The organism is Novacetimonas hansenii (genome assembly GCF_014843995.1).
In the GTDB taxonomy this organism is placed as follows: Bacteria; Pseudomonadota; Alphaproteobacteria; order Acetobacterales; family Acetobacteraceae; genus Novacetimonas; species Novacetimonas hansenii.
The window spans coordinates 550,514-608,184 of the sequence record NZ_CP062147.1 but is presented as its reverse complement, the minus strand read 5'-3'; the positions used below and the strand labels follow the sequence as shown (position 1 = coordinate 608,184).

General features: G+C 59.6%; 49 protein-coding genes and 1 tRNA gene (2 of these 50 running past the window's edge). 27 read left to right on the top strand and 23 right to left on the bottom strand.

Annotated elements, in window-relative coordinates; translation table 11 throughout:
- On the bottom strand, positions 1-3,333 hold the 5' portion of the coding sequence (locus tag IFJ82_RS02555) for a cellulose biosynthesis protein BcsC (protein WP_225578746.1). It extends 567 nt beyond the left edge of the window; the window shows 3,333 of its 3,900 coding nt (coding positions 1-3,333); the start codon lies at positions 3,331-3,333; its stop codon lies beyond the left edge, outside the window.
- Between IFJ82_RS02555 and IFJ82_RS15655 the strand changes: the two genes are divergently transcribed.
- On the top strand, positions 3,293-4,516 hold the full coding sequence (locus tag IFJ82_RS15655; RefSeq protein ID WP_225578745.1) for a hypothetical protein: 1,224 nt from the start codon (positions 3,293-3,295) through the stop codon (positions 4,514-4,516). The two genes, IFJ82_RS02555 and IFJ82_RS15655, sit on opposite strands and share 41 nt — an antisense overlap.
- Before the next feature lie 42 nt (positions 4,517-4,558).
- The gene (locus tag IFJ82_RS02545) at positions 4,559-4,831 is read left to right on the top strand and encodes a hypothetical protein (protein ID WP_192265508.1); all 273 of its coding nucleotides are present in this window, start codon (positions 4,559-4,561) and stop codon (positions 4,829-4,831) included.
- A gap of 42 nt (positions 4,832-4,873) precedes the next feature.
- On the opposite strand, the gene IFJ82_RS02540 is transcribed toward IFJ82_RS02545, so the two are convergent.
- The 3 genes from IFJ82_RS02540 to bcsA form a co-directional block, all read right to left on the bottom strand.
- On the bottom strand, positions 4,874-6,034 hold the full coding sequence (locus IFJ82_RS02540; RefSeq protein WP_003621573.1) for an acyltransferase family protein: 1,161 nt from the start codon (positions 6,032-6,034) through the stop codon (positions 4,874-4,876).
- A 76-nt stretch (positions 6,035-6,110) separates the two neighbouring features.
- Positions 6,111-6,785, bottom strand: a complete 675-nt coding sequence (locus IFJ82_RS02535) for an SGNH/GDSL hydrolase family protein (RefSeq protein ID WP_062809546.1) — start codon at positions 6,783-6,785, stop codon at positions 6,111-6,113.
- A gap of 115 nt (positions 6,786-6,900) precedes the next feature.
- Positions 6,901-11,691, bottom strand: a complete 4,791-nt coding sequence (gene bcsA / locus IFJ82_RS02530; protein ID WP_062809547.1) for a UDP-forming cellulose synthase catalytic subunit — start codon at positions 11,689-11,691, stop codon at positions 6,901-6,903.
- 863 nt (positions 11,692-12,554) lie between these two features.
- On the opposite strand from bcsA, the gene IFJ82_RS02525 reads away from it, so the two are divergent.
- Positions 12,555-13,250, top strand: a complete 696-nt coding sequence (locus IFJ82_RS02525) for a TetR/AcrR family transcriptional regulator (protein ID WP_003621569.1) — start codon at positions 12,555-12,557, stop codon at positions 13,248-13,250.
- Here IFJ82_RS02525 and IFJ82_RS02520 read toward each other — a convergent pair.
- Together IFJ82_RS02520 and IFJ82_RS02515 are read right to left on the bottom strand one after the other, a co-directional pair.
- Positions 13,240-13,563, bottom strand: coding sequence for a hypothetical protein (locus IFJ82_RS02520; RefSeq protein ID WP_192265506.1), 324 nt, complete (start codon positions 13,561-13,563; stop codon positions 13,240-13,242). The genes IFJ82_RS02525 and IFJ82_RS02520 overlap by 11 nt on opposite strands.
- Before the next feature lie 120 nt (positions 13,564-13,683).
- Positions 13,684-13,914 carry a hypothetical protein gene (locus IFJ82_RS02515; RefSeq protein WP_003621568.1) on the bottom strand — a complete coding sequence of 77 codons (231 nt, stop codon included), beginning with the start codon at positions 13,912-13,914 and terminating at the stop codon, positions 13,684-13,686.
- Between IFJ82_RS02515 and IFJ82_RS02510 the strand changes: the two genes are divergently transcribed.
- On the top strand, positions 13,907-14,632 hold the full coding sequence (locus IFJ82_RS02510) for a Crp/Fnr family transcriptional regulator (protein ID WP_003621567.1): 726 nt from the start codon (positions 13,907-13,909) through the stop codon (positions 14,630-14,632). The genes IFJ82_RS02515 and IFJ82_RS02510 overlap by 8 nt on opposite strands.
- A gap of 166 nt (positions 14,633-14,798) precedes the next feature.
- Here the strand turns inward: IFJ82_RS02510 and IFJ82_RS02505 are convergent, their stop codons facing one another.
- A complete protein-coding gene (locus IFJ82_RS02505) occupies positions 14,799-15,098 on the bottom strand; it encodes a hypothetical protein (protein WP_192265504.1) in 300 nt (99 codons plus the stop codon).
- Positions 15,099-15,671: 573 nt separating this feature from the next.
- Positions 15,672-16,766: a hypothetical protein gene (locus tag IFJ82_RS02500; protein WP_141313027.1), complete on the bottom strand. Its 1,095-nt coding sequence runs from the start codon at positions 16,764-16,766 to the stop codon at positions 15,672-15,674.
- A 712-nt stretch (positions 16,767-17,478) separates the two neighbouring features.
- On the opposite strand from IFJ82_RS02500, the gene IFJ82_RS02495 reads away from it, so the two are divergent.
- From IFJ82_RS02495 to IFJ82_RS02485, 3 genes are all read left to right on the top strand, one after another.
- On the top strand, positions 17,479-18,357 hold the full coding sequence (locus tag IFJ82_RS02495; RefSeq protein WP_192266292.1) for an aldose 1-epimerase family protein: 879 nt from the start codon (positions 17,479-17,481) through the stop codon (positions 18,355-18,357).
- A gap of 152 nt (positions 18,358-18,509) precedes the next feature.
- The gene (locus IFJ82_RS02490) at positions 18,510-18,704 is read left to right on the top strand and encodes a hypothetical protein (protein WP_003621563.1); all 195 of its coding nucleotides are present in this window, start codon (positions 18,510-18,512) and stop codon (positions 18,702-18,704) included.
- 213 nt (positions 18,705-18,917) lie between these two features.
- The gene (locus IFJ82_RS02485) at positions 18,918-19,520 is read left to right on the top strand and encodes a hypothetical protein (RefSeq protein ID WP_062809552.1); all 603 of its coding nucleotides are present in this window, start codon (positions 18,918-18,920) and stop codon (positions 19,518-19,520) included.
- Between the two features lie 23 nt (positions 19,521-19,543).
- Here the strand turns inward: IFJ82_RS02485 and IFJ82_RS15650 are convergent, their stop codons facing one another.
- Positions 19,544-19,666 (bottom strand): replication/maintenance protein RepL, encoded by a 123-nt coding sequence (locus IFJ82_RS15650; protein ID WP_220376162.1) that lies wholly within the window; start codon positions 19,664-19,666, stop codon positions 19,544-19,546.
- A gap of 297 nt (positions 19,667-19,963) precedes the next feature.
- Between IFJ82_RS15650 and bluB the strand changes: the two genes are divergently transcribed.
- The 6 genes from bluB to IFJ82_RS02455 all read left to right on the top strand — a co-directional run bounded on the left by bluB (position 19,964) and on the right by IFJ82_RS02455 (position 24,988).
- Positions 19,964-20,602: a 5,6-dimethylbenzimidazole synthase gene (gene bluB, locus IFJ82_RS02480; RefSeq protein ID WP_192266290.1), complete on the top strand. Its 639-nt coding sequence runs from the start codon at positions 19,964-19,966 to the stop codon at positions 20,600-20,602.
- The gene (locus IFJ82_RS02475) at positions 20,602-21,111 is read left to right on the top strand and encodes a hypothetical protein (RefSeq protein ID WP_192265502.1); all 510 of its coding nucleotides are present in this window, start codon (positions 20,602-20,604) and stop codon (positions 21,109-21,111) included. Before bluB ends, IFJ82_RS02475 begins: the two co-directional genes overlap by 1 nt.
- Before the next feature lie 135 nt (positions 21,112-21,246).
- A complete protein-coding gene (locus tag IFJ82_RS02470) occupies positions 21,247-21,726 on the top strand; it encodes a hypothetical protein (protein ID WP_139312526.1) in 480 nt (159 codons plus the stop codon).
- A gap of 904 nt (positions 21,727-22,630) precedes the next feature.
- On the top strand, positions 22,631-23,584 hold the full coding sequence (locus IFJ82_RS02465) for a ribokinase (RefSeq protein ID WP_003621556.1): 954 nt from the start codon (positions 22,631-22,633) through the stop codon (positions 23,582-23,584).
- A 433-nt stretch (positions 23,585-24,017) separates the two neighbouring features.
- Positions 24,018-24,635 (top strand): TetR/AcrR family transcriptional regulator, encoded by a 618-nt coding sequence (locus tag IFJ82_RS02460; RefSeq protein WP_081385148.1) that lies wholly within the window; start codon positions 24,018-24,020, stop codon positions 24,633-24,635.
- Positions 24,636-24,640: 5 nt separating this feature from the next.
- Positions 24,641-24,988, top strand: a complete 348-nt coding sequence (locus IFJ82_RS02455) for a carboxymuconolactone decarboxylase family protein (RefSeq protein ID WP_192266281.1) — start codon at positions 24,641-24,643, stop codon at positions 24,986-24,988.
- Positions 24,989-25,113: 125 nt separating this feature from the next.
- Here IFJ82_RS02455 and IFJ82_RS15870 read toward each other — a convergent pair whose 3' ends face one another.
- Positions 25,114-25,248: a hypothetical protein gene (locus IFJ82_RS15870; protein WP_275403447.1), complete on the bottom strand. Its 135-nt coding sequence runs from the start codon at positions 25,246-25,248 to the stop codon at positions 25,114-25,116.
- Between the two features lie 23 nt (positions 25,249-25,271).
- On the opposite strand from IFJ82_RS15870, the gene IFJ82_RS02450 reads away from it, so the two are divergent.
- The 3 genes from IFJ82_RS02450 (at position 25,272) to amaB (ending at position 29,412) form a co-directional block, all read left to right on the top strand.
- Positions 25,272-26,180, top strand: coding sequence for a DMT family transporter (locus tag IFJ82_RS02450; protein WP_062809557.1), 909 nt, complete (start codon positions 25,272-25,274; stop codon positions 26,178-26,180).
- A gap of 389 nt (positions 26,181-26,569) precedes the next feature.
- Complete coding sequence (locus IFJ82_RS02445) at positions 26,570-27,856, top strand: NAD(P)/FAD-dependent oxidoreductase (RefSeq protein ID WP_062810029.1); 1,287 nt, start codon at positions 26,570-26,572, stop codon at positions 27,854-27,856.
- A gap of 41 nt (positions 27,857-27,897) precedes the next feature.
- Positions 27,898-29,412 (top strand): L-piperidine-6-carboxylate dehydrogenase, encoded by a 1,515-nt coding sequence (gene amaB / locus IFJ82_RS02440; protein ID WP_003621549.1) that lies wholly within the window; start codon positions 27,898-27,900, stop codon positions 29,410-29,412.
- Between the two features lie 215 nt (positions 29,413-29,627).
- Here the strand turns inward: amaB and IFJ82_RS02435 are convergent, their stop codons facing one another.
- Positions 29,628-30,554, bottom strand: a complete 927-nt coding sequence (locus IFJ82_RS02435) for a LysR family transcriptional regulator (protein ID WP_338042245.1) — start codon at positions 30,552-30,554, stop codon at positions 29,628-29,630.
- Complete coding sequence (locus IFJ82_RS15865) at positions 30,544-30,672, bottom strand: hypothetical protein (RefSeq protein WP_275394233.1); 129 nt, start codon at positions 30,670-30,672, stop codon at positions 30,544-30,546. Before IFJ82_RS15865 ends, IFJ82_RS02435 begins: the two co-directional genes overlap by 11 nt.
- 695 nt (positions 30,673-31,367) lie before the next feature.
- On the opposite strand from IFJ82_RS15865, the gene IFJ82_RS02430 reads away from it, so the two are divergent.
- Positions 31,368-32,870, top strand: a complete 1,503-nt coding sequence (locus IFJ82_RS02430; RefSeq protein ID WP_225578820.1) for a carbohydrate porin — start codon at positions 31,368-31,370, stop codon at positions 32,868-32,870.
- A 183-nt stretch (positions 32,871-33,053) separates the two neighbouring features.
- Here IFJ82_RS02430 and IFJ82_RS02425 read toward each other — a convergent pair whose 3' ends face one another.
- The 6 genes from IFJ82_RS02425 to rlmB form a co-directional block, all read right to left on the bottom strand.
- Positions 33,054-33,470 carry a hypothetical protein gene (locus IFJ82_RS02425; RefSeq protein ID WP_192266277.1) on the bottom strand — a complete coding sequence of 139 codons (417 nt, stop codon included), beginning with the start codon at positions 33,468-33,470 and terminating at the stop codon, positions 33,054-33,056.
- A gap of 199 nt (positions 33,471-33,669) precedes the next feature.
- Positions 33,670-34,107, bottom strand: a complete 438-nt coding sequence (locus IFJ82_RS02420) for a CHRD domain-containing protein (protein WP_192265498.1) — start codon at positions 34,105-34,107, stop codon at positions 33,670-33,672.
- 186 nt (positions 34,108-34,293) lie between these two features.
- Positions 34,294-34,446, bottom strand: a complete 153-nt coding sequence (locus tag IFJ82_RS02415) for a hypothetical protein (protein WP_178388375.1) — start codon at positions 34,444-34,446, stop codon at positions 34,294-34,296.
- Positions 34,447-34,764: 318 nt separating this feature from the next.
- Entirely contained in the window at positions 34,765-35,790 is a 1,026-nt protein-coding gene (locus IFJ82_RS02410; RefSeq protein WP_275399276.1) for an SDR family oxidoreductase, read from the bottom strand.
- 516 nt (positions 35,791-36,306) lie between these two features.
- Complete coding sequence (locus IFJ82_RS02405) at positions 36,307-36,657, bottom strand: RidA family protein (RefSeq protein ID WP_003621537.1); 351 nt, start codon at positions 36,655-36,657, stop codon at positions 36,307-36,309.
- A gap of 94 nt (positions 36,658-36,751) precedes the next feature.
- On the bottom strand, positions 36,752-37,636 hold the full coding sequence (gene rlmB / locus IFJ82_RS02400) for a 23S rRNA (guanosine(2251)-2'-O)-methyltransferase RlmB (protein ID WP_192265496.1): 885 nt from the start codon (positions 37,634-37,636) through the stop codon (positions 36,752-36,754).
- Between the two features lie 108 nt (positions 37,637-37,744).
- Here rlmB and IFJ82_RS02395 point away from each other — a divergent pair.
- Together IFJ82_RS02395 and IFJ82_RS02390 are read left to right on the top strand one after the other, a co-directional pair.
- Positions 37,745-37,830 (top strand) — tRNA-Tyr (locus IFJ82_RS02395).
- 452 nt (positions 37,831-38,282) lie between these two features.
- On the top strand, positions 38,283-38,459 hold the full coding sequence (locus IFJ82_RS02390; protein ID WP_192265495.1) for a hypothetical protein: 177 nt from the start codon (positions 38,283-38,285) through the stop codon (positions 38,457-38,459).
- An 849-nt stretch (positions 38,460-39,308) separates the two neighbouring features.
- Here the strand turns inward: IFJ82_RS02390 and IFJ82_RS02385 are convergent.
- The gene (locus IFJ82_RS02385; RefSeq protein WP_192265493.1) at positions 39,309-40,427 is read right to left on the bottom strand and encodes an acyl-CoA dehydrogenase family protein; all 1,119 of its coding nucleotides are present in this window, start codon (positions 40,425-40,427) and stop codon (positions 39,309-39,311) included.
- A gap of 18 nt (positions 40,428-40,445) precedes the next feature.
- Complete coding sequence (locus IFJ82_RS02380; RefSeq protein WP_081378588.1) at positions 40,446-42,905, bottom strand: TonB-dependent receptor; 2,460 nt, start codon at positions 42,903-42,905, stop codon at positions 40,446-40,448.
- Between the two features lie 894 nt (positions 42,906-43,799).
- On the opposite strand from IFJ82_RS02380, the gene IFJ82_RS02375 reads away from it, so the two are divergent.
- Positions 43,800-44,303 (top strand): RrF2 family transcriptional regulator, encoded by a 504-nt coding sequence (locus IFJ82_RS02375; protein WP_075624476.1) that lies wholly within the window; start codon positions 43,800-43,802, stop codon positions 44,301-44,303.
- A 1,093-nt stretch (positions 44,304-45,396) separates the two neighbouring features.
- Complete coding sequence (locus IFJ82_RS02370) at positions 45,397-47,733, top strand: TonB-dependent receptor (RefSeq protein WP_192265491.1); 2,337 nt, start codon at positions 45,397-45,399, stop codon at positions 47,731-47,733.
- Between the two features lie 370 nt (positions 47,734-48,103).
- Here IFJ82_RS02370 and IFJ82_RS02365 read toward each other — a convergent pair whose 3' ends face one another.
- On the bottom strand, positions 48,104-48,874 hold the full coding sequence (locus tag IFJ82_RS02365) for a glucose 1-dehydrogenase (RefSeq protein ID WP_192266275.1): 771 nt from the start codon (positions 48,872-48,874) through the stop codon (positions 48,104-48,106).
- A 111-nt stretch (positions 48,875-48,985) separates the two neighbouring features.
- Between IFJ82_RS02365 and IFJ82_RS02360 the strand changes: the two genes are divergently transcribed.
- Both IFJ82_RS02360 and IFJ82_RS02355 read left to right on the top strand, forming a co-directional pair.
- Positions 48,986-49,282 carry a hypothetical protein gene (locus IFJ82_RS02360; protein WP_048859317.1) on the top strand — a complete coding sequence of 99 codons (297 nt, stop codon included), beginning with the start codon at positions 48,986-48,988 and terminating at the stop codon, positions 49,280-49,282.
- 4 nt (positions 49,283-49,286) lie between these two features.
- Complete coding sequence (locus tag IFJ82_RS02355; protein ID WP_040511007.1) at positions 49,287-49,811, top strand: iron transporter; 525 nt, start codon at positions 49,287-49,289, stop codon at positions 49,809-49,811.
- A 649-nt stretch (positions 49,812-50,460) separates the two neighbouring features.
- On the opposite strand, the gene IFJ82_RS02350 is transcribed toward IFJ82_RS02355, so the two are convergent.
- Both IFJ82_RS02350 and IFJ82_RS02345 read right to left on the bottom strand, forming a co-directional pair.
- A complete protein-coding gene (locus tag IFJ82_RS02350) occupies positions 50,461-51,294 on the bottom strand; it encodes an FTR1 family iron permease (protein WP_192265489.1) in 834 nt (277 codons plus the stop codon).
- Positions 51,295-51,297: 3 nt separating this feature from the next.
- Positions 51,298-51,639 carry a cupredoxin domain-containing protein gene (locus IFJ82_RS02345; protein WP_003621520.1) on the bottom strand — a complete coding sequence of 114 codons (342 nt, stop codon included), beginning with the start codon at positions 51,637-51,639 and terminating at the stop codon, positions 51,298-51,300.
- A gap of 94 nt (positions 51,640-51,733) precedes the next feature.
- Between IFJ82_RS02345 and IFJ82_RS02340 the strand changes: the two genes are divergently transcribed.
- The 4 genes from IFJ82_RS02340 to IFJ82_RS02325 form a co-directional block, all read left to right on the top strand.
- Positions 51,734-52,252 carry a hypothetical protein gene (locus tag IFJ82_RS02340; protein WP_075595542.1) on the top strand — a complete coding sequence of 173 codons (519 nt, stop codon included), beginning with the start codon at positions 51,734-51,736 and terminating at the stop codon, positions 52,250-52,252.
- 307 nt (positions 52,253-52,559) lie between these two features.
- On the top strand, positions 52,560-54,074 hold the full coding sequence (locus tag IFJ82_RS02335; RefSeq protein ID WP_143456091.1) for a carbohydrate porin: 1,515 nt from the start codon (positions 52,560-52,562) through the stop codon (positions 54,072-54,074).
- 810 nt (positions 54,075-54,884) lie between these two features.
- A complete protein-coding gene (locus IFJ82_RS02330; protein WP_225578743.1) occupies positions 54,885-57,221 on the top strand; it encodes a TonB-dependent receptor domain-containing protein in 2,337 nt (778 codons plus the stop codon).
- 304 nt (positions 57,222-57,525) lie between these two features.
- Positions 57,526-57,671, top strand: partial view of a phosphocholine-specific phospholipase C gene (locus IFJ82_RS02325; RefSeq protein ID WP_192265485.1) — the beginning only. The gene runs 1,891 nt beyond the window's last position; only the first 146 of its 2,037 coding nucleotides appear in the window; it begins with the start codon at positions 57,526-57,528; its stop codon lies off the right edge, out of view.

Genomic DNA, 57,671 nt, shown 5'->3' with positions numbered 1-57,671 from the left:
GGCATGGCCGAAATTGCGGGTGACACCGCCCCATGTCCGTCCCGTGCCCGGATCACGTTCCCCGGCATAGGACAGTTCGCTGTCCGTAACCATCCGCCGGCCGCCACTGATGCGCAGGATCAGGTTGTCCGTCAGGTGGGGGGAAAATTCGACGCCCCCCACCACGTTCGCCACCGCAAAGCCCAGCGGCGACGACCCGACATCCGCATTGAACCAGCGGTTGAAGTAGCTGAGGTTCAGCCCAACTCCTTGCGTATAATAATGATGGTATGCCCACCCGTGCGCACCATTGACCGCAACCGTCCCGAACTGCCGCGCGGATGTGGCATTGTCGAGCGGATCACCCGTAAACAGCAGCGTGGGCGTCACGGAAAATGACAGGCGGTGATCCCACGACCCGAACGGCAGGGTTGCGGTGATCGGCACCGCGAATTCCGTCAGCTGCCGCAGGCCGGGCGTACCGGTGCGGCTGCGCACAAAGGTATTGGCGTCAAGCTGTGGTGAAATCGAATCCCGCAGATACACACGCTGCCGGTCGGTGGCCTGTATCTGGTCATCGTGATGCAGGTAATGGTACGTATCGGGCAACTGCGCGCCACGCAGGTTGACATACTGGCTGTCGATATCGGGCCAGCGGTAATCCGGCTTCAGGCTTTCACGCCGCGCGCAATGGACCACGCCCGACATGTCGCACTGCTGTGCATGGACATGATCCAGATCCGCAAGCTGATCGCGCATGGAATGGTCCATACGGGCCAGTTCGGCGCGGATTTCCCATGTCAGCGGGCTGTCGGGCGCAATCGCCGCCAGCCGCCCGGCATAGGCACGCGCCACCTTGATATCGCCCGTCCCGCCCGCATCGCGCGCGGCGGCGGCCAGGGCATAGATATTGTTGGGCTGGATATGCAACGCCGCCTGGTCCTCCGCCAGAGCGCGCGCGGGTTCCCCCCGCGCCTGATAGACACGGCCCATCGCAAGGTGGAGGTCAACCGAGTTGGGATACTGCGCCAGCAACGGCGCAAGTGCGGCCTGCGCGCGCCGGGGATGGCCCTGGGCATCCGCCCCTTCGGCGTCGAGTATGTGCAGCGCAAGGCCAAGCTGCGTCCGCAGGCGCGCCTGATCCGCCGTGGCATGCATGTCGGGATTGCGCACCAGCCGGTCATACACCTCAAGGCAGCGACGCGCATCGGCGGCGTCGTGTACCTGAAGGTACAACCCGGCATAGGACAGCATCTCCCACGGTTGCGGGTCGGGGGTCAGGCTTTCTTCACGCGCCAGCACATCGCGCGCGACCTGCGGCATGTTGTGATCGATGAACGCATTGGCAACCATCGTGCCACGCACACCGTTGGGATCGGCACGATCCGCCAGCGCCATCAGCCCCGCACGGTCGAAATGCGGCGCGGCGTCGATGTCCCGCACCTGCTGCGCCAGGGTGATCTGCTGGGCCAGCGCGTCCACATCGCTGGACCTGTCGGCCGCACGGATACGCGCCAGCAGGCGCGCGGCCGTCGCGTCGTCATGATGGTCCAGCGCAAAGATCATGCCCGCCTGCAACGCCTCCGTGCTGGCCTTGGGGCTGTTGGTCAGGGCCTCCATGATACGGGCCGCCTGCATGCGGCGTTCGGGCATGTCGGTCCGGTCAAGCGCCTGCGCAAGGTGCAGACGCAGCCACGGATTGCGCGGGTCGGTCCCAACCGCGCGCAGCAACAGGCTGATACGTTCGTCATCGGTGGCCGCCTGTTCGGCCTGCGCGCCCAGGATCTGCCCCTCCAGATGGGCGACCATCGCCTCATGCCCACGGCCCAGACGCGGGATCAGCGCGCGGGCTTCGTCCACATTCCCGTTCTGCGCCAGAATATCGGCAAGGTTGAACAGCGCATCGGTATTGTCCGGCCAGCGGTGCAAGATGGTGCGATAGGTCTGCATCGCCTCCGTCATGTTGCCTTCACGCCGCGCCAGCGCGCCCTGCAGGGACAACAGCGTCAGCGCGCTGCCCTTGCGCCGGGCCAGCACCGCCAGCCCTTCCTGCGCGCGTCCGATCTCCCCCAGGGCGATGGCGCGCGCAATGTCCGCCACCAACAGGTCCGGCGCACCGCCATGCCCCCCCCGCCCTGCCGAGGACCATCCCTCCAGACTCTTGATCGCGGCGTCCCAGCGCGCCTTGTGGTCGGGGTCCAGCGCACGGGCACGCAGGAAATACGCCCGTGCGCGATCACGCTGCCCGCGCGATTCAGCCACAAAGCCAAGGCCGCCGATCGCCTCTATGTCCTTGTCATCAATGGCAAGCGCCTTGTGAAACAGCGCCTCCGCATCGCCATAGCGCCGCTGCGCCAGCAGGGTATAGCCCTGCATGCGGTCATTCGCACTGTCGAGGCGCCCCTGCTCGGCCTGGGCGCGCTGGCGCAGGGCGCGGATTTCCCCGTCATCGGGATGCAGCGACAGCCATTCGTCATAAAGCGGGATCGTCTGGCCCGCCACCGGTTCCCACAACAGCGCGCCACGCCATGCGGCCATTGCCTCGGTATGGATACCTGCGGGCACATGCCCCGACATCAAGCGTTCCAGCCCGGCCATCCCGTCCGTGCGCGAAACCGCCTGATAGGTCAGGACCTGATAATATGTCAGCGCCGCATCAAGGTCATGCGGGTTGCGCGCGACATAATCCGCAAGCTTTGTCCGCGCCTCCTGATACCCCAGCGGCGTGCCACCAAGGATGCGGTAATATTCCATCGCCAGTTCGGGCGGCGGTTCGCCATGGCCAAAGATTTCGCGATATTTGACCATCGCGTCATGCATCTTGCCCTGCGCGACAAGGGCACGGGCCTCGGCCAGCAGTTTTTCATTGACCGGCCCGGTGCGGATCATCCCGCGAAGCTGCGCCACCTCGTCCGCGACGCCCTGATGGCGCGCCAGTTCATTGGCCAGCCGCGTCGCATCGGCGAATTCGCCACGCCCCACCTGGATACGCCCCTGAAGGAACAGCGCATCCGTGCTTTCGGGGTCGATCTGCAATGCACGATGGACGGTTTCATGGGCGCGCACCATGTCATGATGCGCCAGCCAGTAATGCCCTTCCTCCAGCAGGAGGTCGAAAATTGCCGTCGCATGGGCAAGGCGCTGCGTCTCGGCGTCGATGGCCTGCGTGCGCTGTGCATCCATGGAGGTGATGTCGGTGGCGGGCGCGGCCAGCGGCGCGCTCGATTCCTCCTGATCCGACACGATATAGGGATGGGCCTGCGCCTCTGGCGTCTGTGGCGCGGATGCCTCCCGCCGCCCATAGATCGGACCCGTGTCCCCGATATCAATCCCCGCAGGCACGCCGGACGCCATACCGGCCGCGCTCCCGCCGCTGTTCCCCATATCCGCCGCGGCATTGTCCGCCCCCATAGCGTCCACTGCCGGGCCGGGCACGCGTGCCGATGCACGGGCGGGGGGCCTGACCGGGGCTGAAGCCGGGGCGCTGGCAGGTGCAGGTGCGCTGACGGGGGGCTGCTTGGCGGGCGCACTGGTCGCAGATGCAGCCGGGGTGGGGCCGGGCGGGACCGGTGGGGGGGGCGGTGCGGAAGATGTCGCCGCCGCATCGGGGGCGGCGTCGTCACCGGTATCCACATCCGCATTCACACCGCCCCCGGCATTGGCCGATGTCTCGCCCGATGCGGGGGTGGGCGTGCTGGCCGGGGCACTGGCGGGGGCGGCTACAGGTGCGCTCACGGGGGGCTGCTTGGCGGGCACACTGGTCGCAGACGCAGCCGGGGTGGGGCTGCGCGGGACCGGTGGGAGGGGTGGTGCGGAAGATGCCGCCGCCGCGTCGGGGGCCACATCGTCACCGGTATCCACATCCGCATTCACACCGCCCCCGGCATTGGCCGATGTCTCGCCCGATGCGGGGGTGGGACTGCTGGCCGGGGCGCTGGCCGAAGCACTGGAGGACGCGGCTACAGGTGCGCTCACGGGGGGCTTGGCAGGCACACTGGTCGCAGACGCAGCCGGGGTGGGACTGCGCGGGACCGGTGGAGGGAGTGGTGCGGAAGATGCAGCCGCCGCATCGGGGGCCGCGTCGTCACCGGTATCCACATCCGCATTCACGCCGCCCCCGGCATTGGCCGATGTCTCGCCCGATGCGGGGGTGGGCGTGCTGGCCGGGGCGCTGGCCGAAGCACTGGCGGACGCGGCTACAGGTGCGCTGACGGGGGGCTTGGCGGGCGCACTGGCCGCAGATGCCGTCGGGGTCAGGATGCTGCGCGTTGCTGGCGCAGGCGCAAAAGCACCTGCCGCCACTGATGTCGAGGTCGGCGCGGCAGGCGTCGCGGACGGGATGGAACGCATCTCCAGCGATGCCGGGTCCGGCCGGGCAGGCCGCATCGCAAGCGCGGCCGGGTCCGGCACACCGGATTGCGGGCGCGATGTGATCGGGGCCGAGGGGGCGGGCGCAGCCGACACGGCAGGGGGTGGGGCAACCACCGGGGCGGAGGGGGCGGAGCGCATCGCAAGCGACGCCGGGTCCGGGGCATAAGAGACGGAGCGCATTTCCAGCGATGCCGGATCAAGTGCGGCGGTGCGCACCCCGCGTGCGGTCGCGGCCGGGGACGCAACAGGGGACGAGGCGGGCGCGGCCGTGCGAAAGGCGGAGGCATCCGCCTGTGCCCAGGCCGTGGCCGGTACGGACAGTACCGCAACACCCGCCATTGCGACCCCGCCGGTCGCAACGCCACCGACCGTCATGCCCCACAGGGCCGTCGCACCCAGCAGGACGGCGCATCTGCGCGGCCCACGCCTGCCTGGCGCGGGAAGGAGACGGGGCACGACAGGCCCCGGCATGGTTGAATGATACCGCATCATATCCCTGCCCACGGGTACGTCGCCCCGCACGTCAATGCACACGCGAGATGTACGAAACATATCCCAACCCCGCCGAAAGCAGCCCGCAGGCACATACCAGCGCCAGTGCCCCACGATTGCGCACCGCCACGTTCACCCGTCCCTCGTAATCAAGGAAAACCCGTTCCACGAAAACATAACTCATCAGGCCCGCCAGCATGGCCACCACCAGCACGCCCGCCATCGTCAGGCCCGCGACCTGGAACATCAGCAGGTAATTCGCCAGCACGATCACCGGCCAGTGCCACAGGTAAACCGAATAGGAAATCACCCCCAGCGGCGACACCGGCCCCAGGGTAAAGCGCGCCACATCCGTGTGCGGCAACAAGATGATCGCCACAACCGCAAGGCATGGAAACACCATCAGCCATGACGGGCAGGCATAATCACGCACATAGAACACGCATGCCCCCACCAGCACCCCAAGCGCCAGCGCATAGGCCATGTTGGCCACCATGCGCGACAGGCGCGGCCGGGGCAGCATCCAGACCATCGCCCCGATGCAGAACTGCCACATGCGATCGGCGATACGGTAATATCCCTGCCCATCGCCCATGACATGGTCATGCACGCTGAGGCCCAGCGACAGGACACAGATGGCGCAGATGGCGTACATACGCCACCGCACGCGCGGCAGCATCACCGCGATCAGGAAGATGACGCCATAAAACTGCATCTCCAGCGATAACGACCAGGTATGCAGGAACGGATAGGCCAGCGCCTGACCCTCGAAATAACCGACATGCCCCGCGGCCCAGATATTGGACAGGTACACCAGCGCATAGGCCCCGTTAAGCGCGATATCGGCGCGGTCGCTTTGCAGCACCCACCACAACATCCCCGCCGAAATCACGGCCACCATGCATAACAATGCCGGTAACAGGCGGTACAGCCGCCTGCAGACAAAACGCGCGGGCTGGAACGGGTCCTGCATCAGCGCCGAACGCCCCATGAAATAGCCCGATATGACGACAAAGATGTCCACCCCGACAAACCCGCCCCGCAGCCATTGCGCATGCATCAGCACCACCGCCGCAACCGCCAGCGCGCGCAGCCCGTCGATGTCACGGCGACGGTCACGCGGAAAGAACTCCTGCCGGAGCCCGTCGCGCCATGTGCTGCGGGCTGGCGTGATGGCGGTCATCTGTTGCATCGGCCTGTATTTCACATGTGGCGCGGGAATGCGGGCAAAGGCGGCAGGAACAGCGATGCGGGCGGGCGCAGCGATGTCAGGGCGTCGCGGGCGGGGCCGCGTCCTTTATCCGTTCAAGGTCCGGCAGGGTGGCGCGCACGATCGCATCCCCCCATGCGCGGTAACTTGCGGCGGTGGCATGGATGCCGTCCGTGGTGCTGACGCTGCCTTTCGCCATCAATTGCGTCCCATCGACATAGGTGCAGGTCGGCGCGACATCGGCCTTCAGCAGGGCGGCAAGCGTACTCGCGCGCTGGTCGCTCTTGCCATAGCGGGGGCTGTACTGCCCCCAGGTCGGCCCAACCCAGAGGCACGCCGTCTTGCCGATGGCATAGGTCAGGGTCTTCACCTGTTCTTCCACCCAGCTGGCAGAGACGGTGTCCTGCCCATAGGCGCCCATCGTGTCACCAAGGATGACCATGATGGCGTTGGGGTGCCATTTTGCAATCAGGCCCGTGACCTCTGGCGGGGCGACGGGTTTCATGTCCGGCGCACGCACCGGTTCATCACCGATGCGTTGCGTCGCCCCACACCCGTTATTGGGATTGGGCACAACCCAGTCCGCCGCCGTGGCGGAACATACGCCATACGTCACGACCTTCGCCCCCTGACGCGAGAATTCGTCCGGCAGTACCGACAGGAGCGAATCCTTGAAGGCAACATGGCTGTCCCCGATGATCAGCAGTGTCAGGCCTGCAAGAAGTGCGCTCATCTCTCAATAACTCCCTCAATCATTCCCACGCCCCGGCGCATGGCCGCCCCAGCGCGACATCATGCCCGGACACAGCCCCGGACATATCCCCGGACATATCTCCCGACGCATCGTATCAGTGCGATGCGTCGGTCGTGTCCTTGACCCGGGCGGCTTCCTCCAGACGATGCTGCGCACGGCGGCGCAACAGCCGCACGGCCGCCGCCGCCACAAGACCCGCCCCCACAAGACCCAGCACATAAAGCGTGAGCGGACGCGTCCCGAGATACCAGTCCAGCCACATCCACCACGGCAGCGATCCCATCGTGAAGGTCGGCGCGGTGCGATAGCTCGTCAGCCTGTCGCCATTGCGCAGCACCAGATCACCCTGGATACGCGGCACGTCCTCCTTGCTGCGCAGGCCCATGACCAGATCATGCATGCGCGACGGCGTGTCCCCCATCAGCGCCACGACCGACCGGTCCGAACGATAGGGCGACTGCGCACCCAGCAGGACGCCCGCACCCGCGATGGGTGCATTCAGGTTGGCCTGAACCCCGTCCTGCAATCCCGCATGGTCATGGTCCTGGAACAGGTACCAGATCCCCTGCAGGCCCATATGCTGTCCCACACGGATATGACCATCCGTCAGTTCATACGGCGCACGCGTCAACAGTTCCTCGAACTTTGGCGCATCCCCCGCCGTCGCCAGAATCAGGATGTCCCCCTGCGGCGGGTGTTCGGACAGGTCGTTGACATCGGCCACCTGCACGCCAGAGGCCGGATACCACGTGGTCGCACCGAAAAAGCCCATCAGGTCCATGAACGTGCCCGCCGTGCCCGCATCAATATGATGGGGCACGACCACCGTCGTTTCCGACAGGTCGGCCATGCGCGAGAACGGGAACGCCGCCTCTGCGAAATAGGACAGGTTGGGCAGGCGGGCGAAATGATAACCCCGGCGGAAATCCAGCCACGAATCGGAATCCACGCTCATGTGGATGTCATCGGGGGTGCGACGGCACACACCACGGTCGATCGGGCGGGCGTCAAAGCTGAACTTCAACTGGTTCTGCCCGAACAGGAGCCATGGCGGCAGGGCGGCGGCATGTTCCACCGCGCCGGCATGCTGGTTCACCAGCCGTTCAGACCATGCCGCCCACAGGCTTGGCGGCTTGAGCGTGAAGCTGTCGAGGTAGTTGTTATTCAGGTGGACATCAAGGCGCGATGTCTCCAGATCCACCACCGGGCCACCGGGCGTGCGCACCCACAGGTCGATCGGATAGGGCCGGTTGCGCCATGAATACAGGTCGGGCGGCAGATGGAACGGCAGCGCCATGACCGGCGGCGCGAACCCGCCCCCCTGCAGGTCGCTTGCGGCGACCAGTTCGCCAAAGCGTACCGGGCGGTCCGTGGGCACAAAAGCAGGGGCGTCATACGGATGGCGCGGCTGCAATGTCACGTCATTGACCACCTTCGTCCCCACCGCACCCAGCGTGTCGGACGAGAAGGCAAGCACGCGGGCCGCGACCTCCACTTCCTGCGCGTTGCGGCCGGTCAGGACAAGGATCGTGCCCAGCCGGTCATTGGGGTTTTCCACTTCCGACAGGGTCGGCCCCGTCGGGCGGGTGCCACGCGCGTCGATCGGCAGGTTTTCCCCGATCGCAATCGCATTGCCCGACGCCGGGATCGTGGTGGAAACGGGGAACGATACCTTGCGGAAATCCGCCAGCTTGCCAAACCATGACGCCACAAGCGCCGATGCCTTGAGCATCCCGTGCGCATCGGGATTGGGCATGACCACCGGCACACGCAATGGCGTGCGCAGGTTGGGGTCATAGAACGGCGCGGGCAGGTACGACAGCTTGCGGTCGGGGGCGATGCGCGTCGTCGTCAGCGTCACGGTGGAGAAATCGGAAATACGCGCCCACAGCACCTCGTTATAGAGGTCGTTGCAGTCACGGCGATATTCCCCCGCGAAGTGGAAGTTCAGCTTGTTGTCACCCGTGAAATAAAGCGGGTCGATGTCAAAGGTGATCGGCCCGAAACGCGGATGTTCGGGATCGACACGGATCGTGCCGACATATTGTTCATTCAGCGTGACGCTGACCGCACTTGCCTCCGGCAGGAGGGAGGGCGACAGCGCGCCCGACAGCGTGATGCGCGCACGCGTCACCACCCGGTTGGCGGGCACGATGACATCAAGCCCCTGCAACGGCGAAAACCCGCGCAACGTCAGCGGCCCGGTGGCCAGACCCAGGTCGCGGAAGGTGGAGGTACGCGTGATTTCGCCATCCGCGACACGTGCGGCGTCGGCGGGGTCGATGGGCGGGGCCGACGGGTCGGCGGGCAGCGCGCCGGTGTTGGTATCACCAAAGGGCGACGCAGGCGACACGCCCGTACGTTCGGACAGGCGTTCGCGCATCTGTTGCGTGGCAGGCCCCGTCGGCAGGGACACCGCCGTCGCGGCTGGCAGCAGTTCCCCGGCAGAGGCAGGCGCGATCTGCGGCGGGGTGGGCAACGTCCCGGGCGGCTGCGGCAGGGAGGGCGGCGGCGGCGCGTTGACCGGGGGCGGTTCCACCGGGGTGGCCCCCTGTTCGGTTGCAACGGGCGTGGCACGGGAAGGAGCCTGCGCAAGCGAAGGCGCGATCGCGGCCGGCAGTCCCAGCAGCACGATGAGCGAAGCCGTGGCGCCGTGGCGGGCGCTCCGTCGGACGGGTTTCAGCACGAGGCTCTTCTTCTCCAGTTTTTCTTCTTCGACATGTTCGCTTTCCGCCAGCGGCGCTTCCTGCGGGGCCTGCCAGCGGAACAGCCGCTGGCCACGGCGGAACAGGCCGCCGATACTGCGCAGGACCATCAGGAAACTGCGCACGGGACGGTCGGGCTGAAAATCGCCCCAGTTGGACCACGCATCGTTGCGCCCGAACATGAACTCCACGATCTGGCGTTCCACGTCGAGGTCATCGACACTCCATTGCAGGTGCAGCTGCCCCGGCTTGGAAAACAGGATGACGGCGGGGATGCGCACGTCGATGCCGTCTTTTTCATTGTGATACAGCATCGTGACGCGCGTTTGTGTCGGCAGGGCATGTTCCGTCGAAAGGCGCGCCGCAATCCCCCCCAGCGAGATATCGCTGGTATGGGCATGGTAATGCTGCCCATGTTCATCAATCAGCGTAATCGGCAGGGTTGCGCGCACGCGCGGCTTGTGACGGATCTGGCGGGTTTCGCGCCCCACCGCGATGGAGGCGAGGACGATAATAAGGCTGACGGCCACCCACAGCGTATTGAGCGCAAAGGACTGCAACGCCAGTCGGTCATGATATTCCCACATCATCCCGCCAATGCCGCGCACCAGCGCCAGCGCCAGGATCACCGCCAGAATGACATTGGGATAGACCGCGTTAAGGTCGAAATACTCGCTCTGCAACAGGCCGCCCTTGTCCGTGACGTTGAATTCCCCCTTGCGCGGGTTCAGCAGCGTCATGATCGTCACCCGCACAAGGAACAGCGCCAGCGTGGTTTCGTAGATCTCGCTCCAGAAGGAATAGCGCCACCGCCCCTCCACCCGCGACAGCGTGCCGATGGAATGAAAGACATGGGGGAAGGCATAGACAAGGATCGCAAAGGGCGAGGCGGCGATGATGTTCTGTCCCAGAAACAAGAACGCCAGCGGGGAGGCAAGGAAGACCAGACGCGGGATCGCGAACAGGAAGTGCGACATCGCCGAAAGATAGCAAAGCCGCTGCTGCCACCGCAGGCCGGACCCCAGAAGCGGATTGTCCAGCCGCATGATCTGCAGCATCCCGCGCGCCCAGCGCACGCGCTGCCCGATATGCAGCATCAGGCGTTCGGTCGACAGCCCGGCGGCAAGCGGCTGGCGCAGATAGGCGGTATGCCATCCCTCGCGCTGCATCTTGAGCGCGGTGTGCGCATCCTCCGTCACCGTTTCGGTCGCGAACCCGCCAATGCCCAGCACCGCCGAACGGCGGATCGCGGCGCACGACCCACAAAAGAACGTGGCGTCCCAGAAATCATTGCCGTCCTGCACCAGCCCGTAGAACATGTTGCCTTCGGGGGGCACGTTCTGCCCGGTGGCAAGGTTCCGCTGGAACGGGTCGGGGGAATAGAAATGGTGCGGCGTCTGCAACAGCGCCAGCTTTGGATCGGCCATCATCCAGCCGATCGTCTTTTTCAAAAAGCCGCGCGTGGGAATATGGTCACAGTCAAAGATGACGACATATTCCCCCTCCGTCACGCGCAGGGCGTGGTTGAGGTTGCCGGCCTTGGCATGGTTGTTCTGGTCACGGATGATATAGCCCGCGCCCGCCTCCATCGCGAAGGCGTGGAAGCTTTTGCGCCGCCCGTCATCAAGGATGTAGACATTCAGCTTGTCCGCGGGCCAGTCGATGGCAAGCGCACCCAGAACGGTGGAGCGCACAAGCGACAGTTCCTCGTTATACGACGGCACATACACATCGACCACGGGCCAGTCGGTGGTATCGGCAGGCAGCGGCAGCGGTTTGCGGTCCAGCGGCCATGACATCTGGAAATAGCTGAGGCACAGCGTCAGCAGCGCATAGAGTTCCGCCGCCACCAGCAGCAGCGACAGCGCCGCCTGCAAGGGTGAATGCAATTCCAGCGTCGTGGTCAGGCGCCATACCATGTACCGAAGCGACACCAGCAGGGACAGCATCATCAAAAAGCAGGTGACGCCGCGCCCCTTGCGTCCCTTGAGGAGCAGAAACAGCCCAACCGTCCCGCACGTGACAAAAGCCTGGCTGGTGGTCGATATCGTGACCCCGCCGGCCATCAGCATCAGGAAAACCCCGACCGCCATCATCACGAAAGGGGACGCGGCGGAAACGGCGGGCACGCGCGCAAGCTGCTCAAGACGCAAGCGTTTCAGGATCGCCCTGTATATCATCGCCCGTACATCGTTTCGGAATTCCAATAAACTGAGATACACCCGTCCGCCCGGAACATCCCGGACACTGTCGGCCACCCTTCAAATCCCCGGGGACAGCCGGGACCGGCCCCGACATCCATGCAATCTGCCTGCGAACCCGTGCCGGAATCAGGCCGGACCGGCCTTTGCACCTGCCGCACCCACATCAGGAACAACGTGGATGGCCCCTTGGATCGACACCTGATTCCAGACGTTTGTGAACGCTGTTAATATTGGTTAAAAAAGCATCTACCGACCACCCCAGAGCGTGTCAAGCAACATAATTCACGCCCATGGACGAAATCGGGTCATGGCCATCATATCGACATAATCACATGCAATGCAGCATGCTGCCTGCCTGTTGCCCGGACTGTATCAGCACATTGCACGCGCCAGGGCAATGCCGCGACAAGAAGGAATAATTTCCTGATTTTCCCGCATTGCCTGCATGGACTTCCGGGCTTTGTGCATGCTTTAAGGGTTAACAGGCCCAATCATAGGAATTATTTCACGCCTTACCAATCTGCCCCTTTTCCACGTCACGGACCCATCCAAACGCGAATCAGGGAACCGACGACAGGTTATCCCGCTTCAGAGACCCATGACATGCCACAGATCAAACTTAACTATTTTTTACATTAAAGATCCGTCCGAAGGGGTGGCATGAATGGCCCGGCGCCATTTACACCCCCACCTTTCGTCGGCATGTGCGTTTGTGGCATGCCCTTTGACATGCCCGTGGGGCAAACATCGCGTGGCCCGTGCGTTACACGATTCCCAGACCAAGGCCACGTAAAGTCATGGATATGCAAGAATCTGATATCAGAAATGCAATACCTGACATGAAACAGACCCCTTCATGGCCCCGCCCGATGCCGCGCCCGTATCACAAGGGCAATGTGGCCGAAGACCTTCGCCTGACCACGCTGCGTATCTTGCAGACGGAACGGCTGGAGGACCTGTCGGTACGCCGCCTGACGCGGGAGGTACGGGTCGCGCCTGCCAATTTCTACAACCACTATGCCTCGCTCAACATGCTGCTTGTGGAAATCGCGGCGGATTGCCTTGATGAATTTTCAGAGGTGATTGGCCATATCGTCCACCGTTCCACCAACCGGCACGACGCGCTGAAACGCACGATCACGCATTATGTGGAATTCGCATGCCGCCATACGCAGCTTTACCGCGTGATGTTCGGCTATCTCAGCGACACGGCACAGCACCCGCGTTACTGCCGGGCGGCACAACGCACGTTCAACCGCCTGCGCGACCTGGTGGAGGCAGACGTGTTCCCGCCCCCGCAACCGGTGGACGCACCGTCCGACACCGCGGCCGCCCCCATGCCCGACGATGCGACGCATGTGGGGCACTGCATCTTCGCCATGAGCCACGGGCTGGCGGGGATGATCGCGCAGAATCTCGTTGCGTTGGAACAGGGGCGCGAGGACAGCATCCGCACCTTTGTCGAACGCACCATCGACCTGTTCACGCATGACCGCCTGACGCAGCAGCCCGCGTCGTACCCGATCAAGGTATAGGCCCCACGGCATACGGCGTGGGGCGTGGGGCACAGGTGCGCGCACGGGCCGCCGCACGACATCGTGAAAATCTGCTGCTGACGCTTTTCCCAAAAGGTTCAGACCCCGTCACCTGATGGGAAAAGCCCGCCCCGGAACATTGGTTTCCACCACCGCCATGCCCACCATCGCACCGTAGCCAGCCCCCGACCGCACAGAACCACAGGACCATAAACAACAGGGCCACAAACACATGGACCACGCACGGGGCCACGCACGGGTCCGCACGCCATGTGGCATCAGCCGCCATGACCGGTGTTACAGCATCAGGCACGTGCAGGTGAGTGATGTTACACAAAATGTTTTGCAAATCTGTAACAACAATGGATATTTACCAAAAGTAATTTTAATTATTAATGTATTTTTTAAGAATCTTTAAATAAAAATACATAATTTATTGACATGTCCCATGTGTGATGCTGATATTCCCATGCCAATCCCGTGCCGACATTTCACGTTCGCGCCCACATTCATCCAGCCGCGACATCCATGACGGTTTTGCCCGTCCCTGTCGCGCCGCGGCCCGCAACGCATGATGGCCGCGACAGACCTGCACAAGAAAGGCCGCCCCGACGGTCTGCCTCCCCTTTTCACCGGCAGAAGAAGACAGCATCGTGATGCGCACTATTTCTCCCTCATCCCCGGCGGATCACAACGGCACACCGTCCTTTCCCACCTCCTTTCCCCCGATGCCTGACCGCCTGTGCCGCGACATCGTGGACTTTTGCAACAAGCACCACACCACCTGCCGGGAAACGCGTTTCCATCCCAAGAGCATCATCATCGAGGAAAGCGCCACCGCGCATTACACCTTCCTTGTCCGGCACGGGACGGTGAAGCTGTCGAAATCCATGCCCAACGGCCGCAGCCAGATCGTGGGGTTTGTCGGCAGTGGCCACATCCTGGGCACCAGTTCGCAGGACGTGTACATGTTCCAGGCAGAGGCGATCACCGATGTCACGGTCAACAGGCTGAGCCGCACCATGTTCGAGGACATCCTTGTCAATGCGCCGGACATCCTGTCACGCCTGCTGGAGGAGACGACGGCGCAACTGGTGATGATACAGGACCGCCTGCTGGCGCTGGGGCGCAAGACCGCGCGGGAGAAGCTGGCGTCTTTCCTGCTGCGTGAGGCGACGCGCAACAATGGCAGCAACATCCATCTTCCGTTCTCGCTCCAGATGTCGCGCGCGGACATTGCGGACTATCTTGGCCTGTCCACGGAAACCGTTTCGCGCCTGATGAGCATGTTTCACCAGGAAAAGGTCATTCACCGTTCCCGCCAGGTGATCCAGTTGCTGGCGCCATCGCACCTGGCCGCCATGGCCTGCACCATCCTGTAGGCTCCTCCCCTCTTTTGGGGAACCGGCGCCTGACGCCTGATCCCCCGACACAGCCCCCCCGGACGTGTCATTCGGGACGTGTCAGTCGGGGCCTTGCGATCGGGTCCATGCCAACGCAGGCCATATCGCGTGGCAAAGACGACATCGGGGACATTCCAGATGCTGTTTAAAAAGTCAGGCGCGATAACACACTGAAATGATAAAAGTTTTTGGTGAAGCTTTTTCCAAAAAGCTTCAGAAGACGCCGCCTTTTTCGATCGAAAGGCGGCACCCAAAAACTTTGCCTATTTTCTATCAATGATGTGTTTTCAAACAGTCCCTCATCAATGTTTGTGATGTGGGCCGCCCGCGCTGGCGCACGCAGGGACAGGGACAGGGACAGGGACAGGATGTGCCATGATCCCTGCCACGCGGCCACGATGGGGAGGAGAATAGCGGGGAGGAGAACACCGGGCGGAACATCCATCGGAACAAACCGGGAAATGCCGCGTGATCCCCCCGCAATCCCCACACCCGACAAACTATACACAAAGTTATCCACAGACCTGTCGGGAAATATGTTGGCAAGTCGTACGGAACACGTTCTGCGACGAATCAGAAAAATGGCGGAAAACCGCCACGGAATCGCATACCACCCCAAAAGGGGAACGGTTATATGACCAAGCAGGCCAAGATACGAGTCCTGTTTGGTAAAAAGAATCCACACCCGCCATCCGCCCACCCCACACCCTGCGCAATGCCGTGCCCCGCATCATGGCCACGACTCGTGAAGGAAGCTGTGTCCACCCCTTTCATGCGGGCATTGCATCGCACGGCCGCCCGCTCGCCCCCCGAAAAGCTCCCCCGAAGCGCGCCCCCCCCAGATGCGCGCCCAGATGCGCGCCCAGACCGCCGCCGCCCTCACCGGTCCCGAACACACAGGTCGAAAACACATCTCGCAAGCACCGCCCGCAAAGACAGACCGCAGCCACAGGCCCCGGATGTCCGCCCCCTCCGCCTGCCGCGACCTGCCGCCGCCGCCAGAAGGGCGAAGGCATGTTCAGGGCACGATGCGCGCCATGTCACGGGCATGGGGCGACAGGTGGGCGGCCCGCACCACATATTCGTCGGCGGGACGGTCCGGGTCCTGCACCGCCATGGCAAGGTCGCGCACGATACGTGTCGCAACCCCCATACGGTAATGCAGCGGGTCCCAGAAACTGTCACGCACATCGGCGATGGGACCGGGAATATCGAAATCCACCACGATGCTGTTGGGCACGCGGGCCATGTCCGCGATGATACGCGCCCGGCACCGGGCAATGGCCGTGGCGCGGGCAGGGCCTGCATGCACCTTCATTTCGCGTGCGACAGGGGGAAACCAGACGATCTTGAGCGTATCATCCGGGATGCGCGCCAACAGCCGGGGCAATAGTGCGAGTGAGGGGGACAACGCGACCGGCGCGGCGGGCGACGCAACCGGCGTGGCCGACAGCCACAGCGCGAAATTCGCGCTGACCCGCGCACGATCATATTGCGCGTCATCGGGGACAAAGCTCTGATACCCATCCGCCCCTGCATGGTCCGCCTTCAGCCCGAATTGGTAAAGCGTCTGGTTCACGGCTTCTTGCAACGCATACAGGTCGAGCATATGCCCATATCGTTGCCATGACGGGGCGGTATAGGCCCATTCCGGCCACTGTTCATGCGGTCCACGCGCGGCGTCGTCACCGGACAGGCACCACAGATGGTCAAGGTCGAGCATGATGACCCGTGGTGCGGGATGGGCCTGCATGAACACCCCAAGCAGCCGGTCCTGTTCCCATGCCGTGGCGTTATTCATCGCGAGGTTGACGAAACGCGCGTCGAATTCCGCCCCCATCGCATCGGGCCGGATCAACCGCCCGGTTGAGGTCCCGATCATGGCCGAATCAAACCGTCCGGCCCGTGCCAGCGCGCCCATGGTGTAACGCGCGTTTCCCCCCGTCGGCACGCGCGACAGCGGCAGATGCACCGGCAGGACATCCCACGCATCCACACCTGCGATAAAGGCGAACATCCCCCCCACCCCCGAGAGCACAACCGCAAGCAGCACGATGGCAAAGCTACGCCATGCCCGAAGGGAAGAAGAACAGGAACGGGACTCTATATGCATGGTGTCTGATGGCGGCGGTGCGTCGGGCAATGGGGGGAGGGGCGATGATGTGGGGCACCCGTCGTCATGCCTGCGTCGGCCCTGTCCTGTGGCTGTGGCTGTGGCTGTGGCTGTGGCTGTGGCTGTGCGGCTGCCGGTTTTTTATCGTCCGGCCTACATCCTGGCAAATATCAGGGACGTTTTGAAAAGGCAGGATGCATCCCCCCACGGACATCATAAACATTCCTGTCCAGGCTTTGCGCGGAATGTTTTGAACGACATCCCCTTTTTGAAAAAAGACATAGGCCGGAATTTTATCATTCCTTATCAACAGGGTGTTTTCAAAAATACCCTGTCGGGACGCACCGTAACCGGGATATTGACGACAGCCATGACAATGGCCGGATGCAGTTCCCTGAGGTGCCAGCAAAAAGATTCACCCGTAAAAAGATTCATCGGAAACCTGCATAATCTCACGACGCCCCGGTGCCGGAACCTGTATGCGCCACCGCCGTCAGACGATCCTGTATGCTGTGTCATGACGACGAAACGGCACGACAGAAACGGCACGACAGTGGCGGCACGACTGCGGCGGCATGATAATGGCGATACGCTACACCAACACGACACACCGATACGCTACACCGATACGCTACTGGCGGCCTGCGTGGGGAATCGGGCATTCTGCCCACACGATGCGTGCAATGCCGCACATGACAGAAGGAAACACGCGATGAATGAAGATGTCAGCCACAGCTTTGGCGATTCGCGCCTGCACGCCACGGTACGGGTACATGGGGCGGAACTCTGCGCGCTGCATGATGTAATCGCGGGGTGCGACCTGCTGTGGAATGGTGGGGCGGCATGGAAACGCCATTCGCCCGTGCTGTTCCCCATTGTCGGGCGGCTCGACAACGATACGGCCCTGTTTGACGGGCACGCATGCCGCATCACGCAGCACGGCTTTGCCCGCGACATGGATTTCCGCTGGGTCGAACGCACGGCCGATGGCTGCGTCCTGGAACTGGGGGATACGGCGCAGTCACGCGCGATCTTTCCCTCTGCCTTCCGGCTGAAGATCACATACCGCATCGCCAATGGCGCGCTGTCGGTGGAATATCATGTCATCAATCCCGACCCGGCACGCACGTTGTCCGCCTCGCTCGGCGCGCATCCGGCCTTTGTGTGGCCCCTGCGTCCCGATGTGCCAAAGGACGCGCACATCATCGAATTCGATCAGCCCGAACCCGAAAATGTGCGCCGCGTCGCGGGTGGCCTGCTGTCGCCCGACCTGTTCCCCACCCCCATCACGGGCCGCGAACTTGCGCTGTCCGAAGACCTGTTCGCGGCGGATGCGCTGATCCTCGACCATCCCGCCAGCCACGGCCTGACCTATCGCATCCCCAACGGGCCGGGCCTGCGTGTGACGTGGAAGGGCTTTCGCCAGCTTGGGCTGTGGATGAAGCCGGGTGCGGATTTCCTGTGCATCGAACCGTGGTACGGCATGAGCAGCCCGCAGGATTTCCACGGCGAATTCGCGACGAAGCCCGGCCTGTTCCACCTGCCGCCAGGGCAGGAATGGCACGCGAAATGGACCGTTGCCCCGGTCTGACGCCACACAGGGCACAAGCCTTGCAAAAACATCATGGGACGGGGGAAGGGGCTGCGAAAATATCATATTGTCAGCAGCGAAATCCGGCGTAGCGTCCGCCACAGGAGCAGCTTGCGGCAATCGTGCCCGCCAAGGCTCATGGAAACGCTCAGATGAGTACTTTTCACCTTGCCCCCGCAACCGGCCTTCCCCCCGGCACGCAGGAAACCCGCCATACGGCCGCAAACGTGGTCGCGTGGTTCGCCGCCGCGTTCAAACGTCGCGGCATGATGGAGGTCGCGACACTTAACAGTGTTGCGGTTCCCATGTCGGCCCGCACGGCCGTGGAGGCTGCGAATCGCGGCTGAGGTTCCGGCCCTGTCGCGCCACCGGCCCCGTCGGGGATGGTGTGGCGCGATAAAGCGCATCGGGGATAATGCTTTTCCATGTCCATGGTGCCATAATGTGTGGCGGCGCAGTAATGCGCCGCCACATCTGTTTTCACCACCCGCACCACAGCAGAAGGAACCCCGTGTGAGCGAGCGATATGCAAGCGGGCGATACAGGCACGGACATTCGTGATGGCACGCCGTTACGTACGCCGGGGCGCGATTGCCACCCTGTCGGGTCTGCTGGTGTGCGTGCCCGCCGCGACCGTCATGGTGACATCCATGCCCCCCGCCGCCCATGCCGCCAGCGTCGGCATCCCCGGCCTTGGCGATTATGCGCAGTTCGGGGTCAACGTCACGGGCAATGGCTCCTTTGGGCGATGCACCGTACAGGTCACATTCGACGCCGCGCGTTTCGCCGCCAGCGCGAAGGTACTGGACAGCATGGGCATCCTCGACAATGTCGATACGACGCTGCTGCGCCGGCGGACCAATTTCTACATGCGCGTCACGGCGGAAGAAATCGCCCCCATCGTGGTGGACCATGCCTTTCAGCGGTTTGGCCATACCGACCTGTGCCATTTTGAATTCACATCGCATGACGGGTGGATGTACGGTGGGGGGGCAGGGACGCTTTTCATGAAATTCACCATCACCGGCCGCACCGCGACACAGGTGGACTGGTACAAGGCCAGTTTTGATGAACTGCATGAAGTGGCCAGCGGGTTCTGGGAAGACGCAGCATTCGCCGGCCCGGCACAGCCGGAGGAACCGGCATTCGGACGCCGGTATTAACGGACCCGGTACGTACGGACACATTACAAATCGCCACCTGGAAACACCCCTTGAGAAGAGATGACAAAAACTCCGGTCGCTACCTTTTTCAATCCTGCGGCATCTTGCAGTGCTTTTTGAAACAAGCCCCCGACGGTTTTCATCATCCCCTTTTCTCATCCCCGTGGGATACGGCCCCCCGCGTTGCACACATCCACCGGATGGCAGGCCCCCGACGGCAGGCCCCGGCATGATCGGGCTCCCCACGATGTTTCCCGATGGCGCCTTCCCTCGACACCAGGGACACCTGCCGAAACCCTGGCAGAGGGACAGCATCAGGGATGACACGACCGTCAATGGATGAAACCCGGTTTCCCCTTTCAAACGGCCCCATGCCAGCCGCAGGCGGCATTCCGGCCATCGGCACATCGCGCCGCGATCCCACCCCCCACAAAGGAAGCGTCATGACCCAGCCCGGATTTTCCGGCACGTTCACCAAGGAATTTGAAACCCTGCTGCGCTGGCGGCGCGACGTGCGGCATTTCCGGCGCGACCCTGTGCCCGCCCCGGTGCTGGATGGGCTGCTGGCGACGGCATGCCTTGCCCCTTCGGTCGGGCTGAGTGAACCATGGCGCTTCGTCCGGGTGGATGACCCCGCACGCAGGCAGGCGGTGCGCGATGATTTCGCGCGCTGCAACGCCCATGCGCTTGCCGCGCGCGATGGGTCCGACGCCAGCGATTACGCGCGCCTGAAACTTGCGGGGCTGGATGACGCCCCCCACCATGTCGCGGTGTTTTCCGACAATGACCCGACACAGGGACGCGGGCTGGGCCGGGGCACCATGCCCCAGACCACCACATGGTCCACCGTCATGGCCATCCATACCTTCTGGCTTGCCGCGACGGCGGCGGGCGTGGGCGTGGGGTGGGTGTCCATCATCGACCCGGCGCGCGTGACCGCGATGCTCGACATTGCGGCGCAATGGGAACTCGTGGCGTATCTGTGTGTGGGATATCCGCAGGACCCCTCCGACATGCCCGAACTGCAACGGCGGGGATGGGAACATCGTGACCCCGAACGCCAGCAGTGGATCGACCGCTGATGCCCCCGCCCCCCGCACACCATGCCGGACGGGGGGCGGGAATGGCCATCATGGCGGCGTGGGTGGCGATCATGGCGGCATGCCTGCCCATGGGCCATGGCGCGCGGGCGCAGGGATGGGGCAATGCGGGATGGCCCGGCGCGCTGTCCCCCTCCATGCCGGGCGTGATGCACCCGCAGGCCGCGACCGGTGCGCAGGCATGGCAGGGCACACTGGCGCATATGCGCGCGGCCCATGATGCGGCCCGTGCCACCTGGTCCGCCGACGCACATGCCGCCGCCGCCGCACGCCGGGACATGAACCGCCCCACCCCCGGTCGCGACGCGCCGGACAACACGGACATGCCCGATCGCACCCCAGATCGCAGCCCAGATCGCAGCCCAGATCGCACATCGGACGCTGCGGCCATGGGCCATGATCGCGACAGTCGCGATCCCTATGCCCAGGACTGGGCGCGTTTCACGAACGAAGAAGCCCACCTGCGCCAGCAGATACGCCACACGCCCTGATCGCGGCCCCACCACGCGGCATATGGATGAGACAACCGGCGGGAGACCATCGCATCCGCGCCGAAGGTATGATACGGATGCATGGATGCTGTCGGCCTTATGTGCCGGTCCTGCCCCAGTCTGGAGAATGCCTGCGTGTCGGCTGCCGTTCCGTCCTGCCACCCGCCTGCGCCACCGCCGCCCGACCGGTCCGACATGGCCCCCGATGCGGCCATGGTGTACGCGCATCGCCCCGCGCTTGCCGCGCTGCGACGCAGTGGCGCGATCGTGGACGCCCATGCCCTTGCCGCCGAATTCTGGGCCATTGATTACGCCATCGGGTTCATGGGCCATAACGACCCGCAGATGGAACGCGCACCCGGCCGCCACCCCACGCACGAAGGCCCATCGCACAGCAGGCTGGGCGCGATCGAACGTTACAAATACATCCGCACGGCCATTGGCACGCGATGCGAAAAGCTGCTGGTCCTGCTGATGGTGGAGGGACGGTCAATGCCCGCCATCGCCAGCCATTTCGGCACGGAACAGGCCCATGTGGCGGGCGCGCTGGCGCTGTTGCTGGATATGCTGGTGGATCATTACGATGAAATGCCCGGCCCCCTGTGGAAGGGATAAGACACCCCGGCGCGTGCCATGCGCAGCACACCATGCGCGCCATACCATAAAAACGGTCCATACAGGCGGACCCGGCATCCCACTGGAACATGAAGACATCATTTGAAACAGCCCGTTGATGAAAAACGGTAAATATTCAGGCGTTACTTTAACCTTGTAGAAATGCAATATATTGCAAAGCCATGTCGGTAAACGCTTTGCCAAAGACTGCGTTCATTCCCGTGGAGTATTGCTACACACCGTTCAAACGGCCCCTGACATCCTGTCGGATTGGGGTCTGACATCGACCTGCTTCATAATTTGTGAAAAAATTGCAATTCCAACTGGCATTAAACCGAAAATACTATTTTATATTTTGGGAATGTTCTTTCGAAAAAGTCACCACCCCAACAGAATTCCAACGGTTTTCGGCCATGTCTGTTTCAAAATAGCTGGAACCAATGATCTTTCTGAGACGCTGTTTGAAAAATCAGGCTCAAGAATATCCTGAAATCATAAAGATTTTTGGTGAAGCTTTTCCCAAAAAGCTTCAGAAGACGCCGCCTTTTTCGATCGAAAGGCGGCCCCCAGAAACTTGTCCTGTTTTTTATCAATGATGTGTTTTCAGACACTCTCTAAAAACTTGGCCTTTGAATATCCTGATGACGTCTTGTCCATCGGGTGCTTTCCAACATCGCCTTGCGCATCCAATAGCCGCCGGCATATGCCCATGCGGCTTCATGGTGAGGCTCTGCATGGCAAAGCGTCCTTAATAACATGCTGAAATTATAAAATTTTTGGGTATCTCTTTGCTGTAAACACACAAAAAAGACCTTACCTTCATTCAGGAACAGGCAACGCGCGCAGGCTTTTCCTTGCGTTTTCACTGTTTTTACCGCCACCCGCCTGCGACAGGAGGCCCGTCATGACCCTCTCCCCCACCGGCCATATCGCCGTCATCGGCAGCATCAATGTCGATTTCGTCTGCCGTGTCGCCCGCTTTCCCCATGCGGGGGAGACGATGCATGTCCACGCCGCGACAACAGGGCTGGGTGGCAAGGGCGCGAACCAGGCGGTGGCCGTCGCGCGCCTGGGCACGGCGGTCGAACTGGCGGGGCAGATGGGCGACGATGCGCTGGCGCAGGTCGCACGTGACGCCATGGCCGATGCGGGGGTGGGGCTGCGTTTCGTGCGCACCGAAACCGGCGGACAGACGGGCCGGGCCTTCATTACCGTCAATGACGCGGGCGAAAACCAGATCCTGGTCCATGGCGGGGCAAACATGACGCTGCGCCCCGATGACGTCCCCGCGCTGGCGCGCGTGTTCGACGGCGCGCGCGTGGTGATGGTGCAGATGGAAATCCCGCCGGACATCGTCGTACGCCTGTGTGAACAGGCGCGGGCGCAGGACATGACCATTATCGTCGATCCTGCCCCCGTCCCGCCCGACGGCCTGCCCGATGCGCTGTTCACGCTGGCCACCGTCATGACCCCGAACGAGACGGAAACGCAGGCCCTGACGGGTATCCTGCCCACCGACGCCCCCACCGCCCGCGCCGCCGCAGCCCACCTGCACGGGCGGGGTGTGGCATGCGCGGTCATAAAAATGGGCGCGCGCGGCGTGTTCCATTCCCGTCGCGACGGGGGGGACGGGTTCATTCCCCCCTTTGCCGTCACGGCGGTCGATACCGTTGCGGCGGGCGACTGTTTCGGCGCGGGACTGGCGCGCATGCTGGCATCCGGCGCGCCACTGGATCAGGCCGTGCGCTATGCCGCCGCATGTGGCGCGCTGGCGACGACACGTCCCGGCGCGGCAGAGGCCGCCCCCACGGCCGAAGAGGTTGCGGCACTGCTCGACACGCAGGAATGCGCATCCTGATGTCGCCCCTCCGCCCGCTGCCCATGCCCATGCCCATGCCCATGCCCATGCCCGCGATGCTGTTGCGTGGGCCGCGGCGGGCCTGCCGGGATTGCGTCGGGATGTTGCGTATGCCGGATTGCACGCCCCGCCGGACGCCCCCCGTAGACATGCCCGTTAGAGACCATATTAAAAAGTCGGGCTTAATAACATCCTGAAATCAGAAAGGTTTTTGGTGAAGCTTTTTCCAAAAAGCTTCGAAAGACGCCGCCTTTTTCGATCGAAAGGCGGCCCCCAGAAACTTTTCCTGTTTTCTATCAATGACGTGTTTTCAAACACTCTCTTAGGCTTGCTCCGCGAATGGCCCCCTCTGGACATGCCTGCGCACTCCCCCGGATGTGCCGCACGCTAAAGTGAGTTTCCTTACCTACCTTCAGGTCGGTAGGCTTTGCGCATGGAGCACGGTACTCGCCGCATCCTGATGCAACGGGCTGAAGAGCTTATCCGCACACGCGGCTATGCTGCCTTCAGCTTTGCCGACCTGGCGCGGGCCGCGGGCATCCGCAAGGCAAGTGTCCACCATCATTTCCCCACCAAGGAAACACTCGGATGCGCGGTTATCGAGGACTACCTGCACCGCTTCACCGCCGAACTGTCGGCCGTGTGGCATGCGGTCCCCGATGCCCCCGGACGGTTGCGGGCCTTTGCCGCTTTTTTCACCAGCAGCGCCATGGCCGGCATGCTGCCGCTGTGTGCGGCGCTGGCGGCACAGCGCGACAGCCTGCCACCGTCGATGCGCCACCAGACGGCGGCATTTTTCCGGCTGCATCTCTCATGGCTCGAATCCGTCATGGCGGAAGGGATCGCGGCGGGCACGCTGCGCGGCGACCTGCCCGCATCCGTGCTGGCGCGTCGGTTCGTCACCCGGCAGGAAGGGGGGAGCCTGCTGGAATGGGGTCTGGGAGAGGCGCCCGGCGGGACTGCTGACGGCGTGCGTGCCGATGACGTGCTTCATGACCTCCTGCCCAGGGATGTCCGGGCGGGACCACCCGATCACCACAGGAAGACATGACCATGATGATGGACTGGAACACATATCGCGACCAGCTTGCCAAAGGTTTTGGAAAGGTCGCCACCCTGTCGCCCGGCACGGTCGAGGCCGTGGTCGCCGCGGGGGAGGCCGGGGCGAAGACCGGGCATCTTGATGCAAAGACGCGCGAACTGATCGCCCTTGCCGTTGCGGCCACGACCCGGTGCGACGGCTGCATTACCGTCCATTCCGCCGAAGCGGTCAAGGCGGGCGCCACGCGGGAGGAAATTGCCGAGGCTCTGGGCGTGGCCGTGGCGATGAACGCGGGCGCGGCCCTTGTCTATTCCACGCGCGTGCTGGATGCGGTGGATGCGCTGGATACGGCCAAGGGCTGATCCCCATCTGGGCAAGGGACTGCGTGATAAAAGCTTCTGGCCCGGATTGTCCCGCAATGATTTGGGACATGCCGTCTTTTTCAAACGCTGAAGGACGGCGCCCGGACATCTTTGTGCCTTGGCTGTCACTGTGCCTGTCCCTTTGCCTGTCCCTTCGCCTGCGTGCCCGGCATGCCGCACGCGGGATCGTGTGTGACATTTTCCCGCCTGCGCGCATCCAAACGCCGCGCAGGCGCGCATGCCCGGTTGCCTGCCGCCATGCGCGGGCATATCCCTGTGCGCCATGACCACACGCCCTTCCCATCCCCGCCTGGTTGCCCTGTGGGCCGCCGTGGCCCTGCTGTCATGGGGCAGCGCCTATCCCATCGTCCGGGTCGTGATGCACGAAATCGGGCCTGTTCCCCTTGCGGCGCTGCGCTATGCGCTGGCGGCGGTGCTGTCGGTGGGATGGCTGCTGTATGAACGCGCGCCCCTGCCACGCGCGCGCGACATCCCGCGCTTTGTCGCATGCGGGGGAATCGGCATCAGCCTGTACAATGTGCTGTTCAATACCGGCGAACTCAGCGTTTCCGCCGGGGCGTCCAGCCTGCTGATCAGTTCCTCCCCCCTGATGGCCGCCATCATCGCCGTGGCGGTGATGGGCGAACGGCTGACGGCATGGGGGTGGGTCGGATCGCTTATCAGTTTCGCCGGGGTCATCACCATCGCGGGCGGCGAACCGGGGGGCCTGTCATTCGGGTCGGGCACGACGCTGATCCTTGGGGCGGCATTGTGCAGCGCGCTTTACACCACCTTGCAAAAACGCCTGATCCCGACCTATGGCGCGATGGCCACCACGGCGTATGTGCTGATCGTCGGGGGGATCGTCCTGCTGCCATGGCTGCCGCAGGCGCTGGGACGGGTGCCGCACATGTCGATGGCCGGTATCGCCAGTGTGGCGCAGCTTGCGATACTGCCTGCCTTTGTCGGATATGCGGCATGGACGTGGGTGGTGGGACAGATGGGCGTCGCACGGGCGGCGGGCCTGCTGTACCTGCTGCCGCCGGTCACTTTGCTGGAATCCTTTGCGCTGGTGCATGAAGTCCCCGAACTGCGCACTCTGCTGGGGGGCGTGGTGGTCATGCTGGGTGTGTTCCTGGCCAATACGCTGGGCCGCGCCCCGGTGGAACGGATGCCACCCGGCGGAGAATGACCCCATCTGGCGCGACGTCAGGGGGGAACCCAGGGGAAAGCGGCGGATGAAAACCGATGTATGGAGAGCGGCGCATACGATCGGACACATGGATCATTCCGTATTGGAATGACCCCAGTTCCGAATATCGTTTTGCGCCCGGTGCGATCGAAAATACCTTGCGCGATGGCGTCACCGGGGGTGCGCGCCAACCGGCGACAGCCCCCGCCCTGCCGGGGGGTGTCGCCCGCCCGGCAACCTTCCCCCGGACCCGCCAACAGAAGATGCCAGCCGGGAAGACCAGCCGGGAATGCCGCCAGCAAACCCCACTGGTAAACGCCGTCAGGCAAACGCTGCCGGGTAAACGCCATCAGGTAAACGCCACTGGGCAACGCAACAGGGTAACGTGCATGCAGAATGATCCGCGCAGCCATGGTCTTTGGGAAGTCACCGCCCCGCCCGCCCCGCCCACCACGGCGTTGCGCGGACATGTGGATGTCGATGTCGCGATTATCGGCAGCGGCTATACCGGGATGTCGGCGGGGCTGCACCTTGCGCAGGAATCCTGCAATGTGGTGATCCTGGAGGCCAACGAGATCGGCTTTGGCGGGTCGGGACGCAATGTCGGCCTGGTGAATGCGGGCCTGTGGGTCATGCCCGACGACCTGCTGACGACGCTGGGCGCCACGATGGGCCGGCGGGTGCTGGACCTTCTGGGTAATGGCCCGCGGGAAGTCTTTGACCTTGTGGCGAAACACGCCATCGCGTGCGAGGCCACGCCCACCGGCACGTTACATTGCGCGGTGGGGCAATCCGGGCTGGACAACCTGCGCGAACGCGAACGCCAGTGGCAGGCGCTTGGCGCGCCGGTGCGCCTGATGGATGCGGGCGAGGCCGCGCGCCAGATCGGCAGCACGGCCTATACCGGCGCATTGCTGGATGAACGCGCGGGCACGATCCAGCCCCTTGCCTATGCACGGGGTCTGGCGCGCGCGGCGATGGATGCGGGCGTGCGGCTGCATACCGCGACATGCGTGACCGATGCGCAGCAGGCGGGCGCGTGGTGGCACCTGCGCACCAGTGGCGGCGGGTCGGTGCGCGCGCGCTGGGTGATCGTGGCCACCAATGCCTATACCACCAACATGTGGCCCGAACTGCGCGCCGAACTGGTGCATCTGCCGTATTTCAACCTTGCCACCCGCCCCCTGCCCGCGCATGTGCTGGAAACGGTCCTGCCCCACAAACAGGGCGCATGGGACACCAGGGACATCCTGACCTCCTTCCGTCTGGACCAGGCGGGACGGATGATTATCGGCAGCGTGGGCGCGCTGGACCGTGCGGGGCGACGCATCCACCATGCCTGGGGGCGCAGGGCGCTGGCGCGGATCTATCCGCAACTGAAGGACGAACCCTTTGAAACCGAATGGTACGGCAGCATCGGCATGACCACCGACGCGGTTCCCCGTTTCCATCAGCTTGCCCACAATGTAGTGTCCATCAGCGGCTATAACGGGCGCGGTATCTCGCCAGGGACGGTGTTTGGCCGGGTGCTGGCGCAGCTTGTATGCGGCAGGATCGGGATTGCCGACATGCCGCTGCCGCTCTGCCCGGTGCAGCCGGTGCGCGCCCGCCCCGCGCGCGAAGCCTTTTATAACGTGGGGTCCGCCATTGCCCACGCGGGCACGGCATGGCTGTAGAGCCATATCCGCGCCCACAGGACTGGAGAACAGGAAGACATATGACCATCGTATCCGACGTACATGCCCTTCTGGAAAAGCTGGGCGTCGCGCGCGATGCCTATACCGGCGGCGACCTGATCGTACGCACCCCCATCACGGGCGAGGAAATCGCCCGCGTTGCGACCATTTCCGCCGATGCGGTCGATGGCGTGATCGCCCGCGCGGCCGACGCCTTTGTCGCATGGCGCAAGGTGCCGGGGCCACGCCGTGGCGAACTGGTGCGCATCCTTGGCAATGTCCTGCGTGACAACAAGGAGGCGCTGGGCCGCCTGGTATCGTTCGAGGCGGGCAAGGTCCTGTCCGAAGGGCTGGGCGAAGTGCAGGAAATGATCGACATCTGCGACTTTGCCGTCGGGCTGTCACGCCAGCTTTACGGCCTGACGATCCAGTCCGAACGCCCTGACCACCGCCTGATCGAACAGTGGCACCCCGCCGGTGTCGTCGGCATCATTTCCGCCTTCAACTTCCCCGTTGCGGTATGGTCATGGAATGCGGCGCTGGCGCTGGTCTGTGGCGATCCGTGCATCTGGAAGCCGTCGGAAAAGACCCCGCTGACCGCACTTGCCACCCATGCCCTGTTTGACGAGGCCGTGCGCCAGTTCGGCGCGGACGCCCCGGCCGGCCTGTCCGCGCTGATTATCGGGGATGGTGCGATCGGACAGCGCCTGGTTGATGACAGGCGCGTGCCGGTCATTTCCGCCACCGGGTCAACCCGCATGGGCCGCATCGTGGGCGAACGCGTGGCGCGCCGCTTTGGCCGCTCCATCCTTGAACTGGGCGGCAACAATGCCTCCATCGTCACGCCGTCGGCGGATCTGGACCTGACGCTGCGCGCGGTGGCGTTCGGCGCGATGGGCACGGCGGGACAGCGCTGCACCACGCTGCGTCGCCTGATCGTGCATGAAAGCGTGTATGACGCGCTGATCGGCAAGCTGAAGCAGGTATATGCCAATATTTCCGTTGGCTGCCCCGTCAGCAGCGACGCGCTGGTCGGCCCGCTGATTGACGAGGCCGCATTTACCGCGATGCAGGACAGCCTGAAGGCCGCAACCGCCGCCGGTGGCGCCGTGCATGGCGGCACGCGCGTGGATGTCAACGGCACGGGGTCGTTCTATGTCCGTCCCGCGCTGGTGGAAATGCCCGCACAGACCGGACCGGTGGTGGAGGAAACCTTTGCCCCGATCCTGTATGTCCTGAAATATACCGACCTGGATCAGGCCATCGCGTTGCAGAACGACGTGCCGCAGGGCCTGTCCTCCTCCATCTTTGGCACCAACCTTCTGGAGGTGGAACAGTTCCTGTCCGCCGCCGGGTCCGACTGCGGTATCGCCAACGTCAATATCGGGCCGTCCGGCGCGGAAATCGGCGGGGCGTTCGGTGGGGAAAAGGAAACCGGCGGTGGCCGGGAATCCGGCTCTGACGCATGGCGTGCCTATATGCGCCGCCAGACGAACACCATCAATTACGGACGCACACTGCCACTGGCGCAGGGCGTGAAGTTCGACGTCGGCTGATGCCATCACATGCAGGGGCACTGCCCCTGCACCCCACCAAAGGTCCTCGACCTTTGGAAATCAAGACTTTCAAAGACTGTTTAAAAAGCAGGACCGACAGCCTGTCAGAATCATAAAAGTTTTTGGTAAAGCTTTTTTCAAAAAGCTTTGAAAGACATCACACTTTCAAAAACAAGGGCGGACACTTCCTGCCACGATCCACGCACACCATGGCGTCACCCGGCCGCAACCGCCGTCAGTATCCACTGTCGAAACGCCACCAGCGGGGCATAGCGCGTGCGATTGACAGGCCAGACAAGGTAATAGGCTTCTTCTGCCATTTGTGGTGCGGGGGGCGCGATTTCATGCAGTTCACCGCGTGCCAGTTCTTCGGCAATCAGGAAACGCGGCAACAGCGCCAGCCCCGCCCCTGCGCGCGCCGCCTGTGTTATGGTTGCGAACTGGTCACACAACATGCCGTGGATCTGGCACGCATCGACATCATGGGCATGAAACCAGCGTTCCCACGCATCGGGCCGCGACACCAGATGCAACAGCGGCGCACACAGCAGATCCGACGGCGTGCGAAAGGACGACCGCGCGGCCATGTCGGGGCTGCACACCGGCACGACCTGTTCATGCATCAGGAATTCCATCTCCGCCCCCGGCCAGTCAGGCAGGCCATAATGGATGGCAGCATCGAGGGCTTCCGCCGCGAATTCAAACGGAGCCGGACGGGTGAACAGGTTGATGGTGATATCAGGATGCAACAGCCCGAACGCCGGCACGCGCGGCGCCATCCAGCGCGCGCCAAAGGTGGGCAGCACCGCAAGGTTGAACGTACCGCCACGGGGACTGGCCCGAAAGCCAAGGGTGGCGGTGGAGATATGTTTCAATGCCTCACGGATTTCACGGGCATAGGTTTCCCCCGCCATCGTCAGGCGCACGGTCTGGCGTTCGCGGGTGAACAGGTCCGCGCCCAACTGTACCTCCAACGCACGGATATGGCGGCTGATCGCACTTTGCGTCAGATGCAGTTCCGTGGCGGCCGTGGTGAAATTCTGGTGCCGGGCCGCCGCCTCGAACGAGCAGAGCAGCGAAATCGAGGGAAGAAAACGTCGAGCCAGCGCCACAGTGCCATTACCATTTACGTCAGGAGACAAGCCGGTGGGAATGATAGGGCATCCCCACACGCCCGTCACGCTGCACCAGCGCATGCGGCCGCATTGGCTGGGGATGGCGCACGATACACAATAGTCCAGTGATGAGAAGTGGGAACATTCCAGGCGTTACCCTGTGTTTTGCATAATATGATGCATTTCAGGGATTTTTGAAATTTAAAAAAACCTTTATGATTCAACAGGTTAATTGGCCTTACTTGCAAACAGTCCCTAAAAGCATGTCTGAAAGTAAGGCTCGATAACATACTGAAATTATAAAAGTTTTTGGTGAAGCTTTTTCCAAAAAGCTTCAGAAGACGCCGCCTTTTTCGATCGAAAGACGGCACCCAGAAACTTTTCTTTTTTATCAATGATGTGTTTTCAAACAGGCTCTTATCAAGGCGTCACCGACAGCATGCATGATACCAGCCTGCTGCCCGGACAGATTTTCACGCCGCCGGCTGATGGCTGCCCTGCGTCCTGCCTGTCCCGGTTATGGCTGTCCCTGTTATGGCTGTCCCTGCCATATCTGCCCTTGTGATGGCTGCCCCTGTTATGGCTGCCCCCTGCGTGACACCGTTGCATGGCCTGCCGATGGGTTATACGTTCGCCCCGTTATGTCAGTACCCTGCCATGTCAGGCCCTTGGCGGGACAGTTCATACCGATGGGTATCTTTGTCCCCCTGCCTGCGCGCCGACGGGGTGCGCCGTTATCGCCTGCCCTGCCACCGGCCGGGACGGGCCAGAAGCGAAAGCCCGTCCATGAGTCGAGTCCCCCTGCCCCGCAGCATCCACGGCCTGCTGGCTGCCTGCGCCATGGTGGCCACCACCTCACGGGCCCATGCGCAGGCCCCCGCCACGCAGATCGCGCAGAAACGTGCGCGGCTGGGCAATTCCACGCCCCTGATTGCACAGATCGACCCCGCGACCGTGCGGGATTCAACTACCCCGCCGCCGAGTGAGGGCGACAGGCTGGATACGAGCGGCAACCTGCTTGGGGACATGTGGGGGCTGCGGCCGTGGCTGTACAAGCACGGCGTGACCTTCAACCTTCAGGATGTGGAGGAGCTGTGGGGGAACACCACCGGCGGCGCACCCAGCGCCAATGACGTCGGCAGTGGCTCGGGCACCGGACCTTCCTATGATGCCGTGACTACCCCCACACTGACCGTTGACCTCGAAAAACTCTTCGGGCTGAAGGGCGGCCTGTTCAATGTCAGCGCCCTGCAGACGCGCGGACGCTCCATCTCGCAGGACCATCTTTATAACTACAACCCCATCAGCGGCTTCGAGGCCGACCGCTCCACACGCCTGTTCGAACTGTGGTACCAGCAATCCTTCCTTAACGGGAAACTCGACGTCAAGATCGGGCAGCAGGACCTTGATACCGAATTCCTCATCAGCGATTACGGATCGCTCTACCTGAACTCCAACTTCGGATGGCCCATGGCCCCGTCCGTCAACCTGTATGGCGGCGGGCCCTCATGGCCCCTCTCCTCCCCCGCCGTGCGCATCCGTTACAGGCCCACAGACACCTTCACCTTCATGTTCGCAGCCGCAGACGACAATCCCCCCGGAAACCGCTACAACTCTTTCGGCATACAGGGCGGCAACAGCGCTGACCCCACAAACCAGGTCACAAATGACGGCAGCGGCACACGCTTCAACATGGGCACGGGCGCACTGCTGATTACCGAACTGCAATATGCGCTCAACCCGCAGCCAGACGACATGTCAAAGGCCACCAAGGACCCCGGCCTGCCCGGGATCTATAAACTTGGCGGTTTCTATGACACCGCAAAGTTCCCCGATTACCGCTATAACCGTCAGGGCGCCTCCCTCGGCGCACAGGGCGGATACCCGCGATGGGATCGCGGAAACTGGATGGTCTATGGCATCATTGACCAGATGCTGTGGCGACCATCGCGCACATCACCCCAATCCGTCGGTATCTTCGTCCGCGCAACAGGCAATAGCGGCGACAGGAACCTCATCAGCTTTGCCGCGGATGCAGGCATCAACCTCAAGGCGCCCTTCAGGGGACGGGATAACGACACCGTCGGCGTCGGCTGGGGAATCGGGCGCTCAAGCTCCGGATGGAGACAGTATAACCGCGACGCAGGCTCCATCGTGCCGGGAAACGAAAACCATCTCGAGGTCACATACCAGGCGCAGGTCACCCCATGGCTCGTCCTGCAGCCAGATTTCCAATATGTCTGGCACCCGCAGGGCGGAACATCCGACCCGCGTTACGCAAGCGGCCTGAAACGCGTCGGAAACGAAACCATCTTCGGAATACATACAAACGTCAATTTCTAACTGCCTGAAATCATAAAAGTTTTTGGTGAAGCTTTTTCCAAAAAGCTTCAGAAGACGCCGCCTTTTTGAAAACAGGCAGCACCCAGAAACTTTCCTCGTTTTTTATCAATGATGTGTTTTCAGACACTCTCTAAAATATATCAGAAACGTTTCCGAACGCCTGTGCCGGGATGGGTAAAGGGATCAGTTCTTGAGCCGGATGGTCAGACGCTCCACCGAGAAGGCAAGCCGTGCGCCGGATGTACGCGACGTGAACTTGATCCGCACGCCGTTATTGTTTTCCATGACCGCCCCGCCGGTTCCCGCACCGATCGTGGCCTCCCCCTGCACGGACCAGTAGGTCCCCTCCAGATCCTGCGTGCGGTAGAGGTTGAAGACCCCGCCCTTGGCATGCATCGTTGAAAAGCCGATGGCGGCGCCGGAACCGCCACGAATCTTGAAATTGTAATCATGCCCCTGGAAGCTCAGCACACCCTTGCCCCACGACATGCCGGCCCCAAGGTCGGCGGCGGAAATGGTAAAGGTGATCTCCCCCGTGCGTTCGCCAAGCGCATCGGCGGCATGGGCGGCATGGGCGGGGACAACAGCAAAAGCAGGCAGGGCAACAACAGCCGAAAGGGCGGCGACAGATGCAAGGCGCAACGTAAACTCCTTCTTCACGCGATGTCGCCCAACCGTTTCAACTGATGGGCCACCGAAACGGGAACAGGCACGCAAAACGGATCAATCCGCCCTGAGGCATGCGGATTTGAAATATCATACATGTAATTAAGGAAACGCGAAGCGGATTATCGGTTCCTCATCGTGGCTGCGCCGCAAGCTGGGCGCGGGCCTCCCCATTCGGATAGGCATCGGTGTGCAGGTTGACATAGACCTGTCCCGCCATCAGCGCACGCGCCTGTTCAGACGACAGCAGCACCGCCCCCCGCAGGGGCGAGACATAGGGCCCGGCCACCGGGGCAAGGACGCCGGCCTCCTGCCCTGTTCCTGCCGGGCCATGGAAATGGATGGCCGTGACCTTGCCGCTCAGTCCCGTCCATTTGATCGTATAGGTGACAAGGTTCGTCCTGGGGTTCAGCCATGCCGTCACCCCGCCGCCCGGCGTGGTCGTCGCGCCGTGTTCGGTGGCGAACCGGCCCGATATATGCACGCTGCGGGCCTGCGCCGGGGCAATGGTGGCCACCGCAACGGCACAGCCAAGGCCCAGCATCAACGGGATGGATGGACGGAACATCATGCGTTTCCTCCGGCATGGGCATCATGGCCCGTTATGTCCTGCACGCGCATGCCCCCACATGCGCGCGTCCTGTCACACCGGATGGCATGACATGGCGGGTGCGGCCATCAGATGCAAAAAATACGCCCCACGCAACAGGAAAACACATCACGCCCCATACGCGATCCCCACCGGAAGGGAGACGTGTCAGATATCCAGCGGGCGTCCACGTTCCAGCGCCGCAAGTTCGCGCGTCATCCATGCCCGCCACAGACCGGCGCGACACATGCCGGCACGACACAGGCCGATTCCCGTCCCCACGCCCGCCATTACCACCATCGTTACCGCGTACATGTTCATCGCCGTTTCCACCATCAGGGTCGATGGCGCCATCGTGGGCGGCGGCTGTGATCAAAAGATGGCCGGAATGTTACTTTTATGCAGCGCGGCGCGGCAAAAAAACGGCACGGGGAACAGCGACAGGGGGGAAGGACACGCCGGGAATGTGGTCCTTACCACGGATGCGAATTGGCGACGTCGTTACCCGTCTGCATCACCATGTCGAGCACCATGTAACAGAACACCGCCGCCAGCAGCATCGCACAGATCATAAGGACATACCGCATGCCCCTGTGTGCCAGCATGCGGGGCAAAGGAAAAGCCCCGCCGCTGTCTGTCCTATCCCACGCCGGTGCCGCCTGATGCGGCATAGACCTGCCCGGTGATATAGCTGGCCTCCGCCGAGGCAAGGAGTACATAGACCGGGGCCAGTTCGGCGGGCTGTCCCGCACGGCCCATCGGTGTTTCAGCCCCGAACTGGTGGATATGGTCCTGCGTCTGTCCGCCACTGACCTGCAACGCGGTCCAGAACGGGCCGGGGGCAACTGCGTTCACGCGGATTCCCTTGTGCACCATCTGTTTGGCCAGAGATTTGACCAGCGCCACGATCGCCCCCTTTGTTGCGGAATAATCCAGCAGGATTTCCGACGGGCTGAAGGCGTTGACCGATGCGGTGGCAATGATCGCCCCACCCGGCGGCATCAGTGGCACCGCCGCGCGGGCAAGGAAAAACAGCGCATAGACATTGGTGCGAAAAGTCTCGTCAAACTGTTCGGTCGTGATGTCGATAATGGATGCCTGATGCACCTGCCGCCCGGCATTGCTGACGAGGATGTCGAGACCGCCCAGTTCGGCATGCGCCTTCGCCACGAGATCCTTGCAATACTGTTCATCGCGCAGGTCGCCGGGAATGGCGATGGCCTTGCGCCCGGCCGCGCGGATCAGGGCCATCACGTCCTGCGCGTCGGGTTCCTCCTGCGGCAGATAGGCGATGGCGACATCCGCCCCTTCACGCGCATACGCAATGGCCGCGGCACGCCCGATGCCAGAATCCCCCCCGGTAATCAGCGCCTTGCGCCCCGCAAGGCGACCCGACCCACGATAGGTCCCTTCCCCATGGTCCGGGCGGGGCACCATCTTCCCCGCAAGTCCGGGCCATGGCTGCGACTGACGTGGGAAGGGCGGGCGGGGATAGCGGGTTTCCGGGTTAACCGCCGTATCCGCCGCCATGGGGGCGGGGGCGGCATCCACGCCATGGGGGACCGTTGCGGCCGCACTGACCATTCCCGCCGCCATGCCCTGCAGGACGGTACGACGCGAAGACGGGGGCCGGACGGAAGGGGAAGAGGCAATATCATCGGCCATGGGACTTTCTCCTGCTGTCATCCTTTTACAACAGGCCCGGCCGGGCAGGGTTGCGTCCCCATATGTTCAGGGGCGCATTGCCTCCCCACCCCGCTGCTCTTTTGCCGGGACATGCGGGAGAGGGGGAAAGTCACCGGTGAAGATTTCTGAAAAGGTCAGCCCCGGATAACTTTCAATCCAGCACAGGACTGTGCCGAAGCCCCCCTATGGAGGGGAAAGCACGAAAGTTATTGGATGTTTTCCAAAAGATTGTTTGAAAAATCAGGCCCGATAACATACTGGAATTATAAAGGTTTTTGGTGAAGCTTTTCCCAAAAAGCTTCGAAAGACGCCACCTTTTTGAAAAAAGGCGGCACCCAAAAACTTTTCCTGTTTTTTATCAATGATGTGTTTTCAAACACTCTCTGAAAGCAGAGCATCCCCAGACACTTTTAAAAATATTCACCCAAAACTTCCATGATGTCCGTGGAGTGCCGGTCGCGATGATCGCGCCCCCTCCCGTGCGACAGGGATGCTTTACCGAAGGGCTGCGATACCGGTCATTTCCACGCGCCAGCGCGGGTCGGCCAGGCGGGCCTCCACCGTGGCGCGGGCGGGCTTGTTCGCCGTATCCAGCCATGCATCCCACGCCCGGTTCATCGCCGCCATGTCCCCCATGTCCGCAAGGAAGATCTGCATCGACAGTAGGCGGCTCTTGTCCGTCCCGGCTTCCGCCAGCAGCGCATCCACCTGGCGCAGGATATCGGCGGTCTGTCCTTCGGCATCGGCGTCGGGATCATCCGCGACCTGCCCGGCAAGGTGGACCAGACCGTTATGAACCACCGCCCCGGTCAGGCGCGTTTCGGGCTGAAGGCGTTTGATCGACATAGGGGTCTCTCCGTCTTTATGACTTTTACGAAAACAGGCTTCTGATGCGGTGTTTTCCCATGTCCTGGCAATATCAGGACACTGTTGGGGCACATTACCCGCGCGGGCGCGACATTTCATACAGGGCGACGGCGGCAGCGTTGGAGACGTTAAGGCTTTCCATATCCCCCGACATCGCAAGACCCGCAATCTCGTCACAATGTTCGCGCGTCAGGCGGCGCAGGCCCGCCCCCTCTGCCCCCAGCACCAGGGCGACGCGCCGCTGACGGAAAGACGCACCATCCAGGATACCGCCCCCCGCATCGAGCCCCACCGTCCACATGCCATGGGATTTCAGCGCGTCGATCGTGCGTGACAGGTTGACCACACGCACCAGCGGCACGACCTCCAGCGCGCCGGATGCGGCCTTGGCCAGCGCACCGGTTTCCTCTGGCGCGTTGCGGTCCTGCACGATCACCGCCGCGGCACCGAACGCCGCCGCCGAACGCAGGATCGCCCCGATATTGCGCGGGTCCGTCACCTGATCCAGCAGCAGGACCGGCCCGGGACGTTCCACGATATCCTCCAGCGCGGGGGTGTCGAGCAGGTCCGCCAGAAGCGCGATTCCCTGATGCACGGCGTCACGGCCGCAAATGCTGTCGATACGCGCGCGATCCACGCGCTGCGGCTGGATCGGCAGGGCGCGTCCCATCCGTTCCTCAAGCGCGGTCTGCGCCTCCGCCGTGGTCAGCAACTGCCGCAGGTGACGGTGTGGATTCGACAGCGCCGCCATCACTGCATGCGTGCCATAAAGCCAGCATGTGCCGCGCGGCGCGACCTCTGCCCGGCCCCGTTCGGCGGCACGGTCAGGCCCACGATCGGACCCACGGTCAGACGATGCCCTGCCGCGCCCACGCGACGGCATGGCGGAAGCAGGAGGGGACGAATCGGCCGCACCCACAGGACGGCCCGGACGACGGCGGGAAGGACGCATGTTCATGCATGCGGTTTTAGGCATAAGCAGCCCGCGCGTCATCCGTAATTCTTGCAGCTTTTTGGTCGTGGGCATTGACACCCCGACATTGAATGATTATCACCCCGTCAACCCGGAGGGATGCCCGAGTGGCTAAAGGGGGCGGACTGTAAATCCGCTGGCGTACGCCTACGTTGGTTCGAATCCAACTCCCTCCACCATTTTCCTGAAAAATTATAAATAAATCAGTCCCCTAATAATAGGACAGGGTTGCATAGCCCTCTCGGTTCCCACCTTGATATCATCAGGCGGGTCAGGTTTGTTGTGGTCATGCTGCTTGGACCATGCCCGATATTGCCTCCAAGCTGCTGGCGCGCTTGCCGATGATGAACCAAAGAGCGTTTTACGTGAGCCCACCCCAGCACCGCAGTGGCCCTTGCCAGGCTGGTGCAAGATGCTCTTTCACGCCGCGCGTCGCGCCATGAGCAGAGATATAGAAGACGGGCGACCGGTTCCGCCTTCATGTTATGCTTGGAAAGCTGACAAACGAAGCAAGTTTTGATGCTATATTAAATTCGTAGCAGTCTGGTCGCGCGGGGTAAGCAGCCCGCATTGATCCCGGAGAAAAAAGCTGGACCGGCTGAACAATCCCGCAATGTGGGATTACCCGGACATGGTGGACGTCACCAAGGAAAGCCGTATGAAAATATCGCCGGAACTCGATCAGGAGATCAGGGCGCGCATTCAGCGGATCCGTCAGAAAAAAGCGAAGCAAGCGACGCAGTCCACAAAAGACGTTGCTTCAAAGGGTCGTTTCTGGCCCTCATGTTTTGATCCTGCGGTCCAGTGACTATCTTACATGACGGGGCATGCGCAGACCCTGATCGTTCTCGGTCGCCTCTGCCCCTCTTAACGCCCGATGGAAAATGACGAAAGACACAGGCCTACGGCTGAGAAAGAAAGTATGATGCGCAGGTTCAGCAACCTCTGCATCACAACCATACTTGGCCTCACGCTTGCTGCCTGTGCGCCGCCCCCCACATACAGGCAGCACGATACGCCCGCATGCATGCACTACCGCGCGATGATGACCGCCCCGATGCCACCAGACGCCATGCACAGGTTACAGGCACAATGCGATGCCTCCCGGCAACGGGGAAAATAACTCGTGCATTCTCGCACGATACAGAAATCCCCCCTATGGACTTTGCCGCATCACAAAAACTGTTGGGAATGGCGGTATATGATGCCCGTGTCCTGTCATTTCGGATGACAAAAAGCACCCTTCCCAACAATCGTAAAACGCGCGCCGCCACAGACTGATTTTGAGAACCTGTTTGAAACGCCCGGGCCAGTCACCCGCAGGCATGATAAAAAATTTTCGGTGCAGGCTTTTACATTCCTCATGAATTGCCTGAGTCCAACACAATCCCTGCAAGTCTTTTGATACTGCCTTTTTCCAAGAGGGGCTGTTCGAGAAACATCTGCAACTGATATTTTTTATGAGTTCAGTATATAAATACCCTTATTAAAATAAAGCATTTTAAGCGATTGTTTGAAAACAGGAAAAGTTTTTGGGTGCCGCCTTTTGATCGAAAAAGGCGGCGTCTTCTGAAGTATTTCAGGAAAACATTCACCAAAAACATTTATAATTTCAGGATATGATTGATCCTGAATTTTCAAATAGCCGCCAAGAATTTTATCGCGTCGATGGCATCAGAACGTCACGCCCCGCACTTTCCAACACTGCATCGCCCTGCGGAGAGTGAATGCGCCCACATAAAACATCACGAAAATGACGTTCCAAAGGGTTATTTTGTGAGAGACCGGGATTCCCGATAGCTTCTATAGCACGAGTGACCGCACTGATGGCATTTTCTGTCACCAGACGTTTAACCTGCTGTATTTCCACTTCAGAAATATTTTCTGTAAACCCTGATTGCAAAAGCGCCTTGTTACTTAAAAGCAATCCTTCCAGTTCACCAATAACGACATGAAAGCGTGGCAACGTCGCCAAAGACCGACCCAGACCCGACGGAACACGTTCGTGCAGGAACTTAACAAACCAGTCACGGGCACTGCATGCTATTGCATTATATAGTGATGAAATCAGCAAGGCATGGTACCTCCCAAGCTGCGGGATCTCAGGATTGCTGACAGACGGGGATACCACGTTTATAATATGATCGTCGGGAATAAAAACATTATCAAAAATAAACGTATGACTTCCCGTGGCGCGCATGCCCAGTTGATGCCAGCTTTTTTCGATTCTTACACCAGGTTCATCCAGACGGACAAGAATCTGACCAATTCTTGGCGACTCCTCGGCCGTTGCAACCCACACCAACCCCCAGCGCAGGGCGGTAGAACCTGTCGAAAAAATCTTTCGCCCATCAAGACGCCAGCCATTCGTGTCCTTGCGAATAACTGTCTGGGGAATGCCACCCCTTGAAGGTGTACCAAGCTCTGGCTCAACACGCAGCGCATTGATGAGTGTACCATTATCCAGAATGTCTTTAAGCAGCCTGTCCTTTGCAGGCGTAGCCCAACTGGATTGCGCCACTGCCCATGTTTGAAGATATTGCATGGCAAGAATCAACGCAGTTGACGGATCTGCTGTTGCAATTTTTGCGACAATCCGCGTCATGTCCGATAATGGTATTTCCTGTCCGCCGATATTGCGCGGCACAGCAAGACCCAGATATCCAGCCTTACGAAGGTCTTCCAGGCTTTCTGTTGCAATCTCGCCAGAGCGGTCATGAACAACAGCACGGGCCGAAAAACATTCGAGAAATGCATCAAGGGTCGTATCAGTCATAATCAAAACTTTCCTGAATTAGAACTGCGCTCTTAAGCCACCATAAAACATACGCGGCGCCCCCATCTGAAGGGTATCCTGATCACCGGCAAGCGGGAAATTTTCGACCCCCATGGCCCCGATATAGCGAACATTCGTCAAATTATAGACGTTAAAGTTTATACGAAAGTTCTTCATGATACCAATGCGTCCAAAATCATAGGATGCACCCAGATTGGTCAACCAGTATGAAGGGACAGATGTTGCAGGATCTTGTGCCGTATAACCATAGCTGAGGTTACGCCGCCCGATATAAGAGGTATTAATAAATACTTCCGCATTATGGAAACTATAGGATGCGGATGCCTTGTACATCAAACTTGGGTATCCAACAACCTGACGACCATGGGAATAATAGGTGATACCATCAGACGTAATATTCTTGGCATACGTCGCATGATTATAGCTGATGCTATTATAAATATTCAGGCCATGAACGGGAATGAATGTCAGGGCAGCATCAACCCCATTCATGTTGACACTTCCGACATTCTGAACCGATGAAAGGAACTGTGTCGGGGTCACGTTATAGGAGAGCGCCTGGAGCCTATTATGAAAATCGACCCGATAGGCAGAGATGCTTCCCGTGAGGTAGCGGGAGGTATAGCGATATCCTATCGAATAGGCCCATGCGGTTTCCGGCTGTACATTCCTGCCCTTTTCTTCATAAGCCTGCTGCGAGTTGACAAGAGGCGAAGCGGCAGCGCCGTATGTTGAAACCGGGAAGGCACGTACATTTTCCGCAAAATCAAAATATAATTCGTGATGTTTCCTGAAATTCCAATCTATGTTGATATGGGGCAGAAACGCCTTGGCTGTGGTCAGGCTGTCCCCGCCCGCAATGGCGGACGCACCGGTATAATCTGGATAATTGGCCAAAGCACCAACACGGGTCGTGTTGAGAAGGGACCTGAATCCATAATGAATTTTCAACCCATGAACCGGGCTATAGGTATCGCTGACATGTGCAACAAAGGTATTGGTATTAAAAACCTGTGCATAAAGTGTCGCATATGGGTTATTCCATGGCCCCCAGGAATTTAACGGTGACCCTGTCCCCAGAACCGGTTCGCTATATTCATTTCCTTCAGTATTGAAATGATTGTTTTCGTACCAGAATCCCACATTGATATCATGATGTGCAATATTATAGGCCAGATTCGTAGTACCACCGAAACGCTGGATCCCGGTATGGGTGACGTCCTCTGAAAGGGCTGCGCCATTTGGGGCGGGAACCATATCCTGCGTATACGGATTGGCCCATGTTGTATAAAAAGACTCACGATGACCATAGATACTGCCGGTCAGGCGAAGCCGGTTGGTTAACAGGAAATCATAATTGATGCCGCCCATATAATCACGCACTTCATTGACCCCATCATAATAGGACACATCCTTGGGATCGTTGGAGCGGTTTTCGCCCCGCATGTAATTGCCTTCTGCCGCCATATAAGCATCGCGATAGCCGTTTGGCGTTCCATAATAATAATCAGGTCTCTGCCCAACTGTATTAAGAATCTCAAGGCTTTTGGGCATATAGGTCATCTGGTCGACATCGGAATAATCAAAAAATGCCGAGATATGACTGCTTTCCCCGATTGGTTGATAAAGCTTGGCATTAATGACCTGCTGGAACTGGGGGCCAACCCCTGTCCATTTATTCGTATCATTGCGGGCATAGGAAACATAAAAACGGGTTTTTGCCGGTCCGATTTCACCGCTATCCAAACGGACGAACGTTCGGAACATATTATAGCTGCCGAAGGTCTGTGAAACTTCCGCGCCCTTTTTCTTTGCAGGGTCGCGACTGGCATACGAAATGGCGCCACCAAGACTTGAGGTCGCGGCGACGTCTTCTGCCCCTGCCCCCTGCGATATTGATACCGTCCGTATATTTTCTGGTGAAATGGCCTGGGTGATACCTAATCCGTTATAGTTATAAAAAGTCTGCTCGCCCAAAGGCATTCCATCCAGAGTTGCGCCAATTTGATTACTCTGGAACCCACGGACATACAGTTGCGATGTCCAGATATCCAGACCCTGCCCATCACCACCCGCAAACATCACTCCCGGAAGCTGGCCAAGGGTCTGAAGGGGATTGGCGCCTGCCACGTTTCGGGCCAAGGCCGTTTGCGTAATGATACTGGCCGTTGCATGGGACAGATGATGCCCGACAACACCCAGCAGTTCAGCGCCACTCGCCTGAACGGAGTCCCCTTCTTTGCCTGATGCCGCATTGGCATTTGGCTTCCTGGCCGGCCTGATGGCAGATGCCGATACTGTTCCACCATTATGCATATCCTGATGTGCAGGAACCTTCGGGTGGTTCGATGATATTATAGAAGGGGTCTGGGCATATCCATATGTCACAAAAGTCGTTGACAACAAAAAAGCACCATATATTTCAATGAAATTATGGTTTTGTTTGTATTTTCTCATTTTTATTTCCGTATTATTTGAATTTTGATGAATTCATTTCATAGATTATGAAAATAACCCATGTAGGTTCCTGACAATCGCCGTAAACAACGCATGTGGTAATTCACTTCATATTTAAGTTGAATTCCATAATAACTAAATTGTTATGCAACTAATTTCACGGCATCTGATATTTTGCAAATCATTTCTATTCTTTTATATAACTAAAAAATTTAGTTTATTATGGCACTCAAACCATATCGCTATCGCGATGCTTTCAGATTCTACCTTACCCATAAAATATATTATGAAAATCAATTTTGATAAATTATTACTTTTGTAATATGGGATTAATTCCAGATATTACATTAAATATACTCACATATTTATTGAAATATTTATAAAAATTACTGCATGTATTTTATGAATCATTCCCGATAGTTTTCATCCAAAAATGCGCAGATCATGACGACAGCGAGGACGCTGCGGGAAAATGATGGTGCAAGCTTGCAGTCCCCTCCAACGACCAAGAGCCGGGAGGGCAAAGAACGCCTTGCCACCCCTCCCCCCGGATCAGGGAGATGTACTACCCATCTGCGGGGCCTGATCCGCTGTTCCCATATGACTGGCCTGAACTGGCATGATGACAGGGTCATTTTTTGGATTGCATCGGGCGTCATGCACAGACAAGGCGTACCCCTGCCAAAGCATGATGATATTTTCTTATAAATTATTTATTTATGTTTTCTTTTAAACACTATCTCATCCCGGCACCTACCATTTCGGGTAGGTGCGCGCGACTATGGTTTCCCATAGATTATATTCCAGATGTGAAAAACAGTCATACACCCTGATATTAGGCAATCATATCTGCAATCTATACTTATTTATGCGAATGAAAATGGTAATATTACAATGCGCCTGACCCTTTATACCGATTACGCATTGCGTACGCTGCTCTATCTTGGGGCAAAGCCGGATACTCGGGTCGCCATTCATGATATTGCGCAGACCTACGATATTTCCGAAAACCATCTGGTCAAGGTTGTCCACAAACTTGGTCGGGGTGGGTTTATCGTGACGAAGCGCGGACGCAATGGTGGCCTGCTGCTGGCACGCGCCCCGCAGGACATCCGCATCGGCGATATCGTGCGTTATACCGAAGAAGACATGGGAATCGTCGCCTGCAATCAGGAAAAGGGGTCATGCCGGCTGGCGGGTGTATGCCGTCTGCAGGGCCTGATGGGCGAGGCGCTGAACGCGTTCATGAACGTGCTGGACCGGCGGACCCTGGCCGATGTCATGACCCATCCACACCTGCTTCAGACATTCCAGATGATGTTGCCTGCCGCCGCGTCGGAACCAATGACGCGCGAACATGAGTACAATGGACATGACCACAATCCCGCCTTTGCCTGATGGTCCTGCGCGCCGGATCAGTGGGGAACTGTTGCGTGTTTCATACGATATTGCCGATACAAGGATGACCTGACATATAAAAACCGCAACCGGACAAGGAAGCCTTCCCAATGACATGGATGTGCAAGAAACGGGCTGTGCCTGCTCTGCTTTTCTTCGTGTTGCCGGTTCTGGCTATGCCCCTTGCGGGATGTGGGGATGGTGAAAGCCACACCCACACGGTTGTTGTGGTGCCCCAAGGATCAAAGGTGGTATGTACCGATGGGTCAAAACCACCCTGCCCCCCTGATGACTGACATGTTCTTAAAATAAGAGACCATTTGAAAAATCAGGCTCAATAATATCCTGAAATTATAAAGGTTTTTGGTGAATATTTTCCCAAAAAGCTTCAGAAGGCGGCACCAGAAAACTTTCATTCCCTGTACCCATGAAATGCCCCCACTCTGTCTCCTGAAAGACGGGTTGGAAAAGCAGCTTCATTATCTAACCGAGACCATGAAAGTTTCTGGTGCAGCTTTTCCCCCAAAAAATCGACAGATATTGGTTTTCTGAAAAAATCAGCACCCAGCGGCCTTGGGGTTGCCCCGATAGGTTATGTTTCAGACAGCGCCGTCAAACACTGCGGGGACATACAGCCCCGACCGTCTCTGGGCCATATCGCACGCGGCGTTGCTCCTACTGTGCGAAACATCATGCCATATGGGGCACCTACCTGCGCGCGCCCATGATGATCCTGTTGGTCATGCCTGCCGTTGATGAAGGGCAGTCCCCATGAAAGCAACATGGGCTAGGTGGACGGCAATGCCCCTATGCCCCTTCTCAGGCAACCCAAAATATTCCCGATCAAACATCCTAAAAGCTTTCGCGTATCGCCCTCCCCTTAACAGGGCACCTGTTTCAAAGCCTGCTTATATAATATTTTTCCAAAACCTTTGTTATTTCAGGCAGGTGCATGTGGGTGTGGCTTTTTCATCACGCCATCGCATCAGAAAGCGGATATCCTGCATCCCATAGTTGTTATGATATAACGTTCTATATAAGATGCGCCGCCTGACACCACCATTTTTCGACCATTCCCAACGCAGGCCCTTACATGCCCCCATCCCCGCGCATCCTTCCCCTGTTGTCATCTTCCTGCCTGCTGATTGGCACGACATGCCTGTCCGCGCTGCCCACAGGTGGCACGGCACATGCCGCAGCCGTGGCCACAACCACAACCACAACCACAACCAACGGCGGCACGAAAGAAGACGCACGCTCCACCTTTGCTGACAGCACGCAGCCCACCGCCACACAACAGAACACGCACGCCCCCACACGGCAGACCGTCACCGATTACACCGATGCACAGGGCGAACATGTTACGGTCAACGCGCATCTCGATCAGGTGCGTTCCGCCCTGCAACCTGCCACCGGGGCCAGTACCTATCGTTTTTCACGCAAGGATATCGAGGCCATTCCGGGCGGTGACAACGCACCGATGAACACCGTCCTGTTGCAGGCCCCCGGCGTGGCGCAGGACAGTTACGGGCAGATCCATATCCGTGGCGACCATAACGAGGTACAGTTCCGCCTTGATGGTGTGCAACTTCCCGAAGGGCTGAGTGTCTTTGGCCAGACGCTGATGACGCGCTTTGCCCATTCGATGTCGATGACAACCGGCGCATTACCCAGCGAATACGGTTTTCTGCAGGCGGGCGTTATAGATATCACGACCAAGAATGGCAGCACCGATCCCGGTGGTGAAGTTTCGGTCTATGGCGGGGCGCGGGATTATTTCTTTCCATCCCTGCAATATGGCGGGGCGCATGGCAAATGGGATTACTTTGTCACCGCAGATTTCGTGCATGACCGTGTGGGCATTGAAAACACGACGCCAAAATTCAACGCGCTGCATGACCTGACCAACCAATATCATTTCCTTGGTCATGTGCGCTATACCGCTGATGAAAATACCCGCATCAGCTTTACCGCAGGGGTATCGAACGCATATTACCAGCTGCCGAACAATCCCGGTCAGCAAAGGCAGTTCGCGAATCCTGACTTCCTTTCCAGTGACCTGTCCCACCAGGTCTATGGCAGCGTCAACAGCGCGGACCTGAATGAACGGCAAAAGGAAATCACGGATTTCGCGATCCTGTCCCTGCAAAAGGAAATCGGGAGTTTCAGCCTGCAATCATCGGTTTTTTCCCGCTACAGCTCCCTTGGCTATTCCCCCGACGCATTGGGGGATCTGGTATATAACGGCATCGCACAACGTGCGCAGCGTTCCGTCATGTCCACCGGGTCACAGACCGACGTGACATGGCATGCCGCCCCGCGCCATACCGTGCGCTTTGGCTATCAGGCCTATGTCGAACGTACGGTATCACAGACGGATTCCACCGTTTATCCCCAGACCGGGACAGACAGTGACGGGAATGCGATCTTCAGTGGCGTGACGGAAAATATTCATGATGGCAATGGCCGCACCGGCTGGCTGTATGGCCTGTATGCGCAAGATGAGTGGCGGCCGGTACGTAACCTGACAATCAATTATGGCCTGCGTTTTGACGGGGTGGATGAATATACACATTCAAAACAGGTCAGCCCACGCCTCAACATCGTCTGGCAACCCTGGCGTGGCGGCACGCTGCATGCGGGATATTCACGCTACTTCACGCCACCGCCATTCGAACTGGTGGGGGGCACGTCGCTGAACAAATTTGCAAATACGTCGGCGGCACCGGGAACGTTGCAGGATACCACCGTCAAATCGGAACGCGACCATTATTTTGATGCAGGATTTTCACAGGTTCTGCTGCCGGGATGGCATGCGTCATTTGATGCGTATGTAAAACTGGCGCGCAACATGATTGACGAAGGGCAGTTCGGCTCCCCCATCATCCTGTCGGCCTTCAATTACCGTCGGGGGCAGGTCAACGGATATGAATTCGCCACCGATTACAGCCATGGGCCATTTTCGGTCTATGGCAACTTTGCGTGGTCACGCGCCATCGGCAAGGATATCAACAGCGCACAATGGAACTTTGATCCCTCTGACCTTGCCTATATCCGCCAGCATTGGATTCACCTGGACCATGACCAGCGGTGGACAGCCTCTGCCGGGGGCAGTTACAGCGCGTTTTACAAGACGGGACATCCGCTGCGCCTGTCGGCAACGATGGTATATGGCAACGGCCTGCGCGCCGACGGCGCCACCCCGAACGGGGCAAAGGTGCCGCAATATGTGACGTTCAACCTGTCACTGGTGCAATCGTTCCAGGACCTGTTTCAGGTCGGGTTCCTCAAACGCACACAGTTGCGCCTTGATGTCATCAACCTGTTCGACCGCCGCTATGAACTGCGTGATGGCAGCGGGATCGGGGTGGGCGCGCCGCAATACGGCCTGCGCCGCACGATCCTGACGGGACTGTCACAGCGTTTCTGACCCCCTGCCCGTCCCCTGTCATGGACCATGGGGACGGGACGGATCTTGTTTGGAAATATGGGACAGGCCGCCCACAGGAATAAGAAAATTTCTGGTGACGATTTTTAAAAAGCCCTGAAATATATTTTCCTTTCTAATGAACGGCACCAGACGGACACATCCATCACATTCCGATCAGTGGGGATGTTATCAAATGGTTTCAGGGTTTTAGAGGCTGCTTGAAAAGCATTTTCAATAACATTCTGAAATTATAAAAGTTTTTGGTGAAGCTTTTTCCAAAAAGCTTCAGAAGGCGCCGCCTTTTTGATCGAAAGGCGGCACCCCAAAACTTTTCTTATTTTTTGTAAATGATTTGTTTTCAGACACTCTCTTACTGCGCGGTATAACCACCGTCGATCACCAGTTCACTTCCGGTCATGAACTTTGATTCATCGGACGCAAGGAACACGATGCCATAGGCGATGTCATCAGGTTCCCCCAGATGACCCAGCGGGTGCAGCGCAATCAGCTTCTGGCGCGCGGCCTCCTGATCGGCGGTGTCGTGGGTATAGCCCTGCACCATCGGCGTCCAGATATAGCCGGGATGGATGGAATTGACCCGGATGTTATAGCCAGATTTCGCGCAATGCAGCGCCGCGGATTTGGTAAACAGACGCACACCCCCCTTGGACGCGTTATAGGCCGCCAGCATCGGGTCCCCCACCAGTCCCTCAATGGAGGACAGATTGATGATGGATCCCCGCCGGTTGGGCTTCATCGCCTCCACCGCGTATTTCGTCCCGAGAAATACACCATCAAGGTTGATCGACTGCACACGCCGCCAGTCGTCAAGGTCCGTGCTTTCGACCGAACCGCTGTAGAGGATACCCGCGTTATTGACCGCGATATCCAGTTGCCCGAAACGGGCGATAATGGCGGCAATCGCTTTTTTCCAGTCATCCTCCTGCCCGACATTGAGTTCGATGAACATGGCCTCCCCGCCTGCGGCCGTGATCTCCGCCACGGCGGCCTGTCCCTCGGCGGCTTTCAGGTCCGCAATGACGACCTTTGCGCCTTCCTTCGCCAGAAGCTGCGCCGTCGCCTTGCCAATACCCAGTGCGGCGCCCGTTACCAGCGCAACCTTACCTGATACACGTCCCATCATATCCTCCTGTCTTTTCACCTGATCCTATACCGTGCGGGCATGGTGGGGGGCATAATTTCGATCAAGCTGCGTTGAGGGACAAAGGCCGCCTGCCTGGTGGCGGATGGAATGAGCGCATGGAATGACAAGCGCGTGTGCGGCCAGAAGTTTTTGGATGGCCTGTCGTCGCGCTATATTGACATTGATAATTATTCTCATATTGTTGGGCCATTCGTTCGAAACTGCCCCGCGCCCGCCCATGATACCGGGCGGGAAGACCGGTTGATTACCATCATGCCTGCCTGTTCATCCGTATTCATTGCATCATTCATGATTTCTACTCTGTCTGATTTCATACCGGCGCGTTCCCCCTGGCAACTTTCCGAACGTTACCCTTCTTTTCCACATATGCTGACAAAGGTATAAAGACATGCGCTTTACAAAAGGCCTTCTGGCTGCTGGCCTTGTGACAGGTATCGCCACGACGGTTTCACCGGCCCTTGCCCGTGAATACCCGATTGGCGGCCCGGTACAGGCCCACGATATGGAAATCGCCTCCAGCTACCTTGTCGGGGTAGACATGGCCCCGATGCCCGCCGACATGCCGATGGGCAAGGATGTGATCCATCTTGAAACCGATGTTCACGCAACGGCCGACAATGTCTGGGGCTATCCCGATGGTGCGTGGATTCCCTACCTCACCATCGACTATACCCTGACGAAGGTGGGCTCTTCCTTCAGCGCCAGCGGCACAATGCGCGCCATGACCGCAAAGGACGGCCCGCATTACGCCAATAACGTGAAAATGGACGGCCCGGGCAAATACACAGTCGAACTGCGCTATTCCTCGCCGGAAAAGAACGGCTTCCTGCACCATGTGGACAAGGAAACCGGAACCCCCGGGTTCTGGGATACATTTACCGAGAAATTTACCTTCTCCTATCCGCAGAAATAAGGCGGCCCCACAGGCCAGCCGTGCGGGGGCCGGGACATGGGAAACCATGTCCCGGCTTTTTTCATATCAGCCATCGGAAAAGAATAATAAGGCCAGTGGGCATTATCCTTCTTCCTGACAGGATCTATTCTGGAAAGGTAGTTTAAAAACAAGCCATCAAGAGGAATAGGGAAATTTCAGGTTTTGTCCTGTCTCTTCAAAAGCCAGAGACTGTTTGAAAACAAACCATTGATAAAAAATAGGAAAAGTTTTTTGGTGCCGCCTTTTTTCAAAAAGGTGGCGTCTTCCGAAGCTTCTTGGAAAAATCTTCACAAAAAACCTTTATTATTTCATCACGTTATCGAGTCTGACTTTTCAAACAGTCTCTCAGGCTCAACTCTCCTGAAATAGGAAAAGTTTTTGAGTGTCGCCTTTTTTCAAAAATATGGCGTCTTCCGAAGCTTTTTGAAAAAAGCTTCACCAAAAACTTTTCCTATTTTTTATCAATGGTTTGTTTTCAAACAGCCTTGAAGAAAAACATCCCCCCATCCGGTTGCCAAACACAATCGCATGTTTGATGCCTTGCAGCGCCTGATGGATAAAGGCAGTCAAAAAAATACCGCCTTTGTAAAAAGGCGGTATTTGCAACCTGCATGGAATTCTCAGGATATTACGATGATGCCGTGACACGTGCCGCAGATGGCCTGCGCGCCACCAGCCGTGTGGCCACGATCATGACCCCCAGTGTGATAACCCACGCAATCAGCTGGATACCCATCGGGCGATCGGAATACCCGAACAGGGCCTTGGCCGCGCGGCCGATCATGCTGCCATCGGACAACAGCCATGACGTATCCCACATTTCATATCCACAGGCCGGGATGATGTCATCCCCCGCCAGCAGGGCTGCCGCCTGACTTGCCATCCCCGCCGCAAGAAAGGCGATCAGCACCCCCGTCACGCCAAACAGACGGTGCAACGGAATGACGATCAGGCCGCGATACAGCAGCCACGACACCCCACCACCCGCGACAATGCCCAGCATCCCGCCCGTCAGCATCGCCATCGGGCCGGAATGGGTGGACACGGCAATCCCATAAAGGAACAGCACCACTTCCACCCCTTCGCGCAGGACCGCGACCGCCACGACCACCGCCATTGCCGTCAGCGAACGCTGCCCCGAGGCCACCTGCGCCCCGAGCGCACGCATATCGCCCGCCATTTCCCGGCCATGGCGCGTCATCCATATGGTATGCCACCCCAGCATCAGGACCGCGACACATAAGATGGAGGCAGAAAATACATCCTGCCCATTGCCCGACAGCGCCTGCGACAGGCTGCCGGCGAACAGTGCGACAATCGCGGCCCCCGCGACACCGGCTGCGATCCCGCCGGCGACCCAACGCCCCCGATGTGCGATACCCTGTGTCGCCGCCAGCACGATCCCGATAATCAGGCCCGCTTCCATGACCTCCCGAAAGACAATAAGCAGACTTCCCAACATGGCTTATGGTCCCTGTGTCGCGGTTACGGTCCCGGTCGCCTGGTCCGGGTGGTAATCATCAAAGAATTTATAGGTGCCCGGATGCAAAGGTCCGGCATGCACCGTAATCGTCCCGCCCGGCACCACGATCTTTTCAAATTTCAGGTCATAGCTTTCGAACTCGTCCGTCGTGTCGTCCTGATTGGTCAGGGAAATCAGGAAACGCTGCCCTGCGGGCACATTGACGTGATCGGGGATGAAATGATGGTCTTTTACGGTCAGGTGGACGGGTTCCTGCGCCCTGGCTGGTGTCGCCAGCAAAAGCGCGGCAAGCCCGACGCACCGCAGGATAATCACATGGCGCATGTGTCTGTGGACTCCGCTATTGGCGCGATATTATGCAACTTATTATCACTGTCAATATGATGTGCTATAGACCGCGCAGGCAAGTGAGGTTCGAATGATTTCCCATCCCCTGGCATTCATGCGGCTGCCCTATGACCTGCTGGTCGCAATGGACAGCCGCATGTTCCATTTCTGGATGCAACCCGTCCATTATCTGGTGCGCATCGTGCATATCATGGCCATGTCGATCTTCTTCGGTATGGATGTGCTGTTTGACCTGTCATTACTGCGCCGTGATTACCAGGCGGAACGCGCCATTATTGCGCGCCTTGCGTTCTGGTGGGCGCACTGGCTGTTCGCGGTGACGATGGTGTCAGGGGTGCTGCTGTTCTTTTACGACCCGGTGCATATCGGCAGCCGTGGTTATCTGTCGCCCAAGCTGTTGCTGACGACGCTGGCGCTGATCAATGCAGGCCTTTGCCACAGCAGTTTGTATATCCCCGCCATCCGGGGACAACCCGTTCCCCTTATGCGCGCACGTGTGGGTGCAGGCGTGTCGCTGCTGTTATGGACGGGGGTCATCATCATGTCATGCCTGAACAGCGAGGGCGTGCCCAAGGTCTTCCTGCGATAGGCCCGACAGGTATTGGAGCAATCCCGCAGGGTATTGCTGAATATAATATGATTATTTTACCAAGGCGCCCCAGGGGCGCCTTTTTTTTATTAAATGCCTGCAACGCGCTTGCCACGTTCCGGGTTTCGCTGTAGATGCGAATGACTATCATTTGAATCACCCCACGAATTAGCCGGAGAATCAGGACGTGCATACGGTGTCCAGGCCCATGTCGCAGCCCCCCCTTCAATGCCCTGCCCGACATCCACGCAGTATACGCATACGACCGCGCCTGTCCGGGGCCTTACTGGCTGGTACGATTATCGGCATGGCATTACCGGGTTTTTCAGAAACCGCGCGGTCACAGGATATCCCCCTGACGGAAATCCAGAAAGAACGCAAGGAACTGGGCAATTCCGGTCCGGCCGTCAACGAAACCGATATCGCAACGGTGGAGCAGTCCCAGGCCCCGCCGCCGCCGAGTGAGGGCGACAAGCTGGATACGAGCGGCAACCTGCTTGGGGACATGTGGGGGTTACGGCCGTGGCTGTACAAGCACGGCGTGACCTTCAACCTTCAGGATGTGGAGGAACTGTGGGGGAACACCACCGGCGGCGCGCCCAGCGCCAATGACGTCGGCAGCGGCTCGGGCACCGGACCTTCCTATGACGCCGTGACTGCTCCCACACTGACCGTTGACCTCGAAAAACTCTTCGGGCTGAAGGGCGGCCTGTTCAATGTCAGCGCCCTGCAGACGCGCGGACGCTCCATCTCGCAGGACCATCTTTATAACTACAACCCCATCAGCGGCTTCGAGGCCGACCGCTCCACACGCCTGTTCGAACTGTGGTACCAGCAATCCTTCCTTAACGGGAAACTCGACGTCAAGATCGGGCAGCAGGACCTTGATACCGAATTCCTCATCAGCGATTACGGATCGCTCTACCTGAACTCCAACTTCGGATGGCCCATGGCCCCGTCCGTCAACCTGTATGGCGGCGGGCCCTCATGGCCCCTCTCCTCCCCCGCCGTGCGCATCCGTTACAGGCCCACAGACACCTTCACCTTCATGTTCGCAGCCGCAGACGACAATCCCCCCGGAAACCGCTACAACTCTTTCGGCATACAGGGCGGCAACAGCGCTGACCCCACAAACCAGGTCACAAATGACGGCAGCGGCACACGCTTCAACATGGGCACGGGCGCACTGCTGATTACCGAACTGCAATATGCGCTCAACCCGCAGCCAGACGACATGTCAAAGGCCACCAAGGACCCCGGCCTGCCCGGGATCTATAAACTTGGCGGTTTCTATGACACCGCAAAGTTCCCCGATTACCGCTATAACCGTCAGGGCGCCTCCCTCGGCGCACAGGGCGGATACCCGCGATGGGATCGCGGAAACTGGATGGTCTATGGCATCATTGACCAGATGCTGTGGCGACCATCGCGCACATCACCCCAATCCGTCGGTATCTTCGTCCGCGCAACAGGCAATAGCGGCGACAGGAACCTCATCAGCTTTGCCGCGGATGCAGGCATCAACCTCAAGGCGCCCTTCAGGGGACGGGATAACGACACCGTCGGCGTCGGCTGGGGAATCGGGCGCTCAAGCTCCGGATGGAGACAGTATAACCGCGACGCAGGCTCCATCGTGCCGGGAAACGAAAACCATCTCGAGGTCACATACCAGGCGCAGGTCACCCCATGGCTCGTCCTGCAGCCAGATTTCCAATATGTCTGGCACCCGCAGGGCGGAACATCCGACCCGCGTTACGCAAGCGGCCTGAAACGCGTCGGAAACGAAACCATCTTCGGAATACATACAAACGTCAATTTCTAACTGCCTGAAATCATAAAAGTTTTTGGTGAAGCTTTTTCCAAAAAGCTTCAGAAGACGCCGCCTTTTTGAAAACAGGCAGCACCCAGAAACTTTCCTCGTTTTTTATCAATGATGTGTTTTCAGACACTCTCTAAAATATATCAGAACATACGGGGATAATGCCTGCGGCATCCCGCCATGCCCCGGCCGCACATGTCCCCCGGTATTACCGATGACGGGGGACGCAACGCGCCAGCAGGTTTTCAGGGCACTGTGTTCCAAAAGCAACACCGGCCATGTCGCCACGATCCCATCCCCCGCATCAACGGACGGGGGCGCGGCATGAAATTCGCATTTTCTGCGTGAAAACAATGTAATGTTACAAATCATGGCACGATCGCCCCCTGTCCGGGGCAATCGTGCGCATGGTTTCACATCCCGTGCCGGATTGCGTCCCATGCCGTCATGCGATGCGCCATGCATAATATTTCCAGACATAATCAAATCCGGCCATAATAAATAATCGCGCAATCCGTAACGAAGCATGTACCTGACCTGCATGATTACGCGGCATGAACCCAGGGGGCCATGCAATATACAGGCCAGAAATATCATCAGGTTCCTTTATCTTCATACATGAAAAGCACGCAGATACATCAAATACATCGTGTCATATTACTGTAACAATCCCGTCACCAAACTATAACAAGACAGTGTGGAACCCAAAACCTAGGTTCGCGCCAGTAAACACCCAACCGGAATAACTGGGGCCTCGGGCTTGAGGGATCGCGCTGTATGAAAAAGACCAAACTCCTTTTGCTGACAACATGCATGAGCACCCTGCTGTTGCACAATGCCAACGCGGCCAGCACAGCCCGCAAGACGGCCCCGGCAAAGCAGCCCCCCGCACACGCCAAGACCACGACCACAGCCGCAGCCGCAGCCAGAACAAATGTCGATTCCGTGCGTGCCACACAGGCGGAATCGATCATTGTCCTTGGCGCAGGCGCAGCGCGTGAGACGCAGACGCTGTCACATACCGCCATCCAGGAAACCGCACCGGGGACCAGCCCGCTCAAGGCCCTGTCGAAACTGCCTGGTGTCATGTTCACCTCGTCCGATCCCCTGGGATCGTATGAATGGTCGCAGCAGATCATCATCCGTGGCTTTGACCAGAGCCGCCTTGGTTTCACCATGGATGGCATCCCGCTGGGCAACCTTGCCTATGGTAACGACAACGGGCTGTCGATCGGGCGCGCGCTCCAGACCGAAAATAACGGTGCCGCCACCCTGGCGCAGGGTGCGGGCGCGGTGGGCGTCGCGGCATCGAACGACCTTGGCGGCGCGCTGGAGTTCACCTCCATCGACCCGACCAAGAAATTCGGCGTCGATGTCGCGGGCACGGTCGGGTCCTATGGCACATGGCGCACGTTCGCGCGCGTCAATACCGGCACGATGAAGGGCGGCGGCCGACTTTATGTATCCTATGACTATCAGGATGCGAACAAGTGGAAGGGCGATGGCATCCAGCAGCAGCAGCAGGCCAACGCCAAATACATCCAGCCATTGGGCAAGCACGTCAAGCTGACGCTGTTCGGGGATTACAGCCAGCGCGCCGAAAACGATTATCAGGACCTCTCGCAGCAGATGATCGCGACCAAGGGGTACAATGTCGATAATATCACCGGCAACTATCCCCTTGCCCAGCAGATCGGCCGCGCGTACCAGAACGGGACGGCCATGCCCGCCGGGATCGCGAACCAGGACCAGTCCTATTACAACTCCGCCGGTCTGCGTCAGGACATCCTTGGCTATGGCAAGATTGATTTCAACATCACCGACCGGCTGAAGGGGTTTGTCACCGTCTACGGTCATACCAATACCGGCGAAGGCGTGTGGGTCACGCCTTATAACCCGACGCCGGCATCCCTTGGTGGCGGGGCGCTGTCCACGCGCACCACGGAATATGACATCCACCGCGAAGGCGTATTGTCCAGCCTGTCGTATAATATCGGCCATCACACGATCGAAGGCGGGTTCTGGTTCGAAAACAACAATTTCGAACAGGCGCGGCGTTTCTATCCCCTCAGCGCGACAAAATATACCGGCAGTTCCGTCCACTGGTTCGGCGGCAATTCCTTTGAAACGCAGTGGCAGGGCAATTACAATACCAAAACCTACCAGTTCCATATCCAGGACACGTGGCAGATCACGCCAAAGCTGAAACTGAATTATGGTTTCAAGTCGCTGGTGGTGGACAATATCGCGCAGGCGCTGCCGGGCAATTACATGGGCACGGCCACGGCCAACCCGTATGCATCGGGTTCGATCACCTCGGCCAACGGTTTCTTGCCACAGATCGGCGCGAACTACCGCTTCAACCGCAATAACGAAGTCTTTGCCGATTTCTCGCGCAATATGGCGGCGTTCGACAATTCCTCCACCGGTGCGACCAGCCCGTTTGCAACGACGGTCGCCGGGTATGAGGCGATCAAGAACAAGATCCACCCCGAAATGTCCTATAGTGAGGAAATCGGCTACCGCTTCCATAACAAGCGGATACAGGCGTCCATCACCGGATATTATGTGGAATTCGAGGACCGCCTTCTGTCCATTACGCAGGGCGTCGGCATTCAGGGCAACCCGGCGGTGCTGAGCAATGTGGGCGGCGTCACGGCACGCGGCATCGACACGGCGTTCAACTACCGCTTTGCCGATAACTGGTCGCTGTATGCATCATATTCGTATAACGACTCTGTCTATGACAACAACCTGACCGAATCTGGCGTAACGTACAACACCAAGGGCAAGAGCGTGGTCGCAATGCCGCGCAACCTTGCCAACGTGCAGGTCAGTTATGATGACGGCACGATCTGGGGTAATTTCCAGATGCAGTACCAGGGCCGCCGGAGCTATACCTATACCAATGACCAGTGGGTGAAGCCCAACGACATATTCAACCTCAACCTTGGCTATCGCTTCCACAGCCGCAACTGGGTGCTGCGTGGCGTCGATGCGCAGATCAACGTAACCAACCTGTTTGACAAGCGTTATGTCGCGACAGTCGGCAGTAACGGGTTCGAGGTTTCCGACCCCAAGGGCACATTCCAGACATTGCAGGCTGGCGCACCGCGCATGGTCTTCTTTACCCTGCGCAAGCATTTCTGAGGGCGTGCTGACGCTGCCTGAAACAGGCCGTTGATAAATCATAAAAAAGATTCCTGGCGTTGCCTTTCGATTGAAAAAGGCGACGTCTTTCGAAGATTTCTGAAAAAATCTTCACCAGAAACTTTTATGATTTCACGGCCTTATCGGGCTGACCCTTTCAAACAGCCTCTGGAGGTTTCTGGCGGCGGGTTTCCCCAGAACCTTCATCAGGGCACCGCTTTTTTAAAAAGGCGGTGCCCGAAATCTTTCATTATTTTCCCACGATGTTATTTGAAAATCCCCCCCACGACGGATGAGCAGACCAATGTCACATACCACCGGCCGCCGCGCATTCCTGAAATTCAGTGCGGCGGTGGCCGCGGGAACGGCATTGCCCGACAACCTGCGCCGCGCGATGGCCATCGCCCCCAACCGGGTGACGGGCACAATCCGCGACGTGGAACATGTGGT

Excerpts from the sequence above, each read along its gene's own strand:
- IFJ82_RS02540 (WP_003621573.1), bottom strand. The coding sequence starts at position 6,034 with ATGCAACAGATGACCGCCATCACGCCAGCCCGCAGCACATGGCGCGAC.
- IFJ82_RS02535 (WP_062809546.1), bottom strand. The coding sequence starts at position 6,785 with ATGAGCGCACTTCTTGCAGGCCTGACACTGCTGATCATCGGGGACAGC.
- bcsA (WP_062809547.1), bottom strand. The coding sequence starts at position 11,691 with ATGATATACAGGGCGATCCTGAAACGCTTGCGTCTTGAGCAGCTTGCG.
- IFJ82_RS02525 (WP_003621569.1), top strand. The coding sequence starts at position 12,555 with ATGAAACAGACCCCTTCATGGCCCCGCCCGATGCCGCGCCCGTATCAC.
- IFJ82_RS02510 (WP_003621567.1), top strand. The coding sequence starts at position 13,907 with ATGCGCACTATTTCTCCCTCATCCCCGGCGGATCACAACGGCACACCG.
- IFJ82_RS02505 (WP_192265504.1), bottom strand. The coding sequence starts at position 15,098 with ATGGATGTTCCGCCCGGTGTTCTCCTCCCCGCTATTCTCCTCCCCATC.
- IFJ82_RS02500 (WP_141313027.1), bottom strand. The coding sequence starts at position 16,766 with ATGCATATAGAGTCCCGTTCCTGTTCTTCTTCCCTTCGGGCATGGCGT.
- IFJ82_RS02495 (WP_192266292.1), top strand. The coding sequence starts at position 17,479 with ATGAATGAAGATGTCAGCCACAGCTTTGGCGATTCGCGCCTGCACGCC.
- IFJ82_RS02490 (WP_003621563.1), top strand. The coding sequence starts at position 18,510 with ATGAGTACTTTTCACCTTGCCCCCGCAACCGGCCTTCCCCCCGGCACG.
- IFJ82_RS02485 (WP_062809552.1), top strand. The coding sequence starts at position 18,918 with ATGGCACGCCGTTACGTACGCCGGGGCGCGATTGCCACCCTGTCGGGT.
- IFJ82_RS15650 (WP_220376162.1), bottom strand. The coding sequence starts at position 19,666 with ATGATGAAAACCGTCGGGGGCTTGTTTCAAAAAGCACTGCAAGATGCC.
- bluB (WP_192266290.1), top strand. The coding sequence starts at position 19,964 with ATGACCCAGCCCGGATTTTCCGGCACGTTCACCAAGGAATTTGAAACC.
- IFJ82_RS02475 (WP_192265502.1), top strand. The coding sequence starts at position 20,602 with ATGCCCCCGCCCCCCGCACACCATGCCGGACGGGGGGCGGGAATGGCC.
- IFJ82_RS02465 (WP_003621556.1), top strand. The coding sequence starts at position 22,631 with ATGACCCTCTCCCCCACCGGCCATATCGCCGTCATCGGCAGCATCAAT.
- IFJ82_RS02460 (WP_081385148.1), top strand. The coding sequence starts at position 24,018 with ATGGAGCACGGTACTCGCCGCATCCTGATGCAACGGGCTGAAGAGCTT.
- IFJ82_RS02455 (WP_192266281.1), top strand. The coding sequence starts at position 24,641 with ATGATGGACTGGAACACATATCGCGACCAGCTTGCCAAAGGTTTTGGA.
- IFJ82_RS15870 (WP_275403447.1), bottom strand. The coding sequence starts at position 25,248 with ATGGCGGCAGGCAACCGGGCATGCGCGCCTGCGCGGCGTTTGGATGCG.
- IFJ82_RS02450 (WP_062809557.1), top strand. The coding sequence starts at position 25,272 with ATGACCACACGCCCTTCCCATCCCCGCCTGGTTGCCCTGTGGGCCGCC.
- IFJ82_RS02445 (WP_062810029.1), top strand. The coding sequence starts at position 26,570 with ATGCAGAATGATCCGCGCAGCCATGGTCTTTGGGAAGTCACCGCCCCG.
- amaB (WP_003621549.1), top strand. The coding sequence starts at position 27,898 with ATGACCATCGTATCCGACGTACATGCCCTTCTGGAAAAGCTGGGCGTC.
- IFJ82_RS15865 (WP_275394233.1), bottom strand. The coding sequence starts at position 30,672 with ATGTTCCCACTTCTCATCACTGGACTATTGTGTATCGTGCGCCATCCC.
- IFJ82_RS02430 (WP_225578820.1), top strand. The coding sequence starts at position 31,368 with ATGGTGGCCACCACCTCACGGGCCCATGCGCAGGCCCCCGCCACGCAG.
- IFJ82_RS02420 (WP_192265498.1), bottom strand. The coding sequence starts at position 34,107 with ATGATGTTCCGTCCATCCATCCCGTTGATGCTGGGCCTTGGCTGTGCC.
- IFJ82_RS02415 (WP_178388375.1), bottom strand. The coding sequence starts at position 34,446 with ATGAACATGTACGCGGTAACGATGGTGGTAATGGCGGGCGTGGGGACG.
- IFJ82_RS02410 (WP_275399276.1), bottom strand. The coding sequence starts at position 35,790 with ATGGCCGATGATATTGCCTCTTCCCCTTCCGTCCGGCCCCCGTCTTCG.
- IFJ82_RS02405 (WP_003621537.1), bottom strand. The coding sequence starts at position 36,657 with ATGTCGATCAAACGCCTTCAGCCCGAAACGCGCCTGACCGGGGCGGTG.
- rlmB (WP_192265496.1), bottom strand. The coding sequence starts at position 37,636 with ATGAACATGCGTCCTTCCCGCCGTCGTCCGGGCCGTCCTGTGGGTGCG.
- IFJ82_RS02390 (WP_192265495.1), top strand. The coding sequence starts at position 38,283 with ATGGTGGACGTCACCAAGGAAAGCCGTATGAAAATATCGCCGGAACTC.
- IFJ82_RS02385 (WP_192265493.1), bottom strand. The coding sequence starts at position 40,427 with ATGACTGATACGACCCTTGATGCATTTCTCGAATGTTTTTCGGCCCGT.
- IFJ82_RS02380 (WP_081378588.1), bottom strand. The coding sequence starts at position 42,905 with ATGAGAAAATACAAACAAAACCATAATTTCATTGAAATATATGGTGCT.
- IFJ82_RS02375 (WP_075624476.1), top strand. The coding sequence starts at position 43,800 with ATGCGCCTGACCCTTTATACCGATTACGCATTGCGTACGCTGCTCTAT.
- IFJ82_RS02370 (WP_192265491.1), top strand. The coding sequence starts at position 45,397 with ATGCCCCCATCCCCGCGCATCCTTCCCCTGTTGTCATCTTCCTGCCTG.
- IFJ82_RS02365 (WP_192266275.1), bottom strand. The coding sequence starts at position 48,874 with ATGGGACGTGTATCAGGTAAGGTTGCGCTGGTAACGGGCGCCGCACTG.
- IFJ82_RS02360 (WP_048859317.1), top strand. The coding sequence starts at position 48,986 with ATGAGCGCATGGAATGACAAGCGCGTGTGCGGCCAGAAGTTTTTGGAT.
- IFJ82_RS02355 (WP_040511007.1), top strand. The coding sequence starts at position 49,287 with ATGCGCTTTACAAAAGGCCTTCTGGCTGCTGGCCTTGTGACAGGTATC.
- IFJ82_RS02350 (WP_192265489.1), bottom strand. The coding sequence starts at position 51,294 with ATGTTGGGAAGTCTGCTTATTGTCTTTCGGGAGGTCATGGAAGCGGGC.
- IFJ82_RS02345 (WP_003621520.1), bottom strand. The coding sequence starts at position 51,639 with ATGCGCCATGTGATTATCCTGCGGTGCGTCGGGCTTGCCGCGCTTTTG.
- IFJ82_RS02340 (WP_075595542.1), top strand. The coding sequence starts at position 51,734 with ATGATTTCCCATCCCCTGGCATTCATGCGGCTGCCCTATGACCTGCTG.
- IFJ82_RS02335 (WP_143456091.1), top strand. The coding sequence starts at position 52,560 with ATGGCATTACCGGGTTTTTCAGAAACCGCGCGGTCACAGGATATCCCC.
- IFJ82_RS02330 (WP_225578743.1), top strand. The coding sequence starts at position 54,885 with ATGAGCACCCTGCTGTTGCACAATGCCAACGCGGCCAGCACAGCCCGC.